Annotated in this window: 50 protein-coding genes, 1 tRNA gene and 2 pseudogenes (1 of these 53 only partly in view); 29 read left to right on the top strand and 24 right to left on the bottom strand. The window is 68.3% G+C overall.

Going from position 1 to position 56,181, the window contains the following annotated elements:
- The 5 genes from G8O29_RS05050 to G8O29_RS05030 form a co-directional block, all read right to left on the bottom strand.
- Positions 1-395 carry the 5' portion of a hypothetical protein gene (locus G8O29_RS05050; protein WP_166402160.1) on the bottom strand. 226 nt of this gene lie to the left of the window's left edge, so 395 of the gene's 621 nt are visible here — the first part of the coding sequence; the start codon lies at positions 393-395; the stop codon falls past the left edge of the window.
- Between the two features lie 180 nt (positions 396-575).
- Positions 576-1,604: a Holliday junction branch migration DNA helicase RuvB gene (gene ruvB, locus G8O29_RS05045; protein ID WP_166402158.1), complete on the bottom strand. Its 1,029-nt coding sequence runs from the start codon at positions 1,602-1,604 to the stop codon at positions 576-578.
- A complete protein-coding gene (gene ruvA, locus G8O29_RS05040) occupies positions 1,601-2,275 on the bottom strand; it encodes a Holliday junction branch migration protein RuvA (protein ID WP_166402156.1) in 675 nt (224 codons plus the stop codon). Before ruvA ends, ruvB begins: the two co-directional genes overlap by 4 nt.
- Positions 2,272-2,781 carry a crossover junction endodeoxyribonuclease RuvC gene (gene ruvC, locus G8O29_RS05035; protein ID WP_166402155.1) on the bottom strand — a complete coding sequence of 170 codons (510 nt, stop codon included), beginning with the start codon at positions 2,779-2,781 and terminating at the stop codon, positions 2,272-2,274. Before ruvC ends, ruvA begins: the two co-directional genes overlap by 4 nt.
- 91 nt (positions 2,782-2,872) lie before the next feature.
- Positions 2,873-3,103, bottom strand: a complete 231-nt coding sequence (locus G8O29_RS05030; RefSeq protein WP_166402153.1) for a hypothetical protein — start codon at positions 3,101-3,103, stop codon at positions 2,873-2,875.
- On the opposite strand from G8O29_RS05030, the gene G8O29_RS05025 reads away from it, so the two are divergent.
- Positions 3,102-3,305 carry a DUF1127 domain-containing protein gene (locus tag G8O29_RS05025; RefSeq protein WP_166402151.1) on the top strand — a complete coding sequence of 68 codons (204 nt, stop codon included), beginning with the start codon at positions 3,102-3,104 and terminating at the stop codon, positions 3,303-3,305. The genes G8O29_RS05030 and G8O29_RS05025 overlap by 2 nt on opposite strands.
- 129 nt (positions 3,306-3,434) lie before the next feature.
- Here the strand turns inward: G8O29_RS05025 and G8O29_RS05020 are convergent, their stop codons facing one another.
- From G8O29_RS05020 to G8O29_RS05005, 4 genes are all read right to left on the bottom strand, one after another.
- On the bottom strand, positions 3,435-3,782 hold the full coding sequence (locus G8O29_RS05020; protein ID WP_166402150.1) for a hypothetical protein: 348 nt from the start codon (positions 3,780-3,782) through the stop codon (positions 3,435-3,437).
- 119 nt (positions 3,783-3,901) lie between these two features.
- Positions 3,902-4,774 (bottom strand): 50S ribosomal protein L11 methyltransferase, encoded by an 873-nt coding sequence (locus G8O29_RS05015; protein ID WP_166402148.1) that lies wholly within the window; start codon positions 4,772-4,774, stop codon positions 3,902-3,904.
- A gap of 48 nt (positions 4,775-4,822) precedes the next feature.
- Complete coding sequence (gene msrA / locus G8O29_RS05010) at positions 4,823-5,476, bottom strand: peptide-methionine (S)-S-oxide reductase MsrA (protein ID WP_166402147.1); 654 nt, start codon at positions 5,474-5,476, stop codon at positions 4,823-4,825.
- A gap of 93 nt (positions 5,477-5,569) precedes the next feature.
- Positions 5,570-6,805, bottom strand: coding sequence for an MFS transporter (locus G8O29_RS05005; RefSeq protein ID WP_166402145.1), 1,236 nt, complete (start codon positions 6,803-6,805; stop codon positions 5,570-5,572).
- Between the two features lie 169 nt (positions 6,806-6,974).
- On the opposite strand from G8O29_RS05005, the gene G8O29_RS05000 reads away from it, so the two are divergent.
- The gene (locus tag G8O29_RS05000; protein WP_166402144.1) at positions 6,975-7,715 is read left to right on the top strand and encodes a YebC/PmpR family DNA-binding transcriptional regulator; all 741 of its coding nucleotides are present in this window, start codon (positions 6,975-6,977) and stop codon (positions 7,713-7,715) included.
- Between the two features lie 233 nt (positions 7,716-7,948).
- Positions 7,949-8,155, top strand: a complete 207-nt coding sequence (locus G8O29_RS04995) for a cold-shock protein (RefSeq protein WP_103258861.1) — start codon at positions 7,949-7,951, stop codon at positions 8,153-8,155.
- Positions 8,156-8,208: 53 nt separating this feature from the next.
- On the opposite strand, the pseudogene G8O29_RS04990 reads toward G8O29_RS04995, so the two are convergent.
- Positions 8,209-9,080: pseudogene (locus tag G8O29_RS04990) on the bottom strand (LysR family transcriptional regulator ArgP).
- Between the two features lie 83 nt (positions 9,081-9,163).
- Here G8O29_RS04990 and G8O29_RS18400 point away from each other — a divergent pair.
- The 7 genes from G8O29_RS18400 to G8O29_RS04960 all read left to right on the top strand — a co-directional run bounded on the left by G8O29_RS18400 (position 9,164) and on the right by G8O29_RS04960 (position 15,282).
- Positions 9,164-9,358, top strand: coding sequence for an ACT domain-containing protein (locus G8O29_RS18400; protein ID WP_242678907.1), 195 nt, complete (start codon positions 9,164-9,166; stop codon positions 9,356-9,358).
- Between the two features lie 18 nt (positions 9,359-9,376).
- Complete coding sequence (locus G8O29_RS18395) at positions 9,377-9,547, top strand: ACT domain-containing protein (protein ID WP_367890127.1); 171 nt, start codon at positions 9,377-9,379, stop codon at positions 9,545-9,547.
- Positions 9,540-10,142 (top strand): LysE/ArgO family amino acid transporter, encoded by a 603-nt coding sequence (locus G8O29_RS04980; protein WP_166402143.1) that lies wholly within the window; start codon positions 9,540-9,542, stop codon positions 10,140-10,142. The genes G8O29_RS18395 and G8O29_RS04980 overlap by 8 nt, the downstream gene beginning before the upstream one ends.
- A gap of 21 nt (positions 10,143-10,163) precedes the next feature.
- Positions 10,164-11,057 carry a DMT family transporter gene (locus G8O29_RS04975; protein WP_242678906.1) on the top strand — a complete coding sequence of 298 codons (894 nt, stop codon included), beginning with the start codon at positions 10,164-10,166 and terminating at the stop codon, positions 11,055-11,057.
- Between the two features lie 250 nt (positions 11,058-11,307).
- Positions 11,308-13,518: a DUF2793 domain-containing protein gene (locus G8O29_RS18685; RefSeq protein WP_166402141.1), complete on the top strand. Its 2,211-nt coding sequence runs from the start codon at positions 11,308-11,310 to the stop codon at positions 13,516-13,518.
- Between the two features lies 1 nt (position 13,519).
- Positions 13,520-13,891, top strand: a complete 372-nt coding sequence (locus G8O29_RS04965; protein ID WP_166402140.1) for a hypothetical protein — start codon at positions 13,520-13,522, stop codon at positions 13,889-13,891.
- An 86-nt stretch (positions 13,892-13,977) separates the two neighbouring features.
- The gene (locus G8O29_RS04960) at positions 13,978-15,282 is read left to right on the top strand and encodes a UDP-glucose dehydrogenase family protein (RefSeq protein ID WP_166402138.1); all 1,305 of its coding nucleotides are present in this window, start codon (positions 13,978-13,980) and stop codon (positions 15,280-15,282) included.
- Here G8O29_RS04960 and G8O29_RS04955 read toward each other — a convergent pair.
- The 4 genes from G8O29_RS04955 to G8O29_RS04940 form a co-directional block, all read right to left on the bottom strand.
- On the bottom strand, positions 15,279-16,709 hold the full coding sequence (locus G8O29_RS04955; RefSeq protein ID WP_242678904.1) for a sigma-54-dependent transcriptional regulator: 1,431 nt from the start codon (positions 16,707-16,709) through the stop codon (positions 15,279-15,281). The two genes, G8O29_RS04960 and G8O29_RS04955, sit on opposite strands and share 4 nt — an antisense overlap.
- Positions 16,706-17,224 (bottom strand): Hpt domain-containing protein, encoded by a 519-nt coding sequence (locus tag G8O29_RS04950; RefSeq protein ID WP_166402137.1) that lies wholly within the window; start codon positions 17,222-17,224, stop codon positions 16,706-16,708. The genes G8O29_RS04955 and G8O29_RS04950 overlap by 4 nt, the downstream gene beginning before the upstream one ends.
- Before the next feature lie 86 nt (positions 17,225-17,310).
- Positions 17,311-19,197 carry a propionyl-CoA synthetase gene (locus tag G8O29_RS04945; protein WP_166402136.1) on the bottom strand — a complete coding sequence of 629 codons (1,887 nt, stop codon included), beginning with the start codon at positions 19,195-19,197 and terminating at the stop codon, positions 17,311-17,313.
- 267 nt (positions 19,198-19,464) lie between these two features.
- Positions 19,465-21,744 carry an NADP-dependent malic enzyme gene (locus G8O29_RS04940; RefSeq protein ID WP_166402134.1) on the bottom strand — a complete coding sequence of 760 codons (2,280 nt, stop codon included), beginning with the start codon at positions 21,742-21,744 and terminating at the stop codon, positions 19,465-19,467.
- A gap of 139 nt (positions 21,745-21,883) precedes the next feature.
- On the opposite strand from G8O29_RS04940, the gene G8O29_RS04935 reads away from it, so the two are divergent.
- From G8O29_RS04935 to G8O29_RS04905, 7 genes and pseudogenes are all read left to right on the top strand, one after another.
- Positions 21,884-22,963, top strand: coding sequence for a cupin domain-containing protein (locus tag G8O29_RS04935; RefSeq protein ID WP_166402133.1), 1,080 nt, complete (start codon positions 21,884-21,886; stop codon positions 22,961-22,963).
- A 98-nt stretch (positions 22,964-23,061) separates the two neighbouring features.
- Positions 23,062-23,493, top strand: a pseudogene (locus G8O29_RS04930) (cytidine deaminase); the annotation flags it as partial.
- Complete coding sequence (locus tag G8O29_RS04925) at positions 23,490-24,800, top strand: thymidine phosphorylase (protein ID WP_166402130.1); 1,311 nt, start codon at positions 23,490-23,492, stop codon at positions 24,798-24,800. The pseudogene G8O29_RS04930 and the gene G8O29_RS04925, both read left to right, overlap by 4 nt.
- A gap of 1 nt (position 24,801) precedes the next feature.
- The gene (locus G8O29_RS04920; protein WP_166402128.1) at positions 24,802-26,010 is read left to right on the top strand and encodes a phosphopentomutase; all 1,209 of its coding nucleotides are present in this window, start codon (positions 24,802-24,804) and stop codon (positions 26,008-26,010) included.
- A 72-nt stretch (positions 26,011-26,082) separates the two neighbouring features.
- On the top strand, positions 26,083-27,060 hold the full coding sequence (locus G8O29_RS04915) for an adenosine deaminase (RefSeq protein ID WP_166402127.1): 978 nt from the start codon (positions 26,083-26,085) through the stop codon (positions 27,058-27,060).
- Between the two features lies 1 nt (position 27,061).
- Positions 27,062-27,694 carry a uracil phosphoribosyltransferase gene (gene upp / locus G8O29_RS04910; RefSeq protein WP_166402126.1) on the top strand — a complete coding sequence of 211 codons (633 nt, stop codon included), beginning with the start codon at positions 27,062-27,064 and terminating at the stop codon, positions 27,692-27,694.
- A complete protein-coding gene (locus tag G8O29_RS04905) occupies positions 27,694-28,257 on the top strand; it encodes an SPOR domain-containing protein (protein WP_166402124.1) in 564 nt (187 codons plus the stop codon). Before upp ends, G8O29_RS04905 begins: the two co-directional genes overlap by 1 nt.
- A gap of 46 nt (positions 28,258-28,303) precedes the next feature.
- On the opposite strand, the gene G8O29_RS04900 is transcribed toward G8O29_RS04905, so the two are convergent.
- The gene (locus tag G8O29_RS04900) at positions 28,304-29,326 is read right to left on the bottom strand and encodes a hypothetical protein (RefSeq protein WP_166402123.1); all 1,023 of its coding nucleotides are present in this window, start codon (positions 29,324-29,326) and stop codon (positions 28,304-28,306) included.
- Positions 29,327-29,511: 185 nt separating this feature from the next.
- On the opposite strand from G8O29_RS04900, the gene G8O29_RS04895 reads away from it, so the two are divergent.
- Positions 29,512-30,447, top strand: coding sequence for a DMT family transporter (locus G8O29_RS04895; RefSeq protein WP_166402122.1), 936 nt, complete (start codon positions 29,512-29,514; stop codon positions 30,445-30,447).
- On the opposite strand, the gene G8O29_RS04890 is transcribed toward G8O29_RS04895, so the two are convergent.
- On the bottom strand, positions 30,420-30,998 hold the full coding sequence (locus G8O29_RS04890; protein ID WP_166402121.1) for a thymidine kinase: 579 nt from the start codon (positions 30,996-30,998) through the stop codon (positions 30,420-30,422). The genes G8O29_RS04895 and G8O29_RS04890 overlap by 28 nt on opposite strands.
- 383 nt (positions 30,999-31,381) lie before the next feature.
- On the opposite strand from G8O29_RS04890, the gene G8O29_RS04885 reads away from it, so the two are divergent.
- Positions 31,382-31,834, top strand: a complete 453-nt coding sequence (locus tag G8O29_RS04885) for a hypothetical protein (RefSeq protein ID WP_166402120.1) — start codon at positions 31,382-31,384, stop codon at positions 31,832-31,834.
- A gap of 22 nt (positions 31,835-31,856) precedes the next feature.
- Here the strand turns inward: G8O29_RS04885 and G8O29_RS04880 are convergent, their stop codons facing one another.
- Positions 31,857-33,215, bottom strand: coding sequence for a DEAD/DEAH box helicase (locus G8O29_RS04880; RefSeq protein ID WP_166402119.1), 1,359 nt, complete (start codon positions 33,213-33,215; stop codon positions 31,857-31,859).
- Between the two features lie 340 nt (positions 33,216-33,555).
- Here G8O29_RS04880 and G8O29_RS04875 point away from each other — a divergent pair, with 340 nt between their 5' ends.
- Both G8O29_RS04875 and G8O29_RS04870 read left to right on the top strand, forming a co-directional pair.
- Complete coding sequence (locus G8O29_RS04875; protein ID WP_166402118.1) at positions 33,556-34,653, top strand: efflux RND transporter periplasmic adaptor subunit; 1,098 nt, start codon at positions 33,556-33,558, stop codon at positions 34,651-34,653.
- On the top strand, positions 34,650-37,799 hold the full coding sequence (locus G8O29_RS04870) for an efflux RND transporter permease subunit (protein WP_166402116.1): 3,150 nt from the start codon (positions 34,650-34,652) through the stop codon (positions 37,797-37,799). Before G8O29_RS04875 ends, G8O29_RS04870 begins: the two co-directional genes overlap by 4 nt.
- A gap of 318 nt (positions 37,800-38,117) precedes the next feature.
- Here the strand turns inward: G8O29_RS04870 and G8O29_RS04865 are convergent.
- A tRNA-Ala gene (locus G8O29_RS04865) sits at positions 38,118-38,193 on the bottom strand.
- A 105-nt stretch (positions 38,194-38,298) separates the two neighbouring features.
- Positions 38,299-38,634 carry a TIGR02300 family protein gene (locus tag G8O29_RS04860; protein ID WP_166402115.1) on the bottom strand — a complete coding sequence of 112 codons (336 nt, stop codon included), beginning with the start codon at positions 38,632-38,634 and terminating at the stop codon, positions 38,299-38,301.
- Between the two features lie 126 nt (positions 38,635-38,760).
- On the opposite strand from G8O29_RS04860, the gene G8O29_RS04855 reads away from it, so the two are divergent.
- From G8O29_RS04855 to G8O29_RS04840, 4 genes are all read left to right on the top strand, one after another.
- Positions 38,761-39,453: a M48 family metallopeptidase gene (locus G8O29_RS04855; RefSeq protein WP_166402114.1), complete on the top strand. Its 693-nt coding sequence runs from the start codon at positions 38,761-38,763 to the stop codon at positions 39,451-39,453.
- A 33-nt stretch (positions 39,454-39,486) separates the two neighbouring features.
- Complete coding sequence (locus tag G8O29_RS04850; protein WP_128515545.1) at positions 39,487-40,134, top strand: GntR family transcriptional regulator; 648 nt, start codon at positions 39,487-39,489, stop codon at positions 40,132-40,134.
- A 283-nt stretch (positions 40,135-40,417) separates the two neighbouring features.
- Positions 40,418-41,329, top strand: a complete 912-nt coding sequence (locus tag G8O29_RS04845) for a pirin family protein (protein WP_166402113.1) — start codon at positions 40,418-40,420, stop codon at positions 41,327-41,329.
- An 89-nt stretch (positions 41,330-41,418) separates the two neighbouring features.
- The gene (locus G8O29_RS04840) at positions 41,419-42,144 is read left to right on the top strand and encodes a class I SAM-dependent methyltransferase (RefSeq protein WP_207623669.1); all 726 of its coding nucleotides are present in this window, start codon (positions 41,419-41,421) and stop codon (positions 42,142-42,144) included.
- Between the two features lie 7 nt (positions 42,145-42,151).
- Here G8O29_RS04840 and G8O29_RS04835 read toward each other — a convergent pair whose 3' ends face one another.
- A complete protein-coding gene (locus G8O29_RS04835) occupies positions 42,152-44,665 on the bottom strand; it encodes an ABC transporter permease (protein ID WP_166402111.1) in 2,514 nt (837 codons plus the stop codon).
- Complete coding sequence (locus G8O29_RS04830; RefSeq protein ID WP_166402109.1) at positions 44,662-45,372, bottom strand: ABC transporter ATP-binding protein; 711 nt, start codon at positions 45,370-45,372, stop codon at positions 44,662-44,664. The genes G8O29_RS04835 and G8O29_RS04830 overlap by 4 nt, the downstream gene beginning before the upstream one ends.
- Positions 45,373-45,469: 97 nt before the next feature.
- On the opposite strand from G8O29_RS04830, the gene G8O29_RS04825 reads away from it, so the two are divergent.
- From G8O29_RS04825 to G8O29_RS04815, 3 genes are all read left to right on the top strand, one after another.
- Positions 45,470-46,069: an arylesterase gene (locus tag G8O29_RS04825; protein ID WP_367890126.1), complete on the top strand. Its 600-nt coding sequence runs from the start codon at positions 45,470-45,472 to the stop codon at positions 46,067-46,069.
- A gap of 66 nt (positions 46,070-46,135) precedes the next feature.
- Positions 46,136-49,714 carry a hydantoinase B/oxoprolinase family protein gene (locus G8O29_RS04820; RefSeq protein ID WP_166402107.1) on the top strand — a complete coding sequence of 1,193 codons (3,579 nt, stop codon included), beginning with the start codon at positions 46,136-46,138 and terminating at the stop codon, positions 49,712-49,714.
- Between the two features lie 96 nt (positions 49,715-49,810).
- Complete coding sequence (locus G8O29_RS04815; RefSeq protein ID WP_166402106.1) at positions 49,811-50,500, top strand: tellurite resistance TerB family protein; 690 nt, start codon at positions 49,811-49,813, stop codon at positions 50,498-50,500.
- On the opposite strand, the gene G8O29_RS04810 is transcribed toward G8O29_RS04815, so the two are convergent.
- Both G8O29_RS04810 and G8O29_RS04805 read right to left on the bottom strand, forming a co-directional pair.
- A complete protein-coding gene (locus G8O29_RS04810; RefSeq protein ID WP_166402104.1) occupies positions 50,497-51,327 on the bottom strand; it encodes an SDR family oxidoreductase in 831 nt (276 codons plus the stop codon). The two genes, G8O29_RS04815 and G8O29_RS04810, sit on opposite strands and share 4 nt — an antisense overlap.
- 27 nt (positions 51,328-51,354) lie before the next feature.
- Positions 51,355-52,050: an SH3 domain-containing protein gene (locus tag G8O29_RS04805; RefSeq protein ID WP_166402103.1), complete on the bottom strand. Its 696-nt coding sequence runs from the start codon at positions 52,048-52,050 to the stop codon at positions 51,355-51,357.
- 141 nt (positions 52,051-52,191) lie between these two features.
- Here G8O29_RS04805 and parC point away from each other — a divergent pair, with 141 nt between their 5' ends.
- Positions 52,192-54,507 (top strand): DNA topoisomerase IV subunit A, encoded by a 2,316-nt coding sequence (gene parC, locus G8O29_RS04800; protein ID WP_166402102.1) that lies wholly within the window; start codon positions 52,192-52,194, stop codon positions 54,505-54,507.
- 69 nt (positions 54,508-54,576) lie between these two features.
- Here the strand turns inward: parC and G8O29_RS04795 are convergent, their stop codons facing one another.
- Positions 54,577-55,935 carry a cytochrome P450 gene (locus G8O29_RS04795; RefSeq protein ID WP_166402101.1) on the bottom strand — a complete coding sequence of 453 codons (1,359 nt, stop codon included), beginning with the start codon at positions 55,933-55,935 and terminating at the stop codon, positions 54,577-54,579.
- Positions 55,936-56,181: the final 246 nt, after the last annotated feature.

Below are 56,181 nucleotides of genomic sequence, written 5' to 3'. Positions count from 1 at the left end.
GCCGCCAGCGCCGCATCCATGCGCAGAAAGACGAAGGCCGCCCGGATCGCGCCGCCGGCATCGAAGCGGAAGATCCGGTACTGGTTCGCCCCCGCCGCCTCCAGCCGGGCAACCAGCGGCGCCAGGTCCGGCACCAGCCGGTCCAGATCCCTCACCGCCAGAAGTTCGGCCCAGTCGCGGAAGGCAAAGACCATCAGGTTCGCCCCCAGTTCCGGATCGGTCTCGGCCATCCTGTGGCCTGCGAGCGCCACCACCGCCTCGAAGGCGCCCTTGAAGACCGCCAAGCTTGCATCGTCGATGCCAAAGACCACCGGCACGATCGGCCGGTCCCAGCGCGCGAAGAGATAGCTCCCGTCGCTGCGGGTAAACAGGGATTCGATTTCCTGCGGTTGCATGCCCATCTCCGCGCTGTCGTCTGCCCCGGCTACCACCAGGATCCGTCCGGAAACAAGCCCGCCATCCTTGCCTGCCCGGTCCTCAGCTGCCCTCAGGGGGGTCGGGACGCCCCGGCGCCAGAGAGGAGGGCAAATGCCCCAAGACGAGCGGGAAGGACGGATGCCGCGCGGCAGCTCTGCCTACTTGCCCCCGAACAGATCCGCCTGACCCGCAACCTTCGGCGCCTCGAGTCCCAGATGCCGCCAGGCCTTCGCCCCCAGCATCCGCCCGCGGGGCGTGCGCAGGATCAGGCCCTGTTGCAGAAGGTAGGGCTCGATCACCTCCTCGATCGCGTCCCGCGGCTCGCTCAGCGCTGCCGCGATGGTCTCTACCCCGACCGGCCCGCCGCCGTAGTTCTCGGCCAGCAGCGTCAGATAGCGCCGGTCGGCTCCATCCAGCCCAAGGCTGTCCACCGACAGCCGGGTCAGCGCCCGGTCCGCCAGGTCGCGGGTGATGCGTCCCCCGGCCTCCACCAGCGCGAAATCCGCCACCCGGCGCAGCAGCCGCCCCGCGATGCGGGGCGTCCCGCGCGCGCGGCGGGCGATCTCGCGGCAGCCCTCCGGCTCGGCCTGCAAGCCCATCAGCCGTGCCCCACGGGCGACGATCTCGTAAAGCTCGGCCTCGGAATAGAATTCCAGCCGCGTCGGGATGCCGAAACGGTCGCGCAGCGGAGTCGTCAGCAGACCCAGCCGCGTCGTGGCGCCGACCAGCGTGAAGGGCTGAAGGTCGATCCGCACCGTCCGCGCCGCCGGTCCCTCGCCGATCACGAGGTCCAGCGCGAAATCCTCCAGCGCGGGATAGAGCACTTCCTCCACGACCGGGCTGAGCCGGTGGATTTCGTCGATGAACAGCACGTCGCGGGGTTCGAGGTTCGTGAGGATCGCCGCGAGGTCCCCCGGCTTTGCCAGCACCGGACCCGAGGTCATCCGGAAGCCCACCCCAAGCTCGCGCGCCATGATCTGTGCCAGCGTGGTCTTGCCCAGACCGGGGGGGCCGTGGAACAGCGTATGGTCCATCGCCTCGCCCCGCATCCGGGCGCTTTCGATGAACACCGCAAGGTTCGCCCGCGCCTCGGCCTGGCCGATGAATTCGGCCAGCATCTGCGGACGCAGCGCCTTGTCGGTGTCCTCGGGCAGCTTTTCGGGCCGGAGCGTCGGATCGGAACTCATTTCGGTGCCAGCCGTTTCAGCGCGGCGCGGATCAGCGCGGCGGCGTCAGCCTCGGGCAGGTCGCCTGCCACGACCGCCACCGCCTGCGCCGCATCGCCCTGGCCGTAGCCGAGGTTCACCAGCGCCGAAAGCGCATCCGCCGAGGCCGCCGCTCGCCGCGCGGACCCCTCATCCGCGCGTGCGGGCGTCTTCGGTGCGGCCGCCACCGGCTCTGCCACCAGATCCTCGGCCACCGCGGCCGCGGCCAGACCCGCGCCCGACGCCATGACGCCGGGGGCCTTGGCCTTCAGTTCCAGGATCACCCGCTGCGCGAGCTTTGGCCCGACGCCCGGGGCCGCCTGCACCGCCCGCGCGTCGCCCAGCGTGATCGCCCGCCCCACGCCCTCGGCCCCCAGCGCGCCGAGAATGGCCATGGAGGCCTTCGCCCCCACGCCCTGCACGGTCATCAGAAGCTTGTGCCACTCTTTCTCCAACATTGTCGGGAAGCCGAAAAGCTGAAGCAGGTCCTCGCGCACCAGAAGGTCGGTATAAAGCGAGACGGCTTCGCCCACAGCCGGCAGACCGGCAAGCGTCCTTTCGCTGACATGGACGATATAGCCCACCCCGCGCACGTCGATCAGAACATGGTCCGGCCCGCGCCAGTCCAGTCGCCCCGAGATGCGCCCGATCATTCCGCCGCCCTCAGCGCGGCCGCCAGCCGGCCGGAGGATTGCACGTGATGTGCATGGCAGATCGCCACCGCCAGCGCATCGGCTGCGTCCGGCCCGGCGACCTTCACACCCGGCAGATGCAGCTTGACCATGTGATCGACCTGAACCTTCGCCGCATGACCGACGCCCACCACCGTCTTCTTCACCGCATTCGGCGCATATTCCCCGACCGCAAGCCCGAACTGTGCCGGAACCAGCAGCGCGATCCCCCGCGCCTGGCCGAGTTTCAGCGTTGCCACGGCGTCCTTGTTGACGAAGGTATGTTCCACGGCCGCCGCCTCGGGGTGCCAGAGGCGCAGGACTTCCGTCAGCTGGGAATGCAGGCTGAGCAGGCGCGCCGCAAGATCGCCATCCCCCCCGTCGGAATGGCAGATGCCATTGGCGACATGGCTCAGGCGCGACCCCGCCACGTCGATCACGCCCCAGCCCAGGTTCCTGAGCCCCGGATCGATGCCGATGACCCGCATCTTGTCTCCGTCCTCTGCCTCGCCACAAGGGCTAGCACGAAAAGGGAACATCCGCCAATGGCTTTCCGCGCTTCGCCCGAAATGCGGCCCATCATTTTGCGCTTGCAGAATCCGACCATTCTGCGCAGGAAAGCGGCATCGGATGCGGACCCGTCGGGAAGCTTCTGAAATAGATGACAAAATCTTGCCATGCGTCATGCGTTGGCTGCATGGCGGGATTGCCATGGCCAAGCTTGCTTTGCACATGCAGCATGAATATCTGGCACTGCGAGAGGGAATAGGCCCTCTTTCTGAGCAGCAAGCAAACAAGGAAAACCGCCATGGCCGCTGTCGAGACGACCCGCCCGGCGCCCTACGGCGCCATCACCACCTACCGCGTCATCAACGCCCTGTCGAACGCCGTTCTGGCGTTCCGGGCCTGGAATGACGCCCGTGTCACCCGCAAGGCCTTGAATCGGCTGTCGGATCGCGAGCTGGACGATATCGGTCTGTGCCGCGGCGACATCGAGTTCATCGGTCGCTGAAGTCCGTCGGGCCGCGCCGGCAAGGTCCGGCGGCCATGCCCGACAGGACAAGGAAATAGGGGCCGCATCGCAAGATGCGGCCCTTCGTCACTGAATACCCAACACTGAATAGCCGAGAGAAAAGGTTTCTCAGCGCGGCAGCAGGGACTGCAACTGCGAAGAGACGAACAATGTCGCCGGGTCGGCGTGCATCAGCCATGCGCCCACCGGATCAAACCCGTCACCGGCAGCAAGGGCGCTGACCCGGTTTTCGTAGGTCTGGGCGCCGATAAAGTAGTGGATCACACCCTTGACGCCGATGCCCACGGCCAGAACCAGAAGGACAGGTTTGACGAGCTTGAATACACGGCCCGTGCTACGGCCCGAGGCCTTGCGCCCGACAGTGCCCGCCGCTTCGAAGCCGTAGCCCTTGGCGTGGGACTTCTCGATCCGTGCAACGCGGCTGTAGAAATCGTTAAGATTAGGATCAACCCACATTTTGCTCACCCAGAGTGACAGCTCTGATGCTTAATTCCTGCCGCATGCTTATGGCGAAATTGCGGCACATGTGTCAGCCTGTGGCCTGTCCTGCCTGGAGTCAAGAATTGTCCACGATTTCAGGCCCGCTGTAGAACAAGCGTCGACCATTCTCCGATATCGTTCCGACTTTGCAGACAAAGACCGGCGGCCTTGTAGGCGGCCGTCACCGAATCTGCTTGCAGAGCGAGAAGGCCAGAGAGGATGGCTCTCCCGCCGGTTGCAAGGTGAGTCGAAATTGCGGGGGCAAGCTCGATCAGGGGGCCCTTGAGGATATTGGCGAAGATCAGATCGAAGGGGGCGGCGGCCACAATTGCGTGATGATCGAGGCCGGCAGCCTCCAGACAGTCCACCCGCCCTTGCAAGCCGTTGATCGCCACGTTCGCCTCGGCCACCTCCACCGCGACAGGGTCGATGTCGCTGGCGATGACCAGTGCGTCAGGCAGGGTCGCCGCTGCCGCCATCGCAAGGACCGCCGTGCCGCAGCCGATATCGGCAACCTTCGCCGGCCTCCAGCCCTCGCTCAGCAGGCGGTCGAAGGCCAGGAGACAGCCCAGAGTCGTGCCGTGGTGACCGGTGCCGAAGGCGACCGTCGCCTCGATCTGCAACGGAACGCGGCCCGGGGGCACCTTGTCGGCGTCATGGCTGCCGAAGACGAAGAAACGTCCGGCGTCCACCGGGCTGAGTTCGCGCCGCACATGGGCGACCCAGTCGACCTCGGGCAGTTCCGACACGGCAAAGGGCCGGGCGCCGAAGGCGGTGGCCAGGACTTCCAGCATCACCGCGTCGGGCGGCTCCAGGAAATAGCCGCCCACTTCCCACAGGCCCGAGCCGTCCTCGATCTCGAACACGCCGACGCCGGTGGGTTCGGGGGTCATCCGCTCCATGGCAGAGGCGAGGGACTGGGCGGCCTCTTCTCCGGGAAGGGTGGTAAGGGCGGAATAGGTGGGCATGGGCGATCTCCGGGGTTCAGGGCCGGATAGTCTCCGGCCCTGCCCGGGTCAAGCGCGGACGCCGGTGCCGATGGGGCAGGCGACGCCGGTGCCGCCCACGCCGCAGTAGCCGCCGGGGTTCTTGGCCAGGTATTGCTGGTGGTAGTCCTCGGCGAAGTAGAAGGTCGGGGCGGGGAGGATCTCGGTGGTGATCGGGCCCATCCCGGCGGCCTTCAGCGCCTGGGCATAGACCTCCTTCGAGGCCAGGGCGGCCGCCATCTGGGCGTCGGTGTAGCAATAGATGCCCGAGCGGTAGGTCGAGCCCACGTCATTGCCCTGCCGCATGCCTTGCGTCGGGTCATGGCCTTCCCAGAAGACCTTGAGCAGGTCCTCATAGGATACCCTGGCCGGATCGTAGATCACGCGGACCACCTCGTTGTGGCCGGTCAGCTGGGTGCAGGTTTCCTTGTAGGTCGGGTTCGGCGTGTAGCCGCCGGCATAGCCCACCATGGTCAGCCAGACGCCGGGGGTCTGCCAGAACTTGCGTTCGACCCCCCAGAAGCAGCCCATGCCGAACATCGCCTGTTCCATGCCCTCGGGGACCGGGGATTTCAGCGGGATGCCCGACAGGAAATGCGTCTCGGCCGTGGGCAGGGGTTCGGCCCGGCCGGGCAGGGCCTTGTCCGGCGTGACCATTTCCATCGACTTGCGGGTGAAGAACATTTCGGACCTCCGTTCCTGATGCGGAATATAGGGGGCGGCGTCGAAATCCCAACGCGGATTTCACTCCCCTCACCGCGCCTTGACCGGGCGCAGTCACTCGGCCGGTTCGGGGATCCCGCGGGAGAAGACGGTTTCAAATCCGGGCGAGGGATGCCGCGGGATCAGGCAGATCAGCGCAAAGGCAAAGAGCGCCATCCCGGCGCCAAGCAGGAAGACGTGGTCGGGCGAGCGCGCCCAGAGATAGCCAAGCGCCGCCGGCAGGAACACGGCCGCGATATGGTTGATCGTGAAGGCCACCGCGGCGGTGGGCGCGATGTCGCGCGGATCGGCGATCTTCTGGAAATAGGTCTTCAGGCTGAAGGACAGCGCAAAGAAGAGCTGGTCGAGGATATAAAGCCCGCCCGCGATCACCAGGCCCCAGCCGAACCAGTAGAGCCCTCCGTAGGCCAGGAACACCAGGGTCAGGCCGATGTATTCGAACCCCATCACGTTGCGTTCGCCATAGCGCGAAAGGGCGCGTCCCATCGCAGGTGCGACGGCCATGTTGATGAGATAGTTCACCAGCAGGAGGGCGGTCATCTCGGAGACTTTCATCCCGAAGCGTTCGACCATCATGAAGCCCGCGAAGACCACGAAGATCTGCCGCCGGGCACCCGCCATGAACTGGAGCGCGTAGTAAAGCCAGTAGCGGCGGCGCAGCACCATGTGCCGGTGCTGCGGATGGGGCGACTGGAACTGCGGATAGGCGAGCGCCGCGAAAAGCACGATGAGCAGCGTCAGACCCCCCGAGGCGAGATAGACCTTGTTGTAATCCAGCCCCAGCAGGTCCCAGAGCGCGACGATGGCACCATAGGCGGCCAGCGATGCCCCGGCGCCCACGGCAACGATCCGGCCCAGGACGATCGGCGCCCGGTCCTTGTCGATCCATTGCAGTTGCAGGGACTGGTTCACCGTCTCGAAGTAGTGAAACCCGATGGACGACAGCAGCGTGCAGACCAGCAGCCCGGTGAAGGACGGAAACCAGGCCGTCACCGCAGTCGCCGCCCCCAGCAGGGCGAGGGCCAGAAGCGCCAGCACCTGCTCGCGCAGTACCAGAAGCACCAGGATCACGCCGATGGCGAGAAATCCCGGAATCTCGCGCACGGTATGCAGCCAGCCGATCTCCTTGCCGGTGAAACTGGCGACCTCGATGACGAAGTTGTTCAGCAGCGCCGACCAGGTGGCAAAGCTGAGCGGCATCGCCGCCGCCATCAGATAGAGGAGCGCCTCGGGCCGTTGCCAGCGCGGCAGGTCACGGGTTTGCGACAGGGGCATCAGGGTGCGGGCCATTGGCCCGGCATACAGGGCATCGCGCGAGAGGCAAAGTCAAAGCTTGTGCCCGGAACAATTCCGCGGCCCCGATCGACCGGCGCCCGCAGCGATCCGGTGGCGGGGTTGCCCTTTGGCCCGCGGCGGGTGTAGAGGGGCGCATCACCGAAACGGGACCGAGGGTAGGGCCATGGCAGGCCATTCGAAATGGGCGAACATCCAGCATCGCAAGGGCAAGCAGGACAAGCTGCGTTCGAAGATGTTTTCCAAGCTGTCGAAGGAAATCACCGTCGCGGCCAAGATGGGGATGCCCGACCCCGACATGAACCCGCGCCTGCGTCTGGCGGTGAAGGCGGCCAAGGCGGCCTCGATGCCGAAGGACGTGATCGACCGGGCGATCAAGAAATCCCAGATGAACGACGGGGCGGATTACACCGAGATCCGCTATGAAGGGTACGGGGTGAACGGCATTGCGATCATCGTGGAGGCGATGACCGACAACCTGAACCGCACGGCGTCGAATGTGCGCAGCTATTTCACCAAATGCGGCGGGAACCTGGGCACCACCGGCTCGGTCAGCCACAGCTTCGACCGGGTGGGCGAGATTTCCTATCCCGCTTCGGTCGGATCGGCCGATGACGTGCTGATGGCCGCGCTCGAGGCGGGCGCCGATGACGTCGAAAGCGACGAAGAGGGCCACTGGATCTACTGCAAGGTCGAGAACCTGTCGGAAGTCTCGGACGCCTTGGAAAAGACGCTGGGCGAATCGACGGAGTCCAAGCTGGTCTGGAAACCGCAGACGCGCACCGTGGTGGACCTTGAGACCGCGCAGAAGCTGATGCGGCTGATCGACCTGCTGGAAGAGGACGATGACGTGCAGACCGTCACGCACAATTTCGACGTCCCCGACGAGGTGGCGGCGCAATTGTAGTGCCGCCGGAATTCTGCAAGAGAATTCCGGTCCGGAAAACGCATGTTTTCCGCCGGTCCCGCGATCTGCGCAGAAGTTTCCCTTGCATTCCGTGCCGCGAGGGCGCATGTGCAGCGGGCAGGGTTTCTACTCTATCGTCTTCTGTCTGCTTCGGCCTTCAGCTTCGATCGACACGACACTTGGGCCAGGCCACCGCAAGCTCGCGGGTGGCAAACATGACAGGAGACATCACGATGGCCAATGGCACCGTGAAATGGTTCAACGCCACCAAGGGTTTCGGCTTCATCGCCCCCGCAGGCGGATCGAAGGACGTTTTCGTCCACGTCACCGCGCTGGAACGTGCGGGCATCCGCTCGCTGCCCGACGGGCAGGCCGTGACCTATGACATCGAGCAGGATCGCAACGGCCGGGAATCGGCCGTGAACCTGGCTCTGGCGTAAGCCTTACCCTTCGGGGGTTCGGCAACGGGGGTGGCGAAGGCCGCCCCCGTTTCCTATTGCACAAGGGTCTGCCGCGCGGCGCGGTGGATTGCATGGGTGACCGGGGCCAGCGCCGGGGCGGCGAGCCGGGTGAACTGCCAGTGCAGCGCGACGTCGATGGGCGTGTCGGGCAACAGTTCGATCAGTCGTCCAGCGGCGAGATGGGCGGCAATCAGCGGCTCGGGGTTCATCCCCAGGCGAGGCCCGCAAGACAGGCGTCCACGAAGGCCCGTGACGAGGCGATCCGGTGCGTCGGAAGGGCTGCGCGCGCCAGCCCCCGGGCCGCGGCCCAGCGGGTCTGAAGCCGGTCCTTGTCCGAGAAGGTCAAAGCGGGGGCTTTTGCCAGGCTTTCCGGCGTCACCCCCTTCGGGAACCAGGTCCGCACATAGGCCGGAGAGGCGGTGGCGCGGTAGCGCAGCGCCCCGAGCGGCAGGGTGTCGCACCCCTGCAAGGGGCCGGGATGCGCGGTGATGGCGGCCACCACCTCTCCGCGCCGCAGCCAGTCCTGGCTGACATCCTGGTCGTCGATGACGAGGTCGAAGAGGAACCCTTCCGTCGCGGCCAGGGCGGGAATGACCCAGGTGGCAAGGCTGTCGGCATTGACGGCGATGCGCAGCGTCGCCGGGCCTGACCGCAGGCCGAGATCCTGCGCCAGGGTGCGTTCCAACAGTGCAATCTCGTCGTGGTGCCGGATCAGGCGAAGGCCGGTTTCGGTCGCCGTGCAGGGCGTGCCGCGGCGGATGAGCAGGGCGCCGGTCGCCTCTTCCAGCGCCTTGATCCGCTGCGAGACGGCCGAGGGGGTGACGTGCAGTTCGGCCGCGGCAAGGTCAAAGGCGCCGCGCCGGTGGACGGCGGCAAGGGCGGCAAGCTGAGCGGGATCATGCATTAGCATGGCTAAATCGCAGACAGGAAGATTACTTGGAGTTTCGCGGTTGCGGGCCCTAGGTCAAGGGAGACGCGGAGAGTCCCATGGTGGAAAGCGATCTGAAGGTCCTGCTGGCGACGATGGAGCCGGTCCTGCACCCCGAGCCCTATGGCATTGCGGTCCGGGCCGGGGAAGCGCTGAGGGTCGAACCCTTTGCGACTGTGGCCGAAGCCGAGGGCCTGACCGTGATCGCGCCCCTGGCCGAGATGCGTGCGGCGGGGATGGTGTCGGACCCCTAGGCGCGGATCAGCCTGACGGTGCAGTCGGACCTTGCGGCGGTGGGGCTGACGGCGGCCTTCGCGGGGGCGCTGGGCCGGGAGGGGATCAGCTGCAACGTGGTCGCGGGCTATCACCACGACCATCTGTTCGTGCCGTGGGACCGGCGGTGGGACGCGATGGTGGCATTGCGGGCTCTGTCGGATGCTTGAAGCGGCGGGGAACGGCTATCTGGTGGCCTTGTCCCTGATCCTGGCGATCGGGGCGCAGAATGCCTTCGTGCGGCGACAGGGCCTTCGGCGGGAACATGTCGGGCCGGTGGTGGCGGTCTGCGCGCTGTCGGATGCGGTGCTGATCGGGGCGGGCGTGACGGGGTTCGGCGCGTTGTCGGCGGCGGTCCCGTGGTTCGCAGGGGCGATGCGCTGGTCGGGTGTGGTGTTCCTGCTGGTCTACGGGGTGCTGCGGTTCCGGACGGCGCTGCGCGGAGGAGAGGCGCTGCAACCGTCGGAGGCAGCGCCGGCCTCGCTGGGCAAGGTGCTTGCGACCTGTCTGATGCTGACCTGGGCCAACCCGCATGTCTATCTGGACACGGTGGTGCTGATCGGGTCGATCTCGGCCCAGTATGCGCCACACCAGGCAGTGTTCGGGGTGGCGGCGGCCTGCGCGTCGTTCAGCTTCTTCGCCGTGCTGGGCTTCGGGGCGCGACTCCTGGCACCCGTCTTCGCGCGGCCCGCGGCCTGGGTCTGGCTGGAGGTCGGTGTCGGGGTGACGATGTGGGCCATCGCGGCGGGGCTTGCCTTTGGCTGAGCCATCGGCTTCTGTCGCCGGATGCGCGCGATGTCGGATCTTGGCCGCCCCGTGGAAGGGGTCTTGTGGATGCTGGCCACCACGCTGGCCTTCGTCGGGGTCAACGGGATCGTGCGGCATCTGGGAACCGACCTTCCGGCAGCGCAGTCGGCGTTCATCCGCTTTGCCTTCGGCCTGACCTTCCTGGTCCCGGCACTGTGGGCGATGCGAGGCACGCGGCTGCCCGAGGGGATCTGGCCCCTGTTCCTCTGGCGCGGGGGCCTGCATGTCGCGGCGGTGATCTTCTGGTTCTGGGCCATGGCCCGGGTGCCGGTGGCCGAGATGGCAGCGATCGGGTTCCTCAATCCGGTGATCGTGCTGGTGATCGCCGGCCTGCTGCTGGGAGAAGGTTTGGGGCGTGGTCGGCTGGTCAGCATCATGGTGGCGCTTCTCGGGGCACTGGTCGTCCTGCGGCCCGGCCTGCGCGAGATCACGCCCGGCCACCTGTCCCAGCTGGCGGCGACGCTCTGTTTTGCGATCAGCTACATCTTCGCCAAGCGGCTGAGCGCGATGGCCCCGGCAAGCGTGGTGGTCGCGGTCCTGTCGGTGACGGTGGCAATCGGGCTGGCGCCGATCGCATGGTGGGTCTGGCAGCCGGTCAGCGCCGAGCAGCTGGCCTGGCTGGCCGGGGTCGCGGCGCTGGCGACGCTGGGGCACTACACGATGACCCGGGCCTTCAGGGCGGCGCCTCTGGCGGTGACGCAGCCGGTGACGTTCCTCCAGATCCTCTGGGCGACGCTTCTGGGGGCGCTGGTCTTCGGCGAGGCGGTGGACGGCTTCGTGATCCTGGGCGGCGCGCTGATCGTGGGGGCGGTCAGCCTGAACACCTGGGCCGAGGCCAGGAAAGGGCGGATTCCGCCGCAGCCGGAACCCTGAGCCCGGCGCATTGCGGGCGTGATCGCCCGCCATGCACCTGTCACGCCGGACGAAAGCTCCGCCGGGGCGGACCGTCGGCTGCCCGAGGTCGGAGCGCCTGGCGAAGGGCCAAGGCCAGACGGCGGGTCTTGCCGAGGTACGCCCGGGTTCTGGTGTTGCGCGGGTTCGGACGGGGCCGTGCGGTCTGCTCAGCCGACGTGAACGAAGCCTTCCTAGGGTCGCGGGCCAAGGCGATCTCCGGAGGTTTCTGATGCCCGACGATACGACGATCCTGTCGCTGCCCCTGATCCTTCCGGCGCAGGCGCAGAAGCATGTCACCCACAACGAGGCCCTGGTGAAGCTGGACCTGATCGTGCAGCTTGCGGTCATCAACCGGACCCTGACCACCCCGCCCGCGCTGCCCGCCATCGGTGACCGGCACATCGTGGCGGCAGGTGCGACCGGCCCCTGGACCGGGCAGGCGGGGCGGATCGCCATGTTCACCGAGGCGGGCTGGCAGTTCACGCAGCCGCTGCCGGGCTGGCAGGCCTATGTGATGGCGGAAAGCCAGATGGCCTTCTACAACGGCCTGACCTGGATCGCGCTGTCGGACGGGCCGTTCACGGTGGGGCGGCTGGGCGTCTCGGCCACGCCGGATGCCACGAACCGGCTGGCGGTGTCCTCTCCTGCGACGCTGCTGAACCATGCGGGATCGGGGCACCAGCTGAAGCTGAACAAGGCCGCGGCCTCGGACACGGCGAGCCTTCTGTTCCAGACGGGCTTCGGGGGACGGGCCGAGATGGGCACGGCGGGGGCGGACGATTTCAGCGTCAAGGTCAGCGCCGATGGTGGAAGCTGGTCGGTCGCGCTGATCTCGGACGCGGCGACCGGAGAGGTGACCCTGCCGCAGCCTCTGCATCTGGGCGGTCAGGCAAGCGATCCCGCCGCGCCGGTTGACGGCACGCTGTGGCTGAACACCACCACCGGCGAGGTGAAGGTGCGCAGCGCCGGCGTGACCCAGGTCGTCGGCGGTGGCGGCGGCGGCGGTGTCAGCGACGGCGACAAGGGCGACATCACGGTGTCGGGTGCGGGGACGATCTGGACGATCGACGCGGGCGCGGTGACCCTGGACAAGCTTGCGAACATCGCGACGAACAGCTTCCTCGGCCGGGACTCGGCAGGGACGGGCGCGCCGGAGGTGCTGACGCCCGCACAGGCGCGCGCCATCCTGAACGTGGCGGACGGGGCGAACAACTACGCGCACCCGAACCACAGCGGCGATGTCACCTCGACAGGCGATGGCGCGACAACGATTGCGAACGATGTGGTGACGAACGCGAAGCTGGCCGACATGGCCTCGGGCACGCTGAAGGGGCGGTCAAGCGCGGGCAGCGGCGATCCGGAGGATCTGACGGGCACGCAGGCCACGGCGCTGCTGGACACCTTCACCAGCGGGGCGAAGGGCCTGGCTCCGGCCTCGGGCGGGGGGACGACCAATTTCCTGCGCGCCGATGGCACCTGGGCCGCACCGCCCGGCGGTGGCGGCGGATCGCCCGGAGGAGCCTCTGGCACGGTCCAGTTCAACGATGCCGGCAGCTTCGGCGGCGCGGCGGACGTGGAGATCGAGGGCGGACAGCTGCGCCTGCCGACCATTGCGACGCCTGCCGTTCCGGCAGCAGACGGGGTGAAGCTGTTCGGCCGCAAGGTCGGAGGGCGGTCCATGCCGGCCTTCATGGGACCGAGCGGTCTGGACAGCGCGTTGCAGCCGTCCTTTGCCCGCAACAAGATCGGCATGTTCATGGCTGCCGGAAACGGCGGCACGGATACGGCGGTCGGCATTGCCATGACCGGGACGGGCACCGCCACATCCGAGAACGTCGGCACCTCGAACCTGCACAACTACATGCGCAGGCGGTCATGGTTGGTGACAACTGCATCCACTACGGCGGTGGCCGGTCTGCGCGGAAACGCCTTGCAGTGGACGCTTGGCGGGCCTTCCGCCGAACTGGGCGGCTTCCACCTCGTCTGGCGCTGGGGTCCGGCAACAGGGGTCGCCACCAGCACGCACCGGGTCTTTGTCGGCATGCGCGGATCGGCTTCCGCGCCGTCAGACGTCAACCCGTCCACGCTGACCAACATCTGCGGCATGGGCTATGACGCCGGCGACACGAACATCCAGTTCATGCACAACGACGGAAGCGGAACAGCGACGAAGATCGACCTGGGGTCGGGCTTTCCCAAACCGAACGCCGACCGGACCGCGGTCTACGAGATTGCCCTCTTTGCGCCGCCCGGCACCACGCAGTCGCTGGGCTACGAAGTGACGAACCTCGTATCGGGTGCTGTGGCCACGGGAACAGTCACCACCGACCTGCCGTCTGCCACGCAGCTTCTGACGCCCTACGGCTACATCAGCGTCGGCGGCACCAACTCGGTCATCGGCTTTGCGACGATGGGCCTCTATATCGAAAGCGACTACTGACATGATCCTGCACGTCCTGTTCACCGAAGACGGCATCCCGGGGTGGATCGGCGAGGCCCCGCGCGAGGGGAGCGAGCCGGTCGAGGGCCTGACAGTCGCGTTCCTGGCCGCGCATCGCCGCACCGCGCGCGGGAAATGGGTGGCCCGCAGTCCGGCCAGACCGGAGGCCCCGACCCCCGAGGCCATGGCAGAGGCGGCAGAAGCAGCGCATGCGGCCGCGCTTGCCCAGCGCGACGAAACCGTGCGCCTGGCCCTGGCCGCCGAGGCGGACCCGCTGTTCTTCCGCTGGCAGCGCGGCGAGGTCAGCCAGGAGGCCTGGCTTGACGCGGTGGCCCGCGTGAAGGCCCGCCATCCGAAACCCGAGCGACCCTGAGCCGTTGACCACTCGCCCCGGCCCGGGGATTTGACACCCTGGGCCGGGCTGCATAGACATGCCGCCAGTCTGGAAGGGGCAGCGGCATGCGCATCGCGATGATCGGGACAGGGTATGTCGGGCTGGTCTCTGGCGCCTGCTTTTCGGATTTCGGGCACGAGGTGGTCTGTGTCGATCGCGACGCGGGCAAGATCGCGCGGCTGAACCAGGGCGAGGTGCCCATCTTCGAGCCGGGCCTAGAGGCGCTGATCGCCAAGAACACCAGCGCCGGGCGGCTGAGCTTCACGACCGAACTTGCCGCAGCCGTCGATGGCGCCGACGCGGTGTTCATTGCGGTCGGCACGCCGACACGGCGCGGCGACGGGCATGCAGACCTGACCTATGTCATGGCCGCGGCGGCCGAGATCGGAAGGGCCCTGACGGGCTATGCGGTGGTGGTCACCAAGTCCACCGTGCCGGTCGGCACCAACCGCAAGGTGGCCGCGGCGATCCGCGAGGCCAATCCGGCGGCCGCCTTCGACGTCGCCTCGAACCCGGAATTCCTGCGCGAAGGCGCGGCGATCGACGATTTCATGCATCCCGACCGCGTGGTGGTGGGCGTCGAGACGCCAAAGGCGCGCAAGGTGATGGCCGAACTTTACCGCCCGTTGTCCCTGCGCGAGTTTCCCATGGTCTACACCGGACTGGAAAGCGCCGAGCTGATCAAATACGCCGCCAACGCCTTCCTTGCGACCAAGATCACCTTCATCAACGAGATCGCCGCCCTGTGCGAGAAGGTCGGCGCGGATGTGAAGACGGTGGCCAGGGGCATCGGCATGGACGGGCGCATCGGCGACAAGTTCCTGCACGCCGGCCCCGGCTACGGCGGAAGCTGTTTTCCAAAGGATACCAAGGCCCTGGCCCGTATCGGACAGGAACATGCCGCGCCGATCCAGATCGTCGAGACGGTCATCAAGGTCAACGAGGAAGTGAAGCGCCGGATGATCGACAAGATCGTCGATCTCTGCGGCGGGGTGCTCCGCGACAAGACCATCGCGGTCCTTGGCGTCACCTTCAAGCCCAACACCGACGACATGCGCGAGGCGCCCTCGCTGACCATCATCCCGGCGCTGGTGGGCGGGGGGGCGAAGGTCCGGGTCAGCGATCCCCAGGGCAGGCATGAGGGCGAGGCGCTCTTGCCGGGCGTGAAATGGATCGACAATCCCTATCAGGCCGCCAACGATGCCGACCTCGTGGTCCTTCTGACCGAATGGAACGAGTTCCGCGGCCTCGACCTGGCCAAGCTGGCGCGCAAGATGGCAACCCCGCAGATGGCCGACCTGCGCAACATCTATGATCCGGCCGAAGTGCGCGCGGCCGGGTTCACCGCCTATGTCGGGGTCGGTCGCTAGCTGGCCTTTGCGTTCCAGGCCTCGATCTTCCGGTAGAGCGTCGAGGGCGACACATCCAGCACCCGCGCCGCCTTGGGGATCGAGCCGCCATGCATGGCAAGCGTGGCCTCGATCAGCCGGCGTTCGGCCTCGGCCAGCGGCAGGCCCAGCAGGCTGTCGGTGCCAAGCGCATCGGGCGCGGCCATCGGCGGCGATGGTGGTTCGGCGGGGCGCCCTTCCTCGGCCAGGCCCGGAGGCAGCATGTCGGGCGTGACCCAGCCGCCCTGGTTCAGCACCACCACGTTGCGCATGACGTTCAACAGCTGACGGACATTCCCCGGCCAGGGCAGGGACAGCATCAGCGCGCGGGTGGCGGGGTCGAGCCCGTGGAACTCGCGCCCCTCTTCCTGGGCAAAGCGGGCAAGCGCGGCCTCGGCGATCTCGATGATGTCCTGTCCGCGCTCGCGCAGGGGCGGCATGTGGATCGGCACGACATAGAGCCGGTAGTACAGATCCTCGCGGAAATGCCCGCGACGCACGGCGTCCAGCGGATCGCGGTTGGTCGCGCAGACGATGCGGACGTTGACCTTGCGCGGCCGGGTGGCGCCGACCGGCTGGACGGTCGAGGTTTGCAGGAAGCGCAAGAGCTTGGTTTGCAGGGCCGGGGCCATTTCGCAGATCTCGTCCAGGAACAGGGTGCCGCCATCCGCCGCCTGCGCGGCCCCCTGCTTGTCCGAGATCGCGCCGGTGAAACTGCCCTTCATGTGGCCGAAGACTTCCGATTCCAGCAGGTCCTGCGGAATCGCGCCGCAGTTCAGCGCGATGAACGGCCCATTGGCCCGGTTGGAATTGGCATGGACGGCCAGCGCGCAAAGCTCTTTCCCGGTGCCGCTTTCGCCGGTGATGAACACGGTCGCCATCGACCGCGCGACCGAGCCGATGGTCATGTGGATGCGTTTCATCGCGTCGGAAGAGCCGATGAAGCCGGAACTTTCGGCAATCTCCGCCGGGTCTCGGCCGCGCGTGGCGGCCTGGCCGTCGGTCTTGCCGGTGTCGCGCGGGGTTGCCTCGGCCAGGGCATTCTGGACGGCGGACAGAAAGCGCCCCTCGTCAAAAGGCTTGACCAGAAAGTCATGCGCCCCGGCGCGCATCGCCTCGACCGCGCGGCTGACCGATCCGTTGGCGGTGATCGCGATCACCCGGGTCTCCGGCTGGATTGCCTGGATGTCGCGCATGACTTCCAGACCATCGCGATCCGGCAGGATCAGGTCCAGCAGCACCACCATCGGACGATGCGCCCGGAATTGCTGCAACCCCTCCTCGGCGGTTCCGGCAACAGCCACCCGGTGCCCGGCCGTGGCCAGGATCGACCGATAGACCATCTGCAGGGAAAGGGTGTCCTCGACAAGCAGGACCGACGGGCGGGACAGGGGCGTTGCGGGTTTCAAGCGGGCCGAGCCTCCGGGGGGGTGGTGGACCGGATCAGACCGATCAGCGCAGTCAGTTCGCCCGCAAGCGGTGGCATCAGCGGTTCAAGCGCCGCCCGGTCCCGGGCATGGGCGATGGCGTTCAGACGTTCCGCCATCGCCTGCAAGGACAGGGCCCCGACCGAGCCGGAAAGCGAGATCAGCACATGGCTGCCTTCGCGCAGCGCCTTCCAGTCAAGGTCGCCGGCAGCCCGGTTCAGCTTCGCCTCGGTCGCGGTCAGGTCTTCGCTTAGACGGGCCAGCAGTTCGGACGCAAGATCGGGCCCGGTGATGTCCAGCAAATGGCGCAGCCGCGACGGGTCGAACTCTTTCATGCCGGAGCCGGCCGGTGCAAGCGGGCCGGCAATCCGCGCCGCCGCTTCCTCGATCTGCGCCAGCGCCGACTTCTGTTCGGCAGTTTCGAGCCAGGGTCGCAAGGCCGCAACCGCCTCGTACAGCCGAGCCAGGGCCTGAAGTGTGCCGGGCGATGCCGTCATGCACGAATCGTCCCGAAATGCGAAAGCCCTCTTTGCATAATGCAAAGATTGCCGGGGATCGGGCGGCCTGTCCAGCCGATTTCACACTAGCCGCGCGCGAGACCCAGGGATTGCAACGCCCGGGCGATCTCGTCCAGGATCGCCGGGTCGTCGATCGTCGCGGGCATCTTCCACGGCTGGCCGTCGGCGATCTTGACCATCGTGCCACGCAGGATCTTGCCCGATCGCGTCTTGGGCAGGCGGTCCACCACCACGGCGCGCTTGAAATCGGCGACGGGGCCGATCTGGTCGCGCACCAGCTGCACGCATTCCCTGACCACCTCGTCATGCGGGCGGTTGCACCCCTTGTTCAGGCAGAGGAAGCCCAGCGGCGATTGGCCCTTCAACTCGTCGGCGACCCCGATCACGGCACATTCGGCGACGTCCTTGTGGCCGGCCAGAACCTCTTCCATCGCGCCGGTGGACAGGCGGTGGCCGGCGACGTTGATGACGTCATCGGTGCGGGCCATGATGTAAAGGTAGCCGTCGGCGTCCACGTAACCGGCGTCGCCCGTCTCGTAATAGCCGGGGAAATGGGTCAGGTAGGATTTGCGGAAGCGGTCCTCGGCGTTCCAGAGGGTGGGGAGCGTCCCGGGGGGCAGCGGCAGCCTGATCGCGATGGCACCAAGGGTGCCGGGGGAAACCGGGTGGCCGCCTTCGTCCAGCACCTGCACGTCGAAGCCGGGCATGGGCACGGACGGCGAGCCGATCTTGACCGGCAGCTGTTCGATGCCAAGGGGGTTCGCGGCGATGGCATAGCCGGTTTCGGTCTGCCACCAATGGTCGATCACCGGGACCTTCAGATGGGTCTGCGCCCAGTGGATCGTGTCGGGGTCGGCGCGTTCTCCGGCAAGGAACAGGGCCTGGAGCGTGGGGAGCGGCGGGACCAGTTTCCCGTCCGGGTCGTCGCGCTTGATGGCGCGAAGGGCGGTGGGCGCGGTGAAGAAGCTGCGCACCTTGTGTTCGTTGATGACGCGCCAGAAGGCGGCGGCGTCGGGGGTCCCGACGGGTTTGCCTTCATAGACCACGGTGGTGCAGCCCGCGATCAGGGGGCCATAGCAGATGTAGCTGTGGCCGACGACCCAGCCGACGTCGGAGGCGGCCCAGAACACGTCGCCCGCGCCCACATTGTAGATCGCGCGCATGGTCCAGTTCAGCGCCACCAGATGCCCGGCGGTGGGGCGGACGACGCCCTTGGGCGCGCCGGTGGTGCCGGAGGTGTAGAGGATATAGGCCGGGTGATTGCCCGCGACCGGGGTGCAGTCGGCGGGGGCAACGCCGTGCTGGAATTCGTGCCAGTCGAGATCGCGGCCTTCGGTCAGTTTCGCCACTTCCTGCTCGCGCTGGAAGATCACGCAGAAGTCGGGCTTGTGGCTGGCCTGGTCGATGGCGGCATCGAGGAGCGGCTTGTAGTGGACCACGCGGCTGGGTTCGATCCCGCAGGAGGCAGAGATGATCGCCTTCGGGGTGCAGTCGTCGATGCGGACGGCGAGTTCATGCGCCGCAAAGCCGCCGAAGACGACGGAATGGATCGCGCCAAGCCGGGCGCAGGCGAGCATCGCCTCCAGCGCTTCGGGGACCATCGGCATGTAGATGATGATGCGATCGCCCTTCTGGATGCCCCTGGCCTTCAGCGCACCGGCGAGGCGGGAGACGCGGTCCTGCAACTCGGCATAGGTGATGGTGTGCCTGGTGCCGGTGACCGGGCTGTCGTGGATGATGGCGGGCTGTTTGCCGCGTCCGGCGACGACATGGCGGTCGACGGCGTTCCAGCAGGTGTTCACTTCGGCGTCGGTGAACCATTCGTAAAGCGGGGCGCGGCTGTCATCCAGCGCCTTCGTGGGCTTTTGCACCCAGTCGATGCCCCCTGCGGCGGAAAGCCAGAAGCCCTCCGGATCCTGCTGCCACTGGCCGTAAACCTGAGCATAGCTCATCGCGATCTCCCCCCGCTGATGCACTGCGCTGGTGGTATGCGAAGGAATGCCGGTCGCGCAACGGTGTTACCGATAGCGGCGTGCGGCAGTTTTGCAGAATTTGCCGACAGCGGACGGCAGGATTTGCAAAGTTCTCGGATCGGGAAAAGCCGTGCTGCCCGAGCCGGCGAGTTTGCAAAGCCTGCGCCCGGCCGATTCGCTCGTCGTGGACTTCGTCCCTCCTCGCTCGGGTCCGGCGACGAGAAGCCGAAGGCGCACGAGGAACGGTCAGCCGTAATGCGCCACGGGCGTCCCGGCGATGGCGGACATGTTCAGCAAGCCCCGCGCGGTGATCGCGGGCGTCACCACATGCGCCTTGTTGCCCATGCCCATCAGGATCGGCCCGACCTCCAGCCCCCCGGCCTTGACCTTCAGGATGTTGCGCACGCCCGAGGCGACTTCGCTTGAGGCAAAGACCAGCACGTTTGCCGCCCCTTCGTAGCGTGACCCCGGCAAGAGGCGGTCGCGGATCGACTGGTCGAGCGCGGCGTCGAGGTTCATCTCGCCCTCATAGGCGAAGTCGGGCTCGCGCAGGTCCAGCAGCTCCAGCGCCTCGCGCATCCGGCGGGCGCTGGCGTTGTCCATGTTGCCGAACTGCGACTGGGTGCAGAGCGCGATCTTGGGCGTGATGCCGAAGCGGCGGACATGGCGCGCGGCGCCGATCACCGTTTCCATGATCTGGGCCGGGGTCGGCTCGGAATGCACATGGGTATCGGCGATGAACAGCGGTCCATCCTCCAGGATCATCAGCGACAGCGCCGCGACCGGGTGCAGCCCCCCACGCGCCAGGATCTGGCGGACATAGCCGAGGTGCCAGTTGTACTGCCCGAAGGTGCCGCAGATCATGCTGTCGGCTTCCTCGCGGTGCACCATGATCGCGGCGATGGCGGTCGAGTTCGTCCGCATCACGGCCCGGGCGATGTCGGGCGTCACGCCACGCCGGGCCATCAGTTCGTGATAGGTGCCCCAGTAATCGCGGTAGCGGTGGTCGTTTTCCGGGTTCACCAGATGGAAGTCGCGGCCCGGACGGATCGGCAGGCCGAAGCGTTCGCAGCGCGCCTCGACCACTTCGGGGCGGCCGATCAGGATCGGGACTTCGGTCGTCTCTTCCAGGATCGCGTTGGCCGCGCGCAGCACACGTTCGTCCTCGCCTTCGGCAAAGACGATCCGGCGCGAGGCGGTGCGGGCGGCTTCGAACACCGGGCGCATGAGAAGCGCCGACTTGAACACTGAGCCGTCCAGCTTGCGCTTGTAGGCGTCGAGGTCGGCAATGGGCCGGGTGGCGACACCGGTCTCCATCGCGGCCCGGGCGACGGCGCTGGCGACGGTGCCGATCAGGCGGGGGTCGAAGGGTTTCGGGATCAGATAGTCGGCCCCGAAGGCCATGGTCTCGCCCCGGTAGGCGGCGGCGGCCTCGGCGCTGGTGGTGGCGCGGGCAAGGGCCGCGATGCCTTCGATGCAGGCCAGTTCCATCGCGTCGTTGATCGTGGTGGCGCCCACGTCCAGCGCCCCCCGGAAGATGAAGGGAAAGCAGAGGACGTTGTTGACCTGGTTCGGAAAGTCCGACCGCCCGGTGGCGATGATCGCGCCGGGGGCGACCTTGCGGGCCTCGTCGGGCAGGATTTCCGGCGTGGGGTTGGCCAGCGCGAAGATGATCGGGTTCGGAGCCATCTTCGCCACCATCTCGGGCGTCAGCACGCCGGGGCCGGAGAGGCCGAGGAACAGATCCGCGCCCGCGATGACATCGGAAAGGGTGGCGGGGGTGTTCCCCTGGGCGAAGGCCGCCTTCTGCGGGGTCATCTGCGCCTCGCGGCCCTTGTAGACCAGCCCTTCCAGGTCGCAGAGCCAGATGTTCTGGCGCCTGACCCCCAGTTTCACCAGCATCTCGAGGCAGGCGATCCCCGCCGCCCCGCCGCCGGTCGAGACGACCTTGATATCCTGAAACCGCTTGCCCGCGACGATCATCGCGTTGGTGGCCGCCGCCCCCACGACGATCGCGGTGCCGTGCTGGTCGTCGTGGAAGACGGGGATGTTCATCCGTTCCCGGCACAGCTTTTCGACGATGAAGCAGTCGGGGGCCTTGATGTCCTCAAGGTTCACCGCGCCGAAGGTCGGCTCCAGCGCGCAGACGATTTCGGCCAGCTTCACCGGGTCGGGTTCGTTCACCTCGATGTCGAAACAGTCGATGTTGGCGAATTTCTTGAACAGGACCGCCTTGCCCTCCATCACCGGCTTCGCGGCCAGTGCGCCGATGTTGCCAAGGCCGAGGACGGCGGTGCCGTTCGAGATGACCGCGACCAGATTCCCGCGCGAGGTGTAGCGGCTGGCCGTTGCCGGGTCGGCCTTGATCTCCAGGCAGGCCTCGGCGACCCCCGGGGAATAGGCCCGGGCCAGGTCGCGACCGTTGGCCAGCGGCTTCGTGGCGCGGATCTCCAGCTTCCCGGGCTTTGGAAACTCGTGGTAATCCAGTGCCGCCTGCCGCGCGTTGTCGTGCCGAGCCTCGTCCATCCGTTCCTCCCGCGAAGATGGTTCAGCGTTAAACCATCTTTCCCGCCCCGCCAATGCGGCTTTGCCTGAAGCCGTTTCCGGCCCGGCTTGCAAATCACCGGCGCGCCGGACACGATGCCGCCATAGCACGGGGACCACAATGACGGAAATACGCGCCGAGATCCGCCTGCCGACGCAGGAGCTGCGGGAGGATCTGCCCTTCTACACGAAAACGCTGGGGATGCGGCTGGACATGATCTTTCCTGCCGACAACCCGGAGGTGGCGGTCCTGTCGGGCCACGGCCTGCGGCTGCGCCTCCAGAAAGGCGCGCCCGAGGCGCCGGGGACGATCCGCATCCTGACGGATGATCCGGGTTTTGCCGGGGGGGCGAAAGAACTGATGGCCCCGAACGGGACGCGGGTGGAGATCGACGAGTTGAACCCGCCGGTCGTCACGCCCGCGACCGAACATGCCTTCGTGGTGCGGCGCCTGGCCGATCAGGCCCCCTGGGTGATCGGGCGGGCGGGGATGGAATACCGCGACCTGATCCCCAGCCGACTGGGCGGGGCGATGATCGCCAGCCACATCCGCGTGCCCGACGGGCCGGTGCCGGACATGGTGCATTTCCACAGGGTCGGTTTCCAGCTGATCTTCTGCGTCGCGGGCTGGGTGGATGTTCTGTACGAGGATCAGGGCGATGTGCGGCGCATCCATGCCGGCGACTGCTTCATCCAGCCGCCGGGCATCCGCCACAGGGTGCTGCATTCGGAAGGCGTGCAGGTGGTGGAGATCGGGGTTCCGGCCGAGCATGTGACCGAGATCGACCACGAGATGCAGCTGCCCACGCCGCACTACTGGCCCGACCGGGAATGGGAGGGGCAGCGGTTCGTGCATGACATCGGGGCGAAGGGGGTGTTCCGGCCCTTCCGCATCCCCGGCTTCGAGGCGCGGGATACGGGGATCAACGCGGCGACGAAGGGCGTTGCATCGGTGATGGTCGCGCGCCCGTCGGGCGAGGCGCCCTGGACGGTGCATGAGGGCGACATCCTGTTCACCTTCGTGATGCGGGGCGGGATGGTGCTGGAGGGCGAGGGGAAGGACCCGTTCCGCCTGTCACCGGGCGATGCCTTCGTGATCCCTCCGGCCATGGCGACGCGCTATTCCGAGCCGACCGGCGACCTCGAACTTCTGGAAGTGACGCTGCCCGGCAACCCGGCGACTCGGGTGGTGGAACGCTAGCGCCTCCTCGTGCGCCTTCGGCTTCTCGTCGGGATCCGGCGCGAGGAGACGCCGAAGGCGCACGACGGGCACACCCGGCTTGCGGAAATCGCGTCGGGGCATCACACTCTGACCAAATGGTCAAACAGGGGGTGGCGATGACGCTGCTTGAGGCTGCAACGGCGGTGCGGGAACGGGCTTATGCGCCCTATTCGCGGTTCAAGGTCGGGGCGGCGCTGCGGTCCACCTCCGGCGCGGTGCATGTGGGCTGCAACGTGGAAAACGTGGCCTATCCCGAAGGCACCTGCGCCGAGGCGGGCGCCATCGCGGCAATGATCGCGGCCGGCGACACCCGGATCGCCGAGCTCTGCGTCATCGCCGACAGCCCGGAGCCGGTGCCCCCCTGCGGCGGCTGCCGCCAGAAGATCGCCGAGTTCGCAGACCAGGACGTCAGGGTCACGCTCTGCACCACCGATGGCAAGCAGAAGGTGATGACCGTGGCCGAGCTGCTGCCCGGGGTCTTCTCGACCGCGCACATAGAGCGGACGTGACCGACGCGCGCGCCATCATCGCGGCCATCCGGGACGGCCGGCGACCGGCGCCCGAGGATCTGCGCTGGTTCGCGGCCGGGCTTGCCTCGGGCGAGGTGACGGATGCACAGGCGGGCGCCTTCGCGATGGCGGTCCTGCTGAAGGGCCTGGGCGAGGAGGGGCGGGTGGCCCTGACCCGGGGCATGCGGGACAGCGGCAAGACCCTTGCCTGGAACCTGCCGGGTCCGGTGGTGGACAAGCATTCCACGGGCGGGATCGGCGATTGCACTTCGCTTCTGCTCGCCCCGGCGCTGGCGGTCTGCGGCGCCTATGTGCCGATGATCTCGGGCCGGGGGCTGGGCCATACCGGGGGGACGCTGGACAAGCTGGAAGCCATTCCGGGCTTTCGCACCGGCCTGTCCGAATCCGCGCTGCGCCGGCAGATGGCCGAGGTGCATTGCGCCATCGTCGCGGCCTCGACCGACCTCGCCCCGGCGGACCGGCGGCTTTACGCGATCCGCGATGTCTCGGGCACGGTCGAGAGCATCGACCTCATCACCGCCTCGATCCTGTCCAAGAAGCTGGCGGCGGGGCTGGAGGCGCTGGTGCTGGACGTCAAATGCGGCTCGGGTGCCTTCATGAAGACCGCAGCCCAGGCCGAGGATCTGGCCCGCGCGCTGGTGTCCACGGCGCAGGGGGCCGGCTGCATGACCAGCGCGCTGATCACCGACATGTCGCAGCCCCTGGCAACCGCGGCGGGCAACGCGCTGGAGGTGATCGAGGTGATGGAGACGCTGACCGGCACGTCGGTCAACGTGGCGCTGTGGGATGTCACCGTGGCGCTGGGCGGCGAGGCGCTGGCGCTGGCAGGTCTGGCCAGCGATGCCGAGGACGGCGCCGGGCGCATCGCCCAGGCCCTGGAGTCGGGGGCCGCGGCCGAATGTTTCGGGCGCATGGTGGTGGCGCAGGGCGGGCCGGCCGATTTCGTCGACCGCTGGCCTGACCGGCTGCCCTCGGCCCCGGTGATGCTGGAGGTTCCCGCGCTGACGGACGGCTATGTGGCGCAGATCGATTGCGAGGCGCTGGGGCTGGCGGTCGTGCATCTGGGCGGGGGCCGGCTGCGCGAGGGGGATCGGGTCAATCCGTCCGTGGGGCTGTCGGACCTGGCCGGGATCGGCGAAGAGGCGGGGGCGGGCGTTCCGATCGCCATGGTGCACGCGGTGACCGAGGATGCGGCGCGGGCCGCGGTCAAGGCCGTGCAGGCGGCCTATGTCATCACGGCAGAGGCGCCGGAAGAGCCGCCGCTGGTGCAGAAGAGGATCGGCTGAGATGGGCCAGGTGCAGGGACGCGCCTTTCTGATCGTGATGGATTCCGTGGGTTGCGGCGGGGCGCCGGATGCGGCCGCCTTCGGGGACGCGGGCGCGAACACGCTGGGCCATATCGCGGCGGCCTGTGCCGAGGGCCGGGCCGAGGCCGGGCGGTCCGGTCCGTTGCGGATGCCGAACCTCGACCGGCTGGGTCTGGGCGCGGCGATCCGGCTGGCCTCGGGCGCCGCGACGCCGGGTCTGGACGCGATCCCGCAGGGGCTGTGGGGCGCGGCGACCGAGGTGTCGCGCGGCAAGGACACGCCCTCCGGGCATTGGGAACTGGCAGGCGTGCCGGTGCCCTGGGACTGGACCTATTTCCCCGACAGGGTGCCGGCCTTCCCGGACGACATCGTGGCCGAGGTCTGCCGTCTGGCCGGGACCGAGGGGATCCTCGGCAACTGCCATGCCTCGGGCGTGCCGATCATCGCCGAGCATTGCGAGGCGCATCTGCGCACCGGCTGGCCGATCTGCTACACCAGTGCGGACAGCGTGTTCCAGATCGCCGCGCATGAAGAGGCCTTCGGGCTGGAGCGGCTTTTGCAGCTCTGCGCGGACCTGGCGCCGATGCTGCACGCGCGGAAGGTCGGCCGGGTGATCGCGCGGCCCTTCACCGGGACCTGCGCCGATTTCAAGCGGACCGCGAACCGCAGGGACTTCGCCATCGCGCCGCCCTCGCCCACGCTGCTGGACTGGGTGTCAGAGGCGGGACGGGCGACGCACGGGATCGGCAAGATCGGCGACATCTTCTCGATGCGGGGGATCGGAGTCTTGCACAAGGGAAAATCCGACCATGATCTTTTCGAACATCTGGTGCGGCTGGGGGCCGAGGCAGAGCCGGGCAGCTTGACCTTTGCGAACTTCGTCGAGTTCGACACGCTGTATGGCCATCCGCGCGACGTCGCCGGATATGCCCGCGCGCTTGAGTGGTTCGATGCGGGTTTGCCGCGCTTTTTCGCGCAGTTGCGGCCGGGAGACCTTGCGATCTTCACCGCCGACCACGGCAACGATCCGACCTGGCGCGGCACCGAGCACACGCGCGAGAGGGTGCCGGTCCTGGGCTGGGGTGTCGGGGCGCGCGACCTGGGCCTGTGCGGGTTCGCGGATGTCGGGGCGAGTGTCGCGGCGCATCTGGGGGTGGCGGCCTTGGGGCCGGGGCGGAGTTTCCTGTGACATCCGGCGGACCGGGGGCCGGCCCCCGGACCCCCGGAGTATTTGGAACATGGGCAAATCAGGGAGCTTTTCGTGAGCGCATTGCCGAAGGTCGAACTGCATCTGCATCTGGAGGGCGCGGCGCCGCCATCCTTCATTGCGGGGCTGGCGAAGGAGAAGAATCTGGACATATCCGGCATCTTCGACGCGCGGGGTCAGTACCGATTTACGGACTTCTCGCATTTCCTGAAGGTCTATGAGGCGGCGACCTCGGCCTTGCAGACGCCCGAGGATTACGCACGTCTGACGCGTACGGTTCTGGAGGAATCGGCGCAGTCGGGCGTGGTCTATTCGGAGACCTTCCTCAGCCCCGATTTCTGCGGCGGGCGGGAGGTGGGCGCATGGCGGGAATATCTGCACGCGATGCGCGAGGCTGCCGATCAGGCCGAGCGGCAGATGGGGATCACCCTGCGCGGGATCGTCACCTGCATCCGGCATTTCGGTCCGGAGAAGGCGCGGGAGACCGCGCTTTGTGCGGCCGAGACGGCGGGGGACTGGATCGTCGGTTTCGGGATCGCGGGGGACGAGAGGATCGGCGCGCCGAAGGACTTCCGCTGGGCCTTCGACTGCGCGCGGGAGGCGGGGCTGCGGCTGACGGCCCATGCGGGGGAATGGGGCGGGCCGGACTCGGTACGCGCTGCGGTGCGCGACCTGGGGGTGGAGCGGATCGGGCATGGGGTGCGGGCGATCGAGGATCTCGCGCTGGTCGATGAGCTGGCCGAGAAGGGGATCGTGCTGGAGGTCTGTCCGGGGTCGAACGTGGCGCTGGGGCTCTACCGGAGCTTCCGCGACCACCCGATCCATGAACTGGACCGGCGGGGGGTGAAGGTGACGGTCAGCACCGACGATCCGCCCTTCTTCCACACCACGATGGCGCGGGAATACGAGGAACTGCACCGGGCTTTGGACTGGGACGAGGGGCAATTCCGGCGGATCGCGCGGCAGTCGCTTGACGCGGCATTCTGTGACGCGGATACCAGGGCCAGGATCGGCAAGCTACTGGAGGTTTGACATGCTGGATCACCTGACCGTCGTGTCGCATCCCCTGGTCCAGCACAAGCTGACCCTGATGCGCGAGAAGGACACCTCGACCGCCAGCTTCCGCAAGCTCCTGCGCGAGATCAGCCTTCTGCTGGCCTATGAGGTCACGCGCGAACTGCCGATGACCACCAAGCGGATCGAGACGCCGCTGGAGGAGATGGACGCGCCGATGATCGAGGGCAAGAAGCTGGCGCTGGTGTCGATCCTGCGGGCGGGGAACGGGCTTCTGGACGGCATTCTGGAACTGATCCCGGCGGCGCGGGTCGGTTTTGTCGGCCTGTACCGCGACCCCGAGACGCTGCAACCCGTGCAGTATTACTGCAAGCTGCCTGAGCATATGGAGGACCGGATTGCCATCGTCGTTGATCCGATGCTGGCCACGGGCAACTCGTCGGCCGCAGCGGTCAGCCTGCTGAAGCAGGCGGGGGCGCGGCAGATCCGTTTCCTCTGCCTGCTTGCGGCGCCCGAAGGGATCGCGCGGATGAAGGAGGCGCATCCGGACGTGCCGATCGTCACGGCGGCGGTGGACAGCCATCTGAACGACCACGGCTATATCGTCCCCGGCCTCGGCGATGCCGGGGACCGGATGTTCGGGACAAAGTGATGCGCGGGGTGCTGGCAGCAGCGGCCCTGGTTGGGCTGGTCGCTCCGGCCGTGGCGCGGGATCTGATCCGGCCGGCGGAACTGCCGCCTGCGGACTATGCCGGTCAGCAGTACGTCGATTCCCGCGGCTGCCTGTTCGTCCGGGCGGGAAGCGGCACGAAGGTGGTCTGGGTGCCCCGTGTCTCGCGCAAGGGGGAACCGGACTGCGACAATCCTCCCTCTGGCCGCAGGGTGCCGGTTGCCGAGGAGATCGGCGTTCAGCCCTATGACCCGGCTGCGGCGACGGGTCCGAAGCCCGAGGTGCCGTCCGCCGCGCCGACGACCGCGGCCGCGGGCGGCCATTACGTCGCCGTCGGCAGTTTCCGTCTTGCCGCCAACGCCGATCGGGCCGAGGCCCGGCTGAGATCCCTCGGGCATCAGGTGGTGCGGGGTCGGGTGCAGGGCGGCAGTTCGACGCTGATCACGGTCTTTGCCGGCCCCTTTGCCGATGCCGAGGCCGCCGCAAGGGCTCGGGCCGAACTGCTTGGCAACGGATTTCCCGACGCGATGGTGATGGGCCGCTGACCGGCTGGCGTCCGGCGGGGATGCGGCGCCGGCGCTGCGGCCGGCGTCAGGTGCCGCAGATGCCTTGCAGGGCAACCCAGGAATCGTCAGGGATCAGCGGCGTCGGGGCCAGCCCCTTGTAGGGGTCGCCTGCCAGGAGGGCCTGTGTCGTCTTGCCCTCGGGATCGACGGCCAGGGCATAGGGCGTGGCCGGGATCTGCGCGGCCTCGAAGGCTGCAAGCACCTGGGCATCGGGCAGGGCGACGGGGGCGGCGCGCAGGACGGCCTCGCCGTATCCGGCCAGCGCTGCGTCGGGCAGGGCGGCGGTGGTCAGAAGCTGAAGCGTCGCGCGCAGCCCGGCATGTTCCAGCATCGGGATGATCGGATCCCGGGCGCGGGCGCGCAGACCCTCGACCAGGGCCGCCCCCGCAGCCGCTTCGGGACCGTTGGCCTGTTCGATCAGCCGGCGCGGCAGCACGATGAGGCGGCCGGGCAGATGCAGGGGCTGCTCGACCCCCTCGGGCATGACATAAAGGATCGGCGTGTCCACCGGGCCGAACACGCGCTCGGCCAGACCGGCCAGCGCCTGAAGCCCCAGCCGGTTGTTGCAGTTTGCGCCGGTGACCCGCGCCAGGTCGTCCAGCGCGCGCTGGCCCAGATCGGCGCGTTGCGCCGGGGGTACGACCGAGGCCGTATGCCGGACCAGCGCGCCCGGCAGCCACAGGACGGCAACCGCGACCACGGCAAGCGCGGTTGCGGCAAGGATCGCGCCCCGCAGCCGCCCGGGCCGCGCCGTCGCCGCCTGGACGGCATGGCGCACCGCGCCCAGGGCCTCGATCATGTCGGGATCGGTCAGTTCCAGGCTTTCGGCCGCATCCGCACCGGGGGCGAAGACCGGCGGCTCCTCGCCCCGGTTGATCCGTTCGATGGCGGGCAGGGACCAGTGGCTGATCGCGGTGCCGCTTTTCGGATCGGACAGGATCAGGGTCGCATCGCCGAAGCGCACCAGCACCTCGCGGCGCTGGTCCTGCGGCGTCTCGCGCCACAGGCCGCCGCATTCCAGCCTTTGATACTTCTTCAGTGCCGTCATCGGCTGGAGGATCTCTGCCTGTTCGGCGCAACTCTAACCGGCCCTGCCAGCAGGGACAATCACCCAGGCCCGACCGGCGCCGCAAAGGTCGGTACGCGACCGGGAAATCGCTTGGCCTGTCGCGTTCGGGCAGGAAGCGCGGCAAAAGGCCCGGCAAGCAGGACGAAACGATCCCGGGCAGGACCATGAGCGCACCGCAGAACCGAACGCTGGCCGCCTTCGGCGCGGTCATGGTCTATGCTGTCCTGATCGCATTCACCGACAATTTCGTCCGGATCATCGCCCGTGACGGCGGCCTCTGGCAGTTTCATGCCACCCGCACCCTGATGGCCCTCGTGCTTCTGGCGCTGGCGGCGGTGCCGCTGGGCCTGCACCTGAGGCCGAAACGTCCCGGCCCGGTGCTGGCACGTTCGGCGATCCATGCCGCGGCGATGGTGATCTACTTCGGGGCGCTGGCCTTCCTGCCGGTGGCGCAGGTCGCCGCAGGTCTCTTCACCGCGCCCATCTTCGTGCTGCTGATCCAGCGCCTGCTTTATGGCCGCCCGATCGGGATGGTTCGGGTGCTGGCCGTTCTCACCGGCTTTCTCGGCGCGGTGCTGGTGCTTGGCCCCGAGGCGATGACCGGCGCCAGCTTCGCGGCGCTGCTGCCGATCCTTTCTGGCGCGCTTTATGCCATGGGCAACATCGCCACCCGCGAATGGTGCGCAGGCGAGGCGGCCGCGACGCTGCTTGCCGGCTTCTTCGCCATGCTGGGGGTGATCGGACTGGTTGGGATGGCGGTGCTGTGGCTGCTGCCCGTCCCGGTGGCCGAGGGGGCGGACGGATTCCTCGTGCGCGGGCCGGTCTGGCCGACGGGTGACTTCCTCTGGTGGACCTTCGTCCAGGCGGCGGGGTCGCTTGTCGGCGTCGGCATGATCGTCAGGGCCTACCAGATCGCGGATGCCGCGCGGGTCTCGGTCTTCGAATATGTCATCCTGCCCGCCTCGGCCGCCTGGGGCCTGGTGCTCTGGGGAGAGCGGCTGACCTGGATGGCCATGGCCGGCATGGCGCTGATCGTGGTGGCGGGGCTTCTGATCGCGCGGCCCGAGAAGGCTCAGTCGCCCACAGCCTCGCGCCAGTGACGGCGGCAGAGGCTGACGTAGGTCTCGTTGCCGCCGATCACCACCTGTTCGCCTTGCTTCAGAGCCCGGCCGTCGGGACCGCGGCGGATCACCATGGTGGCCTTCTTGCCGCAGTGGCAGATCGTGCGGACTTCGCGCATCTCGTCGGCCCAGGCCAGAAGCGCGGCCGAGCCGGGAAAGAGGTTGCCCTGGAAATCGACGCGCAGCCCGTAGCACATCACCGGCACGCCAAGGTCATCCACCGCGCGGGCCAGCTGCCAGACCTGCGGCTTGGACAGGAACTGCGCCTCGTCGATGAAGACGCAGGCCACGGGCCCCTCCGCAAGGCGCGCCTTCAGCTTCTCGAACATGTCCTCGTCCGGGCCGAAGGTATCGGCAGCCTCGCCGATGCCGATGCGGCTGGCGATCCGGCCCTGACCGGCCCGGTTGTCAAGGCGCGCGGTGATCAGATAGGTCTGCATCCCGCCTTCGCGGTAGTTGTGCGAGGCCTGCAACAGCGAGGTCGATTTCCCCGCGTTCATCGTCGAATAGTGGAAGTACAGCTTTGCCATGGCGCGAAGCCCTAGCCGATGACCGGGCCGCGCAGCAAGTCGCCTTGCGCGGCCCGGCTTACCGGAAGGAACCCCTTACTGGGCGGGACAGCAGGCCCGGAACAACACACACAGACACAAGCACAGACACAGACAATCGCGGAACCGATCCGCCTACTGGTTAACACGGGCCCGCCGCGTTTCATCGGCACCGCCGACAGCCTGAACCAGGCTGCTGCGGCGGGCCCCACCCCTGCCGATGCTGGGGACATCGGCCACTCGCTAACGTTCCGGGTTGCCCGGAACCGCTTTATCCATGACAAAGCCTTCCCATCCGATTAATGGGAAAAAAATCGCGTGTTTCCCCGTTATTTGACGCCGGGGCAAGGAAGTGGAGTTGGTGAATGTCGGTCGGATCCTACCTGAAGAAGCACACCGAAGCGCTGGTGAAGGATGTGGGGATCGAGGCGGCCTGCGAGTTGACCGGAAAGTCCAAGGCGACGCTGGGGCGCTATTACTCGGACAGCGACGAACATGACGACCGTTTCATGCCGGTGGATGTGGTGGCCCAGCTGGAAAGTGCCAGCCGCTTTCCGCATGTGACGGCGGCGCTGGCCGACCTGCGCGGCATCACCCTGTCCTACGACGGCGAGCGGCGCAATTCCTCCAGCAGCGGGGTCAACCACGATGTCGTGGCCCTGGCGCAGCGGTTCGGGATCCTGATGGCCGAATACAACCAGGCCATCGGCGACGGGAAGATCTCGGTCAACGAGGCCAAGCGCCTGCTGCGCGAGACGCTGGCGATCCAGCAGGTGCTGCTGGAAATGAAGCTGAACCTGGAACAGGAGGCGGGCTGAGCGATCGGCCCGCCCGCCGGGTCTAGCGTGCGTCGCGGCGCGGGGCGAAGCTGCCGCCCTGCGGTTTCGCGGGACGCTGGCCGCCGGATTTGCCCTGGCCCTGCGGTCGCCCCTGGCCGCCCGATCCCGGCCTCTGTCCCTGCGGCTTGGCAGTCAGCTTCTGGCCCTGCCGTCCGCTATTGCCCGGGCGCTGGCCCCGGTTCTGACCCCGGTTCTGGCCCGGACGCGGGGCGGCAGCGACCACATCCGCCGCCCAGGGCGCGCCTCCGACCACCGGAAGCGGCTTCTTCAACAGCTTCTCGATGGCCTGCAACTCCACCATCTCGGCCGGGGCGCAGAAGCTGATCGAGGCGCCTTCCGCCCCGGCCCGCGCCGTGCGGCCGATGCGGTGGACATAGTTTTCCGGCACGTTCGGCATGTCGTAATTATAGACGTGTCGCACGGTCGGAATGTCGATCCCGCGCGCGGCGACATCGGTTGCGACCAGCACATCCAGCTCACCGGCGCGGAACTCGGTCAGGGTGCGGTCGCGCTGGTTCTGGCTCTTGTTGCCGTGGATGGACCCCACCCGGAAGCCCCAGCTGGCCAGCAGTTTCGCCAGCTTCTCCGACCCGTGCTTGGTGCGGCCGAAGACCAGCGCCTGCTCGCCCGGGTGTTTCTTCAGATAGTCCTCCAGCAGCTTCGCCTTGTCGCCGTTGGGGATGAAATGGACGCCCTGCGTCACCTTCTCGGCCGGCTTTCCCGGCGGGTTCACCTGGACGCGGACGGGATTGCGCAGATAGGTCGCGGCGATTTCCTCGATATCCTTCGGCATCGTCGCGCTGAACAGCAGCGTCTGGCGTTTCAGCGGGATGTGCCTGGCGATCTTCCGCAAGGAGTGGATGAAGCCCATGTCCAGCATGTGGTCGGCCTCGTCCAGGACGAGGTAGCCGCATTTCTCAAGGCTCACGTCGCCGCGTTCCAGAAGGTCGATCAGCCGGCCCGGCGTGGCGACAAGGACGTCGGTCCCGCGTGACAGGGCCTGTGCCTGCTTGAACAGGCTGGCGCCGCCCACCACCATCGTCACCTTGACGGCGGTGCCCTTGGTGAAGGTCTCCAGATTGTCCTTGATCTGGGTGATCAGTTCCCGCGTCGGCGCCAGGATCAGCGCGCGAACATGCTTCGGCCCCGGAGGATGGCCGATATCGAGAAGGCGGTGCAGCAGCGGCAGCCCGAAGGCCGCCGTCTTGCCGGTGCCGGTCTGGGCGAGGCCCATCAGATCGGCGCCCTGCATGATGTGCGGGATGGCCTGCGCCTGGATGGGCGTGGGGGTCTTCAGCGCTGTCTTTTCCAGCGCTTTCAGGAGTTTCGGCGACAGGCCGAGGTCGGCAAAGGTGGTCATGGGAATCCCAATCGTTCAGAGGGCCTGCGACCCTCGCCCCGGACCATTGCCCGTGACCGTGCCGCAAGCGGCGCCCCTGCGTGACTGTGGGAACCAGACGTCCGGGCCTTTCGGTGCTCACGCGGCACAGGCGGCGGACAGGGGCGACATGGGCGCTTTGCCGGGCCGTGTCAAGACAAACCGTCCGGTACGCAAGGGCTGGACCTTGTTTCGTGGCAGGCGTATCACTTGCCGCGTCCTGCCAGGCGGGGCTGCGCCCCTGTTCCGACGCGGCCGTCCCGGCGCGAGACCAATTATAAAAGACTTTCCCGCCAACAGTTTGTCCCGGATGCCGCGACCCATGCCGAAGTTTCATCGAATTGCCGCCCTTTGCGTGACGGTTGCCGCCGGGGCATGGATTGCCACCGGAGAGTTCTCTTCGGTGGGCAGCGCCCAGACGGCGGAAGGTAAGGAATCCCCGACGCCCGTGTCTGCAACGGCCGAGAAGGCGCCGCTGGTCCGCACCGTTTCGGCCGTTGTGCCCGGCTTTGTGGACCATGCCCGCGCGATCCGCCTTTCGGGTGTCACCCAGGCGGACAAGCGCGTGGATCTGGCGGCGCGGACCGAGGGCATCATCGCCTCGCTGGCGATGGCCAAGGGCGGCAGCGTCGAGGCCGGGGCCGTGGTGATGGAACTGGAAGGGCCCGAGACCGTGGCCCAGGAAAAGATCGCCGAAATCGCGCTGGCGCAGAAGGAGCGTGACCTCGAGGTGGCGCAACGGCTGTTCGATTCCGGCAGCACGACCGAAAGCGCGCTGACCAATGCGCGCTCGGCCCGCGATGCGGCGGCGGCGGAACTGGCGCGCGCCCAGGCGGCGGCCGACCGGCTGCGGCTCAAGGCGCCGTTCGCGGGGATCGTCGATAGCCTGTCGGTGGAACCGGGCGAATGGGTGCAGACCGGCGCCCCGGTGGCGACGATCCTGTCGCTGGACCCGATCGTGGTCAGGGCCGAGGTCAGCGAGGTCGATCTGGGCGCTGTGGTCGTCGGCTCCACCGCGCGGGTCCGGCTGGTCAACGGGGCCGAGATGGACGGCACCGTGCGGCTGGTCGCGCGCGAGGCCTCGGCCCAGACCCGGACCTTCCCGGTGGAAATCGCGCTGCCGAACCCCGGCCTTGCCCTGTCGGCGGGGATGACGGCCGAGGTCTCGCTGTTCGCGCCGCCGGTCCGGGCCGTCGTGGTGCCCCGGTCGGTCATCACCCTGTCCGACAAGGGCGAGATCGGCCTGCGGGTGGTAGGTCAGGACAATCGGGCGCGGTTCGCCGCCATCCAGATCATCGACGACACGCCCGAGGGTCTGGTCGTGACCGGCGTGCAGGAGGGGGTGCGGATCATCACCGCCGGGCAGGATCTTGTCCGCGATGGCGACAAGGTGGATGTCGCGCCGGGGGTCGGCCAATGAAACTTGTCGAAACCGCCATTGCCAACGCAAGGCTGACCATCTCGGTCCTGCTGTTCCTGATGCTGGCCGGGGCGATGGCCTATGTCTCGATCCCCAAGGAGGCCGAGCCGGACATCCAGATCCCGATTCTTTACGTCAGCCTGCATTATGACGGCATCTCGCCCGAGGACAGCGAGCGGCTTCTCTTGCGCCCGATGGAGACGGCGCTGAAATCGATCACGGGCATCAAGAAGATGACCTCGACCGCCTATCAGAGCGGCGGCAACGTGGTGATCGAATTCCAGGCAGGGGCCGATCTGAAGAAGGCGCTGGACGATGTGCGCACCAAGGTGGATCAGGCCCGGCCCGAACTGCCCTCGGGCGCCGACGAGCCGACGGTGAACGAGGTCAACCTGTCGGAATTCCCGATCCTTGTCATCACGCTGTCGGGCGATGTGCCGGAGCGCGCGCTGGCCAGGGCGGGGCGTGAGCTGCGCGACCGGATCGAGGAGCTGCCCACGGTGCTGAACGCCGAGTTGCAGGGCGTGCGGGACGATCTGGTCGAGGTGGTGATCGACCCCGGCAAGCTGGCGAGCTACGGGTTGCGGCCCGACATCCTGATCGCGGGTTTCGCCGCCGGCAACCAGCTGGTCGCCGCCGGGGCGCTGCAAGGCGCCGAGGGCCGCTATGCGATCAAGGTGCCCTCGCTTCTCGAAACCATCGAGGACGTGGCGAACCTGCCCGTCGTCTCGACCGGGACCGCGACGGTCCGGGTGCGCGACATCGCTCAGATCCTGCCGACGCTGAAAGAGCCCGAGACGATCACCCGCCTGAACGGCGCGCCGGCCATCGCCATCGAGGTGTCGAAACGCACCGGCGCCAACCTGATCCAGACCGTCGATGACGTGAAGGCGGTGACCGAGGCTTTCCGCCGCTTCCTGCCCGAGGGCACCGAGATCACCTTCAGCCAGGACAAGTCCAAAGACATCCGGCAGCTCTTGTTCGACTTGCAGAACTCGGTCCTGACCGCGGTGATCCTGGTCTTCATCGTGATCCTCTACGCGCTGTCGGTCCGCGCCTCGCTCCTGATCGGCCTGGCGATCCCGGCTTCCTTCCTGATGGGGATGCTGGCCCTGTCGCTGTGGGGTTACACCGTCAACATCGTGGTGCTGTTCAGCCTGATCCTGGCGGTCGGCATGCTGGTCGATGATGCGATCATCGTCACCGAATATGCCGAGCGCCGGATGTCGGAAGGCATGGACAAGCGCGAGGCCTTTGCCATGGCCTCGCACCGCATGACCGGGCCGGTCGTGGCGGCGACGATGACGCGGGTCGCGGCCTTTTCGCCGCTTCTGTTCTGGCCCGGCGTTGTCGGCGAGTTCATGAAATACCTGCCGATTACCCTGATCGTCACGCTGTCGGCCTCGCTCGTCTATGCGCTGATCTTCGTGCCGACCCTGGGCGCGATCCTGGCCAAGCCCTTCAAGCACCCGCCGGAACACAAGGACGGCGCCTATATGTGGGTCGTGGGCAAGGCGGTCCGGCACCCGGTCATCATGCTGTTCCTGGCCATCGGCCTTCTGGTCGCGGTGCCCTTCGCCTACGGCAAATACGGCAAGGGCGTGATCTTCTTCCCCGATGTCGAACCGGAATATGGCCTGCTCTACGTCAAGGCGCGCGGCAACCTGTCCATCGCCGAAAAGGATGCGCTGGTCGCCCAGGCCGAGGCGCGCATCCTGGGCTGGCCGGGGATCGCGACGGTCTATACCCGCACCGGCGCGGCGGGCGGGATGGGGCAGGAGGTCGATGCCGACGTGATCGGGGTGATCCAGTACGAATTCGTGGACTGGCGCGAGCGCAAGAACGCCAATGCCATCCTCGCCGACCTCCGGGCGGCGATGGTGGGCATCCCCGGCGTTGACATCCAGGTCTCGGTCCCGCAGGCCGGGCCGCCCACCGGCAAGGCGATCCAGATCCAGCTGTCGGCCGATGACCCGACTTACCTGAACGAGGTCGCGGTGCAGGTCGCCGCGCGGCTGGCACAGGTGCCGGACGTGATCGACATCTCGAACGGCCTGCCGCCCCCCGGTATCGACTGGGAGCTGAAGGTCGATCGCGCCGCCGCCTCGCGCTATGGCATCGCGCCCTCGACCGTGGGGGCGATGGTGCAGCTGGTGACCGGCGGGCTGAAACTGTCGGACTACCGCCCGGCGGGGGCCGATGACGCGGTGGACATCGTCCTGCGCCTGCCCGCCGACCAGCGGACCATCTCGGCGCTGGACCAGCTGCGGATCCAGACCGCCGCAGGCTCGGTCCCGATCTCGAACTTCGTCACCCGCACCGCCGCGCCCACCACCGGCACGCTGACGCGGCTGGACGGGGCGCGCACCGTGACCGTGCAGGCCGGCATCCGCGAAGGCGTGCAGCCCGACGGGGTCTATGCCCAGGTCACCGCCGCGCTGGAGGCCGCGAACCTTGACCAGTTCGGCATCCGCTGGAAACTGGCCGGCGAGGACGCCGAACAGGCCGAGGCCGGGGCCTTCCTCTCCAAGGCCTTCGGGGCGGCGATCTTCCTGATCTTCATCGTGCTGCTGGCGCAGTTCAACAACTTCACCTCGGTCTGGCTGGTGCTGTCGGCGGTCGTCATGTCCACCATCGGCGTGCTGCTGGGCCTGATGATCATGGGCCAGCCCTTCACCATGGTGATGACCGGGATCGGCATCATCGCGCTGGCGGGGGTGGTGGTGAACAACAACATCGTGCTGATCGATACCTACGACACCCTGCGCCGCGCGGGCCGGCCGAAGATCGAGGCGATTCTGCAGACCTGCCGCGAACGCGCGCGCCCCGTGGTGCTGACCGCGCTGACCGCGATCCTGGGCGTCCTGCCCATCGCCTTCGGCCTGAACCTGGAACTGCTCAGCCACGAGGTCACCATCGGCGCACCCTCGACCCAATGGTGGATCGCGCTCTCCTCGGCCATCGTCTATGGACTCGCCTTCTCGACCGTCCTGACGCTGCTCATCATCCCGTCGCTGCTGATGCTGGTCACCCGGGCCGACAATCCGAAGCCCTGGTTCTGGCAGCGGCAGAAGCGGCGGGACTGGTATGCCCGCTTTCAGCCCGAACAGGCGCGTGGGCGGGGCAGGGCGGCGCCGGCAGAGTAACCGTAGGCTGCGCTACAGCGCACCTTCCCCGCCACGCCGATTCGCATCCCGTGGTTAACGCCAGGCCGGATGTCCATGCGTATGTACGGATGCCAGACACTTTCCAGACGGAAACCAGACAGCGCCGCAGCGCCGAATGCAGCACATTAACCCAGCGTTCCCAAGGGCTTGTGGTGCACCTGTCAGTCGCTCACCCGGCTGTTGCGCGACTGCGCTTCACGTTTGCCCGACCCCGTCGCCGGGTCGGACTGGCGTGCGGTTCCGGCGCCCTGAAAATGAAAAGGGGCGGTCTGAACCGCCCCGCTTTCAGTCTCTCTTTGGTGGAGCCACGGGGAATCGAACCCCGGACCTCTTGAATGCCATTCAAGCGCTCTCCCATCTGAGCTATGACCCCACCGGAGAGAAGCATCGCACCGTTTCCGCCGCGATGCCGGCTATCTAGGACAGGTGGCCGGGGGCTGCAAGGGGGAAAATCACCCCTCTGCCCCGGCGCCTATCCTCAGACTTCCTCCTCGTCGCCGGGCACGTCGGCCAGGTCGTCGAGCGAGACGTTGTCGTCCGCATCGTCCTCCAGCAGATCGTCGTCCAGTTCGGTATCATCGGCGACGGCGCCGTCCAGCAGGACGTCTTCGGTTTCCAGATCCTCGACCAGAACGTCGTCATCCTTGTCGGGTGCCACGCGCGAGATGACCGAGGCGGCCATCTTGCGGCGCACCGATTCGATGTCCACGATCTCGCCGGTGTAGGGGCTGACGATCGGGTTCTTGTTCAGGTCGTAGAAGCGTTTGCCGGTCGTCGGGCAGATGCGCTTCGTGCCCCATTCTGCTTTGGGCATGGTGGTCCCTTTGGATGGTGGGTAAGCAGTAAAACAGCCGCTTGCCACAGGTGCGGGCGACTGTCAAAGCCTTTTCATGTGCCGCCGGACATGGCTATGTTCCGGGCAGCTTTCAAAGGGTTCTGCATGCCCGTCCTGCCCGGCTCTCCACCCGTCGAGGTGCATCTCAGGCGTTCGGCCCGCGCGCGGCGCTTTTCGCTGCGGGTGTCCCGGCTGGACGGCAAGGTCACCCTGTCGATGCCGCTGCGGGCGCGCGACGGCGAGGCGATGGAGTTCCTGCGCGGTCACGAGGGCTGGCTGCGCGAGACACTGCGCAGCATGCCGGAATCGGCCGTGCGGCCGGTCGGTATCGGGTCGGTCATCCCGGTCGAAGGCCGGGACCTGCGCCTTGCTTCGGCCACGGGACGCGGGGTGCGGCTCGAGGGCGACCGGCTGCTGGTTCCCGGCGATCCGGTTGCGGCGGGCGCGCGGGTCGCGGCCTGGCTGAAGGTCCTGGCGCACGACCGTCTGGCGGCGGCTTCGACGCGCCATGCCGGGATGGTCGGGCGGCGCTATTCCGCACTGGCGCTGCGGGACACCCGGTCGCGCTGGGGGTCCTGCTCGCCGGACGGGCGGCTGATGTATTCCTGGCGGCTGGTCATGGCCCCGCCTGCGGTGCTGGATTACGTTGCCGCGCATGAGGTCGCGCATCTGGTGGAGCTGAACCATTCCCCTGCCTTCTGGGAGGTGGTGGACCGGATCTGTCCGGGCTGGAAGGCGCAGCGGGCCTGGCTGCACCAGCACGGCCAGACCCTGCACCGGCTGCGCTTTCAGGATTGACCGTTCGGCCCGGGGGGTGTTCCCCTTCGGCCCATGCTGACGCCCCGCCCCACCGACCCCAACGCCGCCGCGCATGAACGGCTGTACCGGACCCTGCGCCAGCAGGTCATGCATGGCGAGCTGGACCCCGGCCAGTCGCTGACCCTGCGGGGATTGGGCAAGCAGTTCGGCGTCTCGATGACCCCCGCGCGCGAGGCCGTGCGGCGGCTGGTGGCCGAGGGGGCGCTGACCCTGTCGTCCTCGGGCCGGATCTCGACACCGGAACTGACCCCGGAACGGATCGAGGAGCTGGCGGCGATCCGGGCTTTGCTGGAGCCGGAGATGGCGGCGCGGGCGCTGCCGAGGGCCCACTTTGCGCTGATCGAGCGATTGACCGCGATCAATCTGATGAACGGCGAGGCGGCGGTCAGGGGGGATGCGGTCACCTATGTCCGCACCAACCTGGAGTTCCACCGGACGCTCTACCTGCGCGCCCAGACCCCGGCGATGCTGGCGATGTGCGAGACGGTCTGGTTGCAGCTGGGGCCGACGATGCGGGCGGTCTATGCGAGGGTCAAGCGGCGGGAGCCGCCGACCCACCATCGGGTGATCCTGGCCGCCCTGAAGGCGGGGGACGAGCCGGGGCTGCGGCTGGCCGTGCGGACCGACGTGACCCAGGGGCTGCGCCATCTGACGGGGTAGCGCCGCGCGCGGCGCGGGTTTCGGGGTCAGGTAAATCAAGGGGTTGGCTGCGGGCGTTAGGGATTTGGCAACTTTTCAAAGACAGGTCGGGCGGGTGAAGCGCCGATGCCCTCCAAGCCAGCGGATCGGAGGCTTTGAAGGCACGGCAGCGGAGTTCTTGCAGACTCCGCGCCCTTGACGCCTTGGGTTTGGTGCATTGCTGCACAGAAGGCCGCCGCATTTGCGCCTTGGCGCGGGGTCCGCACCGCCCCATCTTCAGCCCAACGCAATTCAGGAGACAGCCATGTCCATCCGTCCCGTGATCGAGACTCGCCGCGCCCAGCCCCATATCGAGGGCGCCGGCGTCCATCTGCACCGCGCCTTCGGCTTCCAGGACCCGACCGAGGCGGACCCGTTCCTTCTGTTCGACGACTTCCGGGGGGATCATCCGCGCGATTACCAAGCCGGGTTCCCGTGGCACCCGCATCGGGGGATCGAGACGATCACCTATGTCCTTGCGGGGACCGTGGAGCATGGCGACTCGCTGGGCAACAAGGGCACCTTGGGGCCGGGGTCGTTGCAGCTGATGACCGCCGGGCGCGGCATCCTGCATCAGGAGATGCCGAAAGGCGACGAACAGGGCCGGATGCATGGCTTTCAGCTGTGGGGCAACCTGCCCGGGCGGCTCAAGATGACCGCGCCGCGCTATCAGGACATGCCGGCCGAGGCGCTGCCGGAGCGGCATGAGGATGACGGAAGCAGCATCCGCGTGGTGATCGGCGACTATCGCGGGGTGAGAAGCCCGGTCGAAGGCATCGCGGCGGATCCGCAGTATCTGGATGTCTTCGTGGCCCCGGGCAGGCGCAAGACCTTCAAGGTCGATACCCGGCGCCGGGCCTTTGCCTATGTCTTCGAGGGGTCGGCGTCCTTCCGTGACGCTGCGCGGCCTGAAGGCGTCCTGCTGGAAAAGGAAGTGATGGGCCGGGAGGTCAACATCCGCGACCTTTCCGGCAACCGGACGCTGGTGCGGTTCGGCGCGGGCGACGAGGTGACGGTGACGGCGGGGCCGGAGGGGGTTCGGTTCCTGCTGATCTCGGGCGCGCCGATCGAGGAGCCGGTCGCCTGGGCCGGGCCGATCGTGATGAACACCGAAGCGGAGCTGCGCCAGGCCTTCACCGAACTGCGCAACGGCACCTTCATCCGCCCGGCGCATTGAAGAAACCCCGGGGTTGCGCCCGAACGGGTCGCATCGCATGGTGCCTGCGTTCAGTCGCGGGTCCGCCGATGTTCGTCAAAGCCACCGGAATGCCGTATCACCGCTTCTTGCGGCGGCTCCACAATGCCTGCCTTTTCGACTGGTATCTCGAGGTCGGCTGCCGGTCGGGGGAAAGCTTTGCTCCGGTGCGGTCGAAGACCGTTGCGGTCGATCCCTTCTTCCGGGCCGAGATCAACATCATCGGCCAGAAGCCTGCACTGCATGTGTTCCAGATGACCAGCGACGACTTCTTCGCCAGCGGCTTCATGGCGCGCAACGGCATCCGGCTTAGCCTGGCCTTCCTGGACGGGATGCACCTGTTCGAGTTCCTGTTGCGCGACTTCATCCATACCGAGGCGGCGATGGAGCCGAAGGGGGTCATCCTGCTGCACGACTGCGTGCCCTACGGGATGGAGATGACGACGCGCGACCTGGACAACCTGCCGAAGGGGTCCTGGACCGGGGATGTCTGGAAGCTGATCCCGATCCTGCACCGCTGGCGGCCAGAGCTGGAGGTGACGGTGCTGGATTGCCGCCCGACGGGGCTGGTCTGCGTCTCGGGGCTGGACCCGGACAACCGGGTTCTGGTCGAAAACCACGATGCGATTGTGGCCGAGTTTTCCGGCGTCGATCTGGACGGCTACGGGATCGGGCGCTTCTTCGACAGTTTCGCCATGGCCAGTGCCAAGGCCGAACAGGAGGCGGGTTTCCCCCGGTTCCTCCCGGCCAGCCTGCCGGCAGAGATGGCGCTGGTGCCGCAGCCGGTGACGCCCTGAGGGCTCCCTAGTCCTGGGCGCGCAGCGTTCCGGCCGGGCGGGCGGCCAGCGGGCGCAGCGCGAAGGCGAGGCCCGCGAGCAGCGTGGCGATCACTCCTCCCAGGACGATGCCGATGGCCGACAGCGGCTCGAAGCGGAAGGTCGAATCCATCACGAAGGTCATCACCGCCCAGGCCGACAGCCCCCCCGCGATGACCGCGACCACCCCGGCCGCCGCCCCCATCAGGGCCGAGCGCAGCGCGAAGCTGGACAGGATCCGGCCGCGCGTCGCCCCGAGCGTCTTGAGGATGGCGGATTCGTAGATCCGCGCGCGTTCGCCCGCCGCCGCCGCGCCGATCAGCACGACAAAGCCCGTGATCAGCGTCCCCGCCGCCGCCCAGGCGGTGGCGGTGGCGATGGCCGACAGCGCCTCGGAGACCCGGTCCACCGCCTCACGGATACGGATCGCGGTGATGTTGGGCCAGGTCTGCGCGACCTCGCGCAGGATCGCGGCCTCGGCCTCCGGTGGGGCATAGACGGTGGCGATATGGGTGTGCGGCGCACCGGCCAGCGCGGCGGGGTTCAGCGTCATCACAAAGCCCATCCCGGCGTTCGAGAAGTCCACCTCGCGGAACGAGGTGACGGTGGCGGTCAGGTCGCGGCCGAGGATGTTGACGGTCATCCGGTCGCCAAGCTTCAGGCCGATCTCCGCGGCCTCTGCGGCGGCAAAGCTGATCTGGGGATCGCCCGCGTAATCCTCGGCCCAGAAACTGCCGGCGGTGATCCGGGTCTTTGGCCCGGGAGTGGCGGCATAGGTGATGCCGCGGTCGCCGCGCACGACCCAGTGGTCCCCCGCCACCTCGCGCGCGGGGCGGTCGTTGATCCGGGTGATGACGCCGCGCAGCATCGGGGCGGTCTCGGTGTCGGTGACGGCGGGATTGGCGCGGATCAGGGCGAGGAACGGGTTGATCTGGTCGGGCTGGATGTCGATGAAGAAGAAGGCCGGCGCGCGCGTCGGCAGATCGGTGGCGATGGCCTGGCGCAGGTTCCAGTCGATCTGGCCCACGGCGGCCAGCACGGAAAGCCCGAGGCCCAGCGACAGGACGACCGAGGTCGCGTCGGACCGGGGCGCGCCGATCGCGGCCAGCGCGGCGCGGGTGGCGGGGCGGCCCCGGGCCATCCGGCTGCGTGCCAGGCGCCGCGCGACGAGGCGCAGGGCGAGCGCCGCGAGCCCCAGCACGAGGAGCGCGCCCAGGACTCCTCCGGCCGCCCCCAGCGCCAGTTCCGGGATGCCCGACAGCCAGGTCGCGCTGCCGACCAGCGCGACGGACAGGATGGCAAGCGCGGCAAGGTAGCGTTTCCTCGGCCAGGCACGGGTGCCCGTGCCGCCGCGATAGAGCGCCGCGGGGCGGATCGTCTCGGTCCGGGCCAGGGGCAGAAGCGTGAAGATCAAGGCCGACAGCGCGCCGTAGAAGGCCGCCTCGACCAGCGCCATGGGGGCCAGGCGGATCTGGGCCGGGAAGGGCAGCGAGGCCTCGATCAGCGGCGCGGCCAGGATCGGGACCAGTGCCCCCAGGGCAAGGCCAAGCGCGATGCCGAGGCCGGACAGGATCGCGGTCTGCCAGAGGTAGCTGCGGAAGATCAGCCCGCCCTCGGCGCCCAGCGTCTTCAGCGTGGCGATGGTCTCGACCTTGCCGTCCAGGTAGGATCGGATCGCCGCCGAGATGCCGACCCCGCCCACCGCCAGCCCGGCCAGGCCCACCAGGACAAGGAAGCTGCCGATCCGGTCCACGAAGGTCTCGATCCCCGGTGCGGCGCGGCGGCTGTCGGTCCAGCGCATCCCCTTGTCGCGGAACGTGGTTTCCGCCTGCCTCTCCAGCGCGGCAAGGTCGGCGCCGGGCGGCAGAAGCATCCGGTAGCGGGTTTCATACATCGAGCCCGAGGCCAGCAGCCCCGACCCCGCCAGCGCCTCGGATCGCACCACGGTGCGCGGGCCGAGGGTGAAGCCGGTCGAGGCGCTGTCGGGTTCCCGCGTAAGCGCCGCGGTCAGGCGGAAGTCCTGCGTGCCCAGGCGGAAGCGGTCGCCGATCGACAGCGAGAGACGCTCGATCAGTACGGGGTCCATGATCGCGCCGGGCAGGCCGTCCCGGTCGGCCAGGGCCTCGGCCACCGGGATCGGCGGGTCAAGCTCTGCCGCGCCGGTCAGCGGCCAGGCGGCATCGACGGCCTTGATCTGCGTCAGCGCCTGGTCGCCCTCGGTCAGGACCATGGAGCGGAAATCGTAGACTTCGGAGACGGCACGCGCCGTCCGCTCCATCCAGGCGCGTTCCTCGGCATCGGCGGCGCGGTAGGTGAAACGCATCTCGGCATCGCCCCCCAGGATCACCGCGCCCTGGTCGGTCAGCCCCTGCTGGATGCCCGCGCGCAGGGTGCCTACGGCGGCAATGGCCGCGACCCCCAGCGCGAGGCAGGCCAGAAAGACGCGAAAGCCGCGCAACCCGCCACGCAGTTCGCGACGGGCGATGGTGAAGGACAGGCTCATTCGGCAGCCTTTGCCAATGTCTCGTGCGCCGGCATGTCGGGCGCAAGCTGACCGTCGGCAAGCCGGATCACCCGGTCGCAGCGCGCGGCCAGTTCCGGCGCATGGGTCACCAGCACCAGCGTCGCGCCGTGCCGGTCGCGCAGGCCGAACAGCAGATCCATGATCGCCTGGCCGTTCGCGCCGTCGAGATTGCCGGTCGGTTCATCCGCCAGAAGGATCGCCGGGCGGGGCGCGGCGGCGCGGGCCAGGGCCACGCGCTGCTGCTCGCCCCCCGACATCTGGCTGGGGTAATGGTGCAGCCGTGCGCCCAGGCCCACGGCGCGCAGTTCGGCCTCGGCCCGGTCGAAGGCATCTGCCGCTCCGCCCAGTTCCAGCGGCAGGGCGACGTTCTCCAGCGCGGTCATCGTCGGAATCAGGTGGAAGCTCTGGAACACAACCCCCATATTTCCCCGACGAAAGCGGGCGAGCGCGTCCTCGTCCATCGCGGTCAGGTCGTGCCCCAGGGCCAGGACCTGACCGCCGGTGGCACGTTCCAGCCCGCCCATGAGCATGAGGAGCGACGACTTGCCCGACCCGGACGGACCGATCAGCCCCACGGTTTCCCCTTTCCGCACCGAAAGGGTGATGCCTTTCAGGATCTCGACCGGGCCGGCATTGCCGGCAAGGGTCAGCCGCGCATCGGTCAGCGCGAGAACGGGATCGGTCATGCAAGGGATCCTTCGGGTGGCCTGTTCTGTCGGATATGGCGCGCGGCGGCGAATGCGCAATGCTGCACTTGCAGTCTTGGCACTGTCAAGTTGGGCCATGGCCGAGCCGGTCACGGTCGTGGCACTGGGCGACAGTCTGACGGCGGGCTACGGGCTGGCGGACGCGTCCCAGGGTCTGGTGCCGGTGCTGGAAGGCTGGCTGCGGGCGCGCGGGCATGATGTGGTGGTGCAGAATGCGGGCGTCTCGGGCGACACGACGGCGGGCGGGCTGGCCCGGATCGGCTGGGCGCTGGGGCCCGAGGCCGAGGCGCTGGTGGTCACGCTGGGCGGCAACGACCTGTTGCGCGGGATCGACCCCGCCGAGTCGCGGCGCAACCTTGACGGGATCCTGAAGGAGGCCGCGGCGCGGAACCTGCCGGTGCTTCTGGTGGCGATGAAGGCGCCGGGAAATTTCGGACCCGACTACAAGGCGGCCTTCGACGCGATGTATGGCGAACTTGCCGGCCAGTATGGGGCGCTGCTGGCCGAGGACTTCTTCGAGGGACTGCGCGCGGCAGGGGCCGATCCGTCTGACCCTGCCTCGCTGGCGGCCTGGATGCAGGCGGACGGGCTGCATCCGAACGCCGAGGGCGTGCGGCTGATTGTCGAAGCTCTGGGGCCGAAGGTCGAAGACCTGCTCGCCCGCGTGGAAAAGTAGGCGGACCGCCTCTTGCATCCGGGTCCGCCCCAGGCCACCAAGGACGCGCAGGGAGGGGGCGGGCCGATGGGCGCATGGGAATTCTGGATCGACCGCGGCGGCACCTTCACCGATGTGGTGGGACGGGCGCCGGACGGGCGGCTGGTGACGGCCAAGCTACTGTCCGAGAACCCGGAACGCTATGCCGATGCCGCCGTGCAGGGCATCCGCGACTGTCTGGGCTTGCGGGACGGGCAGCCGATCCCGGACGGGGCGATCTCGGCGGTGAAGATGGGCACGACCGTGGCCACCAACGCCCTGCTGGAGCGGAAGGGGGAGCGGGTGGCGCTGCTGATCACCGAGGGCTTCGGCGACCTGTTGCGCATCGGCACCCAGGCCCGCCCGGCCCTGTTCGAGCTGGAGATCCGGCGGCCGGACCTGCTATACGAACAGGTGTTCGAGATCCCGGGCCGGCTGGATGCCGAGGGCCGCGAGATCCGGCCGCTGGACCTTGTGGCGGTGCAGCGCGCCCTGGACCGCGCCCGCGATGCAGGCATCCGCGCGGTCGCCGTGGCGTTGATGCATGCCCATGTCAACCCGGGCCACGAGGCCGAGATCGGGCGGATGGCCAGGGCTGCCGGCTTTGCGCAGATTTCCCTTTCGCATCAGATCTCTCGCCTGGCGAAACTGGTGGCGCGGGGCGATACGACGGTGGTGGACGCCTATCTCTCGCCGATCCTGCGGCGCTATGTGGCGCAGGTCGAGGCCGCGCTGGACATCGGTCGCGCCACCGGGCGGCTGCTGTGCATGCAGTCGAACGGCGGGCTGACCGAGGCCGGGCGCTTCCAGGGCAAGGATGCGATCCTCTCGGGCCCGGCCGGGGGCATCGTCGGCATGGTGCGGACCGCCGAAGCGGCGGGGTTCGACCGGCTGATCGGCTTCGACATGGGCGGGACCTCGACCGATGTCAGCCACTATGCCGGGCAATACGAACGCTCGTTCGAAACCGAGGTCGCGGGCGTCAGGATGCGCGCACCGATGATGGACATCCACACTGTTGCAGCGGGGGGCGGGTCGATCTGTTCGTTCCGGGACGGGCGGTTCCAGGTCGGCCCGGAAAGCGCGGGCGCCAATCCCGGGCCGGTCTCCTATCGCCGGGGCGGGCCTTTGACCATCACCGATTGCAACGTGATGCTGGGGCGCATCTCGCCCGCGCATTTCCCGGCGGTCTTTGGCCCGTCAGGCGATCAGCCGCTGGATGCCGAAGCCGCGCGAAGGGCCTTCGCCGCCCTGTCGGCCGAGGTGGCGCAGGCCACCGGGCGCTGCGATCCGCCCGAGGCGATCGCGGAAGGGTTCCTGCGCATCGCCATCGACAACATGGCGAACGCGATCAGGAAGATCAGCGTGCAGCGCGGGCATGACCTGACCGGCTACGCGCTGCAATGCTTTGGCGGCGCGGGCGGGCAGCATGCCTGCGGGGTGGCGGATGCGCTAGGAATGAAAAAAATTTTCATCCATCCTCAGGCCGGTGTCCTTTCGGCCTTCGGCATGGGATTGGCACAGTTGCGCAGCCTGCGCGAGGTGCAGTTCGATGCGCCGCTTTCGGCACTGGACGCGGCGCGCGACCGGATCGACGCGTTGGCGGCAGAGGCGGTTGCCGCATTGCAGGCGCAAGGCGTAGCGGCGCCGCGGGTGACCCTGACCGCGCATCTGCGCCATGAGGGACAACACCAGTCGCTGCCGGTGCCTTTCGGCGATGCCGAGACCATGGCCACCGCCTTCGCGGCGGCGCATCAGGCGCGCTTCGGCTTCACCTCTCCCGAGCGGGCACTGTGGTTCGAGATGCTGGCCGCCGAGGCCGAGGGCGGCGGGGCCGAGCTGCCGGACCTTGCCCCGCATCCGGGGGCGGGAAGGCCGGCAGGGCAGCTTCGGCTCTGGGCCGGGGGGCGCTGGCAGGACGTGCCGCTCTACCGCCGCGAGGATTGCGGGACCGCGACCGTCATCGCCGGACCGGCAGTGATTGCCGAGGCGACGGGGACGGTCATCGTCGAACCGGGCTGGGAGGCGCGGGTCGATGCCCAGGCCAATCTGATCCTGCGGCGAGTCGAGGCGGTGGTGCGGGAACGGGCAGCCGGGACCGAGGTGGATCCGGTCCGACTGGAACTGTTCAACAACCTGTTCATGTCGGTCGCCGACCAGATGGGCGCCACTCTGGCCAACACGGCCTGGTCGGTCAACATCAAGGAAAGGCTGGATTTTTCCTGCGCGATCTTCGACGCGGCGGGCGATCTGGTGGCGAATGCTCCGCATGTGCCGGTGCATCTGGGCAGTATGTCCCATGCCGTCAAGACGGTCATCGCCGCGGTCGGCCGGACGGCGCGGGAGGGTGACGCCTGGATGCTGAATTCGCCCTGGAACGGCGGCACGCATCTGCCCGACGTGACGGTGGTTTCTCCGGTCTTCGTGCAAGGACGCCCGGCCTTCTGGCTGGGGTCGCGCGGGCATCATGCCGACATCGGCGGGCGCACGCCGGGCTCGGGCCCGCCCGACAGCCGGACGATCGAGGAGGAGGGCGTGGTGATCGACCTCTTCCACCTGGTGCGCGGGGGCGTGCTGGCCGAGGCCGAGACACGCGCGCTGCTGGGGTCGGGGCGCTGGCCCTGCCGGTCGCCCGAGCAGAACCTGGCCGACCTCAAGGCGCAGGTCGCGGCCAACGAGACCGGACGACGCGAACTTGCGCGGGTGGTGGCGCAGCACGGGGCCGATGTGGTGGCGGCCTACATGGGCCATGTACAGAGAAACGCCGAGGAATGCGTGCGCGCGGTGATCGACCGGCTGTCGGACGGGGCCTTCCGGCTGCCGCTGGACATCGGGGCCGAGATCGCGGTGCGGGTCACGGTGGACCGTGCGGCGCGTTCGGCGAAAGTGGATTTCACCGGGACCAGCCCGCAGCATCCGGGCAACTACAACGCGCCGCAGGCGGTGACGCGGGCGGTGGTGCTGTATGTGTTCCGCACGCTGGTCGGCAAGCCCATTCCGCTGAACGAGGGCTGCCTGAGGCCGCTGGAGATCATCGTGCCCGAGGGGACGCTGCTGAACCCGCGCCCCCCGGCGGCGGTGATCGCGGGCAATACCGAGATCAGCCAGTCGGCCTGCAATGCCCTTTACGGCGCGCTGGGCGTGGTGGCGGCGGCGCAAGGCACGATGAACAACTTCATCTGGGGCAACGACCGCTTTCAGAACTACGAGACCATCGCCGGGGGCACCGGAGCCGGGCCGGGCTTTGCCGGTTGCGATGCGGTGCAAAGCCACATGACCAACACCCGGATGACCGACCCCGAAGTGCTGGAGAAACGCTTTCCGGTGCGACTGGAGGCGTTCGGCATCCGTCCGGGCTCGGGCGGGGCGGGGCGCTGGCCGGGCGGAAACGGGGCGGTGCGCCGGCTGCGGTTCCTGGAGCCGGTCACGGTGACGACGCTGTGCGGCAGCCGGAAGGTGGCTCCGTTCGGCGCGGCCGGGGGCGGGCCGGGGGCGGTGGGCGAGAACCTGGTCCACTGGCCGGACGGGCGGGTCGAGCGGCTGGAGGGCAACGACGCGCGCGACCTGCCCGCGGGTGCCGCGTTCGAGATGCGCACTCCCGGCGGGGGCGGCTGGGGGGAAGGCTAGGCGGCAACCGGCCGGGGTCGGGGGCGTCGCGGGGGCCGTCATTGTCCTGTTGCAGGTCGCTTCCCATATTCGGACCAGCAAACCGAGGAGGCCCCGATGCTGAACGCGAAATCCCTTCTGGACGACCTGATGGGCGCACTGAACCAGCTGACCGGCGGCCAGGGGGCCAAGGGTCTGACCGACAAGGCGAAAGAGACGTGGAACAACCAGTCCACCCTGGGCAAGGGCGCGATTGCCGGGGGGCTGCTGGGCGTGCTGCTGACCAGCGGCGGGCGGCGCATGCTGGGCACCGGGCTGAAGATCGGCGGCATGGCGGCGATCGGCGCCCTTGCCTACAAGGCCTACGAGGACTGGAAGGCCGGTCGCAGCGGCGACCCGGCGGCGGCGCTGCCCAGCCCCGAGGGGACCGCGTTCCTGCCCTCCGACCCGACGGCGGCCGATGATCTGGCGACGCATCTGTTGCAGGCGATGGTCGCGGCCGCCAAGGCCGACGGGCATGTGACCCCCGACGAACGCGCCCGGATCGATGGGCAGCTGCGCAACCTCGGGCTGGGCGAGGAGGCCGAGGCGCTGATCGCGGCCGAACTGGATGCGCCCCTGGACGCGGCCCGCATCGCGGCCCTGGCGCAATCCGAGGCCGAGGCGATCCAGCTTTACGCGGTGTCGCTGCTGGCCGTGGACCCCGACACCGAGGCCGAGAAGGCCTATCTGGCCTCGCTCGCCTCGGCGCTGCGGCTGGACCCCGGTCTGGTCGACCGCCTGCACGCCGAGACGGCGCGGCTTTAGCCCTTCGAGATCGCCCGGTCCAGCAGGCGGGTCGGCAGGATCCGCCGCAGGAAACCGGCGATATGGGTAGGCGTGGTGACATAATAGCGCGCCTTGGGCCGGGGGTTTTCCAGCGCGTGGATCAGCCTGGCCGTGACCGCCTCGGGGCCTAGCTCGAAGGCATCCTTCTTCACCTTCCGGTCGTAAAGCCGGCCGCGCAGGGCGGCGTACTGGTCGCGCCGGGCCGAGTTTTCCCAGTCGATCCAGCGTTCGAAATGCGCCACGGCGTTTTCCCGGATCCGGGTCGTGATCGGGCCGGGCTCGATCAGGATCACCTCGATCCCGGTTCCGCGCATCTCGATCCGCAACACATCGGTCAGCCCCTCCAGCGCGAACTTGGTCGCGACATAGGCCCCGCGCCAGGTCGCGCCCACAAGGCCCAGCACGGACGAGCAGTTGACGATCCGCCCCGCGCCCTGCGCCCGCATCAGCGGGATCACCCGGCGGGTCAGGTCATGGGTGCCGAATAGGTTGGTCTCGAAGATTTCCCGCAGGGCGCCGCGCGGCAGGTCCTCGACCGCGCCGGGGCAGGCGAAGGCGCCGTTGTTGAACAGCGCATCCAGCCTGCCGCCAGTGCGCGTGACCAGCTCGACCACCGCGGCGGCGATGCTGTCCTCATCGGCGAGGTCGAGGCGGAAACTCTCCAGCCCCTCGCTGCGCAGGCGGTCGCAATCGGAGTCTTTACGACAGGTGGCAAAGACGCGCCAGCCGCGCGCGTGCAGCCTGCGCGCGGCGTCGAGGCCGATGCCCGAGGAGCATCCGGTGATCAGGATCGTGCGCTGCGGCATGGTTCGGCTCCTGTGGGGCGATGCCCCTCAGGGGCCCACAGGGCTGAGGTAGCGCATGGCGACAAAGCCTTCCACCCCGTCGCCCTGAATCACGATCCGCGCCCAGTCGCTGTTGACCGCCTGCACCAGCAGGGCCGCCTCGCCCGAGCCGAGCTTGCCCAGAACCTCGGCCTCGGTCGAAGGTCCGGCCCGCACGTTCACCGAATTGGCCACGACATACCAGATCGTCCCGGTCTCGCCCTCCAGGACTTCGGGATCCGGACCTTCGGGCGCGGGCGCTGCGGCGGCAAGGCCGGGCACGGCCTCGTTCCCCAGCGCAGCCAGCGAAAAGACCGGCTCTTCCACCCGGGTCACCAGCTGGCGGACCGGCTCGACATAGGGTTGGGAAGCGACGGGGGGTTGGGAGGCGACGGCGGGCTGGGGCGCGGCGGGGGGCTGGGGCGCGGCGGGGGGCTGGGGCGCGGCGGGCTCCGGCTGGGCGCTGGCCACGGCCGGCGCCGCCGTCGTGATCCTGTCGGGTTGCACCACGGCGTCCGCCGCCACCACGACGACCGGATCTTCCGGCCTTGCCGGCGCAGCCGTTTCGGCCCCGGCAACGGGGTTGCGGGCCGCCAGCCGCGCCGCCGCATCGGCCAGCCCCGGCCGCAACTGGCCCCGGTCTTCCCCGGCAATCATCAGGGCCGCATAAAGCCCGGCACATAGAATCAACGTCAACCGCAGCATCTGGAATCCGTTTCTTGATCTGGCCCCTCATAGCATAGCCGCCAGAGGGGAGTGCAGGAAAAATGCACCAGGCCGCGGCCCGGTTCCCGCCGGCGTCATTGCCATCTGGACCGCACCCGCGGTTTTCCCTACACAACATGCATGAGCGATGAAGATGACGAGCCCAAGATCGAGGGGCCTCAGGGTCTGACGACCGCCGAACCGCTGTCGCGCGCGATCGGCGAGCGGTATCTGACCTATGCGCTGTCCACGATCATGCACCGCGCCCTGCCGGACGCGCGCGACGGGCTGAAGCCGGTGCACCGGCGAATCCTCTGGGCGATGCGGCGGCTGCGGCTGACGCCGACGGAGGGGTTCTTGAAATCGGCCAAGATCAGCGGCGACACGATGGGGGATTTCCACCCCCACGGCGATGCCGCGATCTACGACGCGATGGCGCGGCTGGCCCAGGATTTCAACATGCGCTACCCGCTGGTGGACGGGCAGGGCAACTTCGGCAACATCGACGGCGACAACCCGGCAGCCAGCCGCTATACCGAGGCCCGCGTCACCCAGGCGGCGGAACTGCTGATGGAGGGCATCGACGAGACCGCCGTCGATTTCCGCCCCAACTATGACGGTCGTCTGGAAGAGCCGGTGGTGCTGCCGGCGGCCTTCCCGAACCTTCTGGCCAACGGGTCGTCGGGCATTGCCGTGGGGATGGCCACGAACATCCCGCCGCATAATCTGGATGAGCTGATCGACGGCTGTCAGGCCCTGCTGGCCGACCCCCAGCTTTCCGACGAGGCGTTGGTGGCGCTGATCCCCGGCCCGGATTTCCCGACCGGCGGGGTGATCGTGGAGCCGCGCGAGTCGATCCTTGAAGCCTACCGCACCGGTCGCGGCGCCTTCCGCACCCGGGCGAAGTGGCAGGTCGAGGATCTGGGTCGCGGCACCTGGCAGATCGTCGTCACCGAGATCCCGTTCCAGGTGCAGAAGTCCAAGCTGATCGAGAAGCTGGCCGAGCTGATCCAGCTGAAGAAGGTGCCGCTGCTGGCGGATGTCCGCGACGAGAGCGCCGAGGACATCCGGCTGATCCTGGAGCCGCGCGCGCGGAACGTGGACCCGGATGTGCTGATGGGCAGCCTGTTCAGGAACTCGGACCTCGAGGTGCGGTTCAATCTGAACATGAACGTGCTGATCGACGGACGCGTGCCGAAGGTCTGTTCGCTGAAAGAGGTGCTGCGCGCCTTCCTTGACCACCGCCGCGACGTGCTGCGGCGGCGGTCCCAGCATCGGATCGAGAAGATCGACGCAAGGCTGGAGGTGCTGGAAGGGCTGCTGATCGCCTTCCTGAACCTGGACCGGGTGATTGACATCATCCGCTACGACGCCGACCCCAAGGCCGCGCTGATGGCCGAGGACTGGTCGAAATCGCACATCCGGGCCACGTCGGAGAAGGACTACACGTCCCCGGTCAAGGGGGGCGCGGGCCAGCTGACCGAGGTCCAGGCCGAGGCGATCCTGAACATGCGGCTGCGCAGTCTGCGGCGGCTGGAGGAGATGGAGCTGAACGCCGAGCGCGACGCGCTGATGAAGGAGCGCGCCGATCTGGCCGATCTTCTGGACAGCGAGCGGCGGCAGTGGAAGCGGATCGGCCAGGAGCTGGACGAGGTCCGCAAGCTTTATGGCAAGGGCACCGCACTGGGCGCGCGCCGGACGCAGTTTGCCGATGCGACCGAGGTCGAGGACATTCCTTTCGAGGCGATGATCGACCGCGAACCGATCACGGTCATCTGCTCGAAGATGGGCTGGATCCGGGCGCTGAAGGGCCATGTCGATCTGACGGCGGAACAGAAGTTCAAGGACGGCGACGGCCCGCGTTTCGCCTTCCATGCCGAGACGACGGACAAGATCCTGCTGGTGGCCGAGAACGGGCGGTTCTACACGCTTCTGGGCGCGAACCTGCCGGGCGGGCGCGGGATGGGCGAACCCGTGCGGCTGATGGTCGATCTGCCGAACGACACCGGGATCACCGATCTGATCGTCTGGCGGCCGGGGCAGAAATACCTGCTGGCCTCGACGGCGGGCGACGGGTTCGTGGTGCCGTCCGAGGAACTGCTGGCGCAGACCCGCGCGGGCAAGGCGGTGCTGACGGTGCGGGACGGGGTCAAGACGGCGGTCTGCACGCCGGTCACGGGCGACATGGTGGCAGTGGTGGGCGACAACCGGAAGATGCTGGTTTTCCCGCTGTCCGAACTGCCGGAAATGGCCAGGGGCAAGGGCGTCAGGTTGCAGAAATATAAGGACGGAGGGTTGTCGGACGCGATCACCTTCACCAAGGCCGAGGGGCTGAGCTGGAAGGACCCGGCCGGGCGCACGCGGACCGAGGTCGATCTTCTGGAATGGACCGGGGCGCGGGCGAGCGCGGGCAAGATGGCCCCGCGCGGGTTCCCAAGGGACAACCGGTTCACCTGACGGGCCGCCCGTCGTCGTCGCCCCTCGCCGGGTCGCCCCCGACAAGACGCCGAAGGCGCACGAGGAGGTTCAGGCCCGTTCCACCTTCAGCCAGACCCCGCCCTGCGGGCGCAGGGTCAGGATCATCACGGGCTTCGGGTCCTTGCCGGGGATGGAGCTGAAGCGGAAGCGGGCCAGCAGGGTGGCCAGCACGATCACCGCCTCTTGCAGCGCGAAGCTGGCGCCGATGCAGATGCGGGGGCCGTCGCCGAAGGGCAGATACTGGAAACGCGGGATCGCCCTGGGGTCGGCGAAACGGTCGGGGCGGAAGGCGTCCGGGTCCTGCCACAGCAGACGATGGCGGTGCAGCGCGTAGATCGGCAGGATCACCGTGTCGCCGGGGCGCACCTCGCGGCCGCAGAGGGTGTCGCGCGCCATCGCGGTGCGCGACAGGAAGGCGGCAGGGGGATAGAGCCGCAGCGCCTCGTCCACGATCCGGCGGGTCAGCGGCAGGCGGGCGAGGTCGGCGACGGTGGCGGCGCGGTCGCCCAGAACGCCCTGCGCCTCCTCTCGCGCGGCGGCCTGCACGGACGGGTCGAAGGCGCAGAGGTAAAGCGCCCAGGCCAGCGTCAGCGCCGTCGTCTCGTGCCCCGCGACGATGAAGGTCAAGAGGTTGTCGCGCAGTTCCGCCGTGGTCATCTGCCGCCCGCTTTCGGGGTCGGAGCCGGCCATCAGAAGGTCGAGAAGGTCGGGCGGGGTCTTTCCGCCCTCGGCCTTGCGCGCCTCGATCGCGCGGTCGGCCAGTTTCTTCGTCTCGCGCATCGCGGACCCGGTGAACAGGCGGTTCGGACGGGGAACCCAGGGCGGGGCGCCAAGGACATCCAGCAGCGAGACCTTTGCGGTTTCCGCGATGTACTGCTCGATGGCGGCATGGACCGCGCCCCGGTCAAAGCCCGTGCCGTCCGAGAAGGTGACATCCGCGATCACCTCGAAGGTCGCCGTCACCATCTCGTCGAAGAGGTCCGCCGCCCGGCCCACGGCGCGGTCCAGCCGCGCGACGGACCGTTCCGCCGCCGCCGTCATCACCGGTCCCAGCGCGGTCACGTTGCGGTGCGAGAACACCGGGGCGGCGGTCCGGCGCTGCCACATCCATTGCGCGCCCTCGGCCACGAACAGGCTGTCGCCGATGGCGGGTTCGAGGATCAGCTTGGTCACGACCGATTTCGGGTAGTCGTCCACCCGGTCGCGCAGGACCTGTTTCAGCCCGTCGGGGTCCATCAGCATGTGCCAGCGCTTGCCGGTGCGACCGGACAGGATCGGCACCCTGGTCGCCACCTCGGGGATCAGTTCCAGGACGTTGCGCTGTGCGGCGCGAAAACTGGCCCAGACCCCCATCGGTTCGGTGTGGAGGGCAACGCGGGCGGGCAGGGAAGGGGGCGCGTCGAGCATGACGAAGAAGATAGGACGATCCCGCCCCCCGGCAAAGCGCCGTCCTGCCGCAGTCCCACGGGCCGTCCGGCCAATCAGGCTTGAATTTCCTGCGGCCAGGGGCTAAGTCGCCGCCCGTGTAATCTCGGCCCCGTCTCGGGGCGCGATCTGGACAAGGGCGGACAACGCGATGGCGAAGGCAAAGTTTGAACGGACGAAACCGCATGTGAACATCGGGACCATCGGTCACGTTGACCATGGCAAGAC

The sequence above is a fragment of the Rhodobacter calidifons genome, from assembly GCF_011174775.1.
Lineage (GTDB): Bacteria > Pseudomonadota > Alphaproteobacteria > Rhodobacterales > Rhodobacteraceae > Tabrizicola > Tabrizicola calidifons.
This window is presented reverse-complemented; position numbering and strand designations above follow the sequence as displayed.

Coding starts and splice junctions, on each gene's coding strand:
- ruvB (WP_166402158.1), bottom strand. CDS start 1,604: ATGAGTTCCGATCCGACGCTCCGGCCCGAAAAGCTGCCCGAGGACACC.
- ruvA (WP_166402156.1), bottom strand. CDS start 2,275: ATGATCGGGCGCATCTCGGGGCGACTGGACTGGCGCGGGCCGGACCAT.
- ruvC (WP_166402155.1), bottom strand. CDS start 2,781: ATGCGGGTCATCGGCATCGATCCGGGGCTCAGGAACCTGGGCTGGGGC.
- G8O29_RS05025 (WP_166402151.1), top strand. CDS start 3,102: ATGGCCGCTGTCGAGACGACCCGCCCGGCGCCCTACGGCGCCATCACC.
- G8O29_RS05030 (WP_166402153.1), bottom strand. CDS start 3,103: ATGGCGGTTTTCCTTGTTTGCTTGCTGCTCAGAAAGAGGGCCTATTCC.
- G8O29_RS05020 (WP_166402150.1), bottom strand. CDS start 3,782: ATGTGGGTTGATCCTAATCTTAACGATTTCTACAGCCGCGTTGCACGG.
- G8O29_RS05015 (WP_166402148.1), bottom strand. CDS start 4,774: ATGCCCACCTATTCCGCCCTTACCACCCTTCCCGGAGAAGAGGCCGCC.
- msrA (WP_166402147.1), bottom strand. CDS start 5,476: ATGTTCTTCACCCGCAAGTCGATGGAAATGGTCACGCCGGACAAGGCC.
- G8O29_RS05005 (WP_166402145.1), bottom strand. CDS start 6,805: ATGGCCCGCACCCTGATGCCCCTGTCGCAAACCCGTGACCTGCCGCGC.
- G8O29_RS05000 (WP_166402144.1), top strand. CDS start 6,975: ATGGCAGGCCATTCGAAATGGGCGAACATCCAGCATCGCAAGGGCAAG.
- G8O29_RS04995 (WP_103258861.1), top strand. CDS start 7,949: ATGGCCAATGGCACCGTGAAATGGTTCAACGCCACCAAGGGTTTCGGC.
- G8O29_RS18400 (WP_242678907.1), top strand. CDS start 9,164: ATGGTGGAAAGCGATCTGAAGGTCCTGCTGGCGACGATGGAGCCGGTC.
- G8O29_RS04980 (WP_166402143.1), top strand. CDS start 9,540: ATGCTTGAAGCGGCGGGGAACGGCTATCTGGTGGCCTTGTCCCTGATC.
- G8O29_RS04975 (WP_242678906.1), top strand. CDS start 10,164: ATGCGCGCGATGTCGGATCTTGGCCGCCCCGTGGAAGGGGTCTTGTGG.
- G8O29_RS18685 (WP_166402141.1), top strand. CDS start 11,308: ATGCCCGACGATACGACGATCCTGTCGCTGCCCCTGATCCTTCCGGCG.
- G8O29_RS04965 (WP_166402140.1), top strand. CDS start 13,520: ATGATCCTGCACGTCCTGTTCACCGAAGACGGCATCCCGGGGTGGATC.
- G8O29_RS04960 (WP_166402138.1), top strand. CDS start 13,978: ATGCGCATCGCGATGATCGGGACAGGGTATGTCGGGCTGGTCTCTGGC.
- G8O29_RS04950 (WP_166402137.1), bottom strand. CDS start 17,224: ATGACGGCATCGCCCGGCACACTTCAGGCCCTGGCTCGGCTGTACGAG.
- G8O29_RS04945 (WP_166402136.1), bottom strand. CDS start 19,197: ATGAGCTATGCTCAGGTTTACGGCCAGTGGCAGCAGGATCCGGAGGGC.
- G8O29_RS04940 (WP_166402134.1), bottom strand. CDS start 21,744: ATGGACGAGGCTCGGCACGACAACGCGCGGCAGGCGGCACTGGATTAC.
- G8O29_RS04935 (WP_166402133.1), top strand. CDS start 21,884: ATGACGGAAATACGCGCCGAGATCCGCCTGCCGACGCAGGAGCTGCGG.
- G8O29_RS04920 (WP_166402128.1), top strand. CDS start 24,802: ATGGGCCAGGTGCAGGGACGCGCCTTTCTGATCGTGATGGATTCCGTG.
- upp (WP_166402126.1), top strand. CDS start 27,062: ATGCTGGATCACCTGACCGTCGTGTCGCATCCCCTGGTCCAGCACAAG.
- G8O29_RS04905 (WP_166402124.1), top strand. CDS start 27,694: ATGCGCGGGGTGCTGGCAGCAGCGGCCCTGGTTGGGCTGGTCGCTCCG.
- G8O29_RS04900 (WP_166402123.1), bottom strand. CDS start 29,326: ATGACGGCACTGAAGAAGTATCAAAGGCTGGAATGCGGCGGCCTGTGG.
- G8O29_RS04895 (WP_166402122.1), top strand. CDS start 29,512: ATGAGCGCACCGCAGAACCGAACGCTGGCCGCCTTCGGCGCGGTCATG.
- G8O29_RS04890 (WP_166402121.1), bottom strand. CDS start 30,998: ATGGCAAAGCTGTACTTCCACTATTCGACGATGAACGCGGGGAAATCG.
- G8O29_RS04885 (WP_166402120.1), top strand. CDS start 31,382: ATGTCGGTCGGATCCTACCTGAAGAAGCACACCGAAGCGCTGGTGAAG.
- G8O29_RS04880 (WP_166402119.1), bottom strand. CDS start 33,215: ATGACCACCTTTGCCGACCTCGGCCTGTCGCCGAAACTCCTGAAAGCG.
- G8O29_RS04875 (WP_166402118.1), top strand. CDS start 33,556: ATGCCGAAGTTTCATCGAATTGCCGCCCTTTGCGTGACGGTTGCCGCC.
- G8O29_RS04870 (WP_166402116.1), top strand. CDS start 34,650: ATGAAACTTGTCGAAACCGCCATTGCCAACGCAAGGCTGACCATCTCG.
- G8O29_RS04860 (WP_166402115.1), bottom strand. CDS start 38,634: ATGCCCAAAGCAGAATGGGGCACGAAGCGCATCTGCCCGACGACCGGC.
- G8O29_RS04855 (WP_166402114.1), top strand. CDS start 38,761: ATGCCCGTCCTGCCCGGCTCTCCACCCGTCGAGGTGCATCTCAGGCGT.
- G8O29_RS04850 (WP_128515545.1), top strand. CDS start 39,487: ATGCTGACGCCCCGCCCCACCGACCCCAACGCCGCCGCGCATGAACGG.
- G8O29_RS04845 (WP_166402113.1), top strand. CDS start 40,418: ATGTCCATCCGTCCCGTGATCGAGACTCGCCGCGCCCAGCCCCATATC.
- G8O29_RS04840 (WP_207623669.1), top strand. CDS start 41,419: ATGCCGTATCACCGCTTCTTGCGGCGGCTCCACAATGCCTGCCTTTTC.
- G8O29_RS04835 (WP_166402111.1), bottom strand. CDS start 44,665: ATGAGCCTGTCCTTCACCATCGCCCGTCGCGAACTGCGTGGCGGGTTG.
- G8O29_RS04830 (WP_166402109.1), bottom strand. CDS start 45,372: ATGACCGATCCCGTTCTCGCGCTGACCGATGCGCGGCTGACCCTTGCC.
- G8O29_RS04825 (WP_367890126.1), top strand. CDS start 45,470: ATGGCCGAGCCGGTCACGGTCGTGGCACTGGGCGACAGTCTGACGGCG.
- G8O29_RS04820 (WP_166402107.1), top strand. CDS start 46,136: ATGGGCGCATGGGAATTCTGGATCGACCGCGGCGGCACCTTCACCGAT.
- G8O29_RS04815 (WP_166402106.1), top strand. CDS start 49,811: ATGCTGAACGCGAAATCCCTTCTGGACGACCTGATGGGCGCACTGAAC.
- G8O29_RS04810 (WP_166402104.1), bottom strand. CDS start 51,327: ATGCCGCAGCGCACGATCCTGATCACCGGATGCTCCTCGGGCATCGGC.
- G8O29_RS04805 (WP_166402103.1), bottom strand. CDS start 52,050: ATGCTGCGGTTGACGTTGATTCTATGTGCCGGGCTTTATGCGGCCCTG.
- parC (WP_166402102.1), top strand. CDS start 52,192: ATGAGCGATGAAGATGACGAGCCCAAGATCGAGGGGCCTCAGGGTCTG.
- G8O29_RS04795 (WP_166402101.1), bottom strand. CDS start 55,935: ATGCTCGACGCGCCCCCTTCCCTGCCCGCCCGCGTTGCCCTCCACACC.